We start from the raw sequence: 42616 nt of genomic DNA, 5'->3' as shown, positions 1-42616 counted from the left end.
CGGTTACATTCCGAACCCGGAAGCTAAGCCTTTCAGCGCCGATGGTACTGCAGGGGGGACCCTGTGGGAGAGTAGGACACCGCCGAACAATTATTAGAGGCCTGGCCTCGGATCCTTGATCCGGGGCCAGGCCCTTTTTGTGCCTGGGGTAGAGTCGGCCCGCAGGCGTTCGTATGTGGATACAGCAGGAGGGGACCCGGTGGAGGTCCAGGAGACACGGGTGCAAACGGATCGGATCTTCACGATCCCGAACATCCTGAGTATGGCCCGCCTCGTAGGTGTGCCGGTGTTCCTGTGGCTGATTCTGTGGCCCGAGTTCGGCGGCCCGAAGGCCGACGGGTGGGCCCTGCTGGTGCTGGCGTTCAGCGGCGTGAGCGACTACCTGGACGGCAAGCTGGCCAGGCGCTGGAATCAGATCAGCAACCTCGGCCGGCTGCTGGACCCCGCCGCGGACCGGCTGTATGTGCTCTCCACGCTGGTCGGGCTGACCTGGCGGGGGATCCTGCCGCTGTGGATCACCATCCTGCTCCTCGCCCGTGAGGCGATGATGGCCGTGATGCTGCTGATTCTCAGGAGACACCGATACGGCCCACCCCAGGTGAACTTCATCGGGAAAGCGGCTACCTTCAACCTCATGTACGCCTTTCCGCTGCTGCTGCTCAGCGACGGCAGCGGTTGGCTTGCGACACTGGCGGCTGTTTTCGGCTGGGCGTTCACAGGTTGGGGTACAACCCTGTACTGGTGGGCAGGGATCCTCTACGTGGTACAGGTCCGCCGGCTTGTGAGGGCGGACACCACGGCTGACTGAGTCACGAGGAGGATGTTTCCGACATGAAAGCGGTTGTTATGGCCGGCGGCGAAGGTACCCGCCTTCGCCCAATGACCTCAAGCATGCCCAAACCTCTGCTCCCAGTGGTGAATCGGCCGATCATGCAGCACGTTCTGACGCTGCTCAAGAGGCACGGACTCACTGAGACGGTCGTCACAGTCCAGTTCCTCGCATCCCTCGTGAAGAATTATTTCGGGGACGGCGAGGAATTCGGAATGGAGCTGACCTACGCGAACGAGGAGAAGCCGCTCGGTACCGCGGGCAGCGTCAAGAACGCCGAGGACGCCCTTAAGGACGATTCGTTCCTGGTGATCTCGGGGGATGCGCTCACGGATTTCGACCTCACCGAGCTGATCGAGTTCCACAAGCAGAAGGGCGGTCTTGTCACCGTCTGTCTGACCCGCGTGCCCAATCCGCTGGAGTTCGGCATCACGATTGTGGACGACGAGGGCAGGGTCGAGCGGTTCCTGGAGAAGCCGACCTGGGGCCAGGTGTTCTCGGACACCGTGAACACCGGTATCTACGTCATGGAGCCCGAGGTCTTCAACTACGTCGAGGCCGACGTACCGGTCGACTGGTCGGGTGACGTCTTCCCGCAGTTGATGAAGGAAGGCAAGCCCATCTACGGCTTCATCGCCGAGGGCTACTGGGAGGACGTGGGCACCCACGAGAGTTATGTGAAGGCGCAGGCCGACGTACTCGAAGGCAAGGTCGACGTCGATATCGACGGCTTCGAGATCTCGCCCGGCGTGTGGGTGGCGGAAGGCGCCGAGGTGCATCCGGACGCCACTTTGCGAGGACCGCTGTTCATCGGTGACTACGCCAAGGTCGAGGCGGGCGCCGAGATCCGCGAGCACAGCGTCATCGGCTCCAACGTCGTGGTGAAGACGGGCGCCTTCCTGCACAAGGCCGTGATCCACGACAATGTCTACATCGGGCAGCAGACGAATCTGCGCGGCTGTGTGATCGGCAAGAACACCGACGTGATGCGGGCCGCCCGGATCGACGACGGGGCCGTGATCGGCGACGAGTGCCTGATCGGCGAGGAGTCGATCATCGCGGGCACCGTACGGGTGTATCCGTTCAAGACCGTCGAGGCCGGCGCCTTCGTCAACACCTCGGTCATCTGGGAGTCGCGCGGCCAGGCGCACCTGTTCGGCGCCCGCGGTGTCTCCGGCATCCTGAACGTGGAGATCACCCCGGAGCTGGCCGTACGGCTGGCAGGGGCGTACGCGACGACCCTCAAGAAGGGCGCCACCGTCACCACCGCGCGTGACCACTCCCGAGGTGCGCGTGCCCTCAAGCGGGCGGTGATCTCGGCGTTGCAGACCAGCGCGATCGAGGTGCGGGACCTGGAGAACGTGCCGATGCCGGTGGCACGCCAGCAGACCGCGCGCGGCAGTGCGGGCGGCATCATGATCCGTACCTCGCCCGGCCGGCCGGACTCGCTCGACATCATGTTCTTCGACGAGCGCGGCGCCGACCTGTCGGCGGCGGGCCAGCGCAAGCTCGACCGGGTCTTCGCCCGGCAGGAGTACCGCAGGGCCTTCCCCGGCGAGATCGGCGACCTGCGCTTCCCTTCGACTGTCTTCGACTCCTACACCGGTGCGCTGCTGCGCGCGGTGGACACCTCGGGTATCGCCGAGTCGGGTCTCAAGGTCGTGGTGGACGCCGCCAACGGCAGCGCGGGACTCGTGCTGCCCTCGCTCCTCGGCCGGCTCGGCGTGGACTCGCTGATGGTCAATCCCGGCCTGGACGAGGCGCGCCCCACCGAGACCGAGGAGACCCGCAGGGCCGGGCTCGTACGGCTCGGCGAGATCGTGTCGTCGGCGCGGGCCGCCTTCGGCGTGCGCTTCGACCCGGTGGGCGAGCGCCTTTCGCTGGTGGACGAGCGCGGGCGGATCGTGGAGGACCACCGGGCGCTGCTGGTGCTGCTCGACCTGGTGGCCGCCGAGCGGCGCAGCGGGCGGGTGGCACTGCCGGTCACCACGACCAGGATCGCCGAGCAGGTGGCCGCCTACCACGGTACCCAGGTCACGTGGACGATGACCTCGCCCGACGACCTGACCAGGGTCGGCCGGGAGGAGGGCACCATCTTCGGCGGTGACGCCCGCGGCGGTTTCATCGTGCCGGAGTTCAGCGCCGTCTTCGACGGCTCCGCCGCCTTCGTGCGGCTGATCGGTCTCGTGGCGCGGACCCAGCTCACCCTCAGCCAGATCGACGCCCGCATCCCGCAGGCCCACGTCCTCAAGCGGGATGTGCCGACCCCCTGGGCGGTCAAGGGCTCGGTGATGCGCCGGGTGGTCGAGGAGGCGGGGGACCGGTCGGTGGACACCACCGACGGTGTGCGGGTCGTGGAATCCGACGGGCGCTGGATCATGGTCCTGCCCGATCCGGCGGAAGCGGTCACGCACCTGTGGGCGGAAGGCCCCGACGACAGCTCCGCGCAGGCCCTGCTCGACGAGTGGGCGCAAGTTGTGGAGGGCGCCGGGGAGTGACACCGCGGTGATCGGCCCCCGAACGGTTCGCCGTTCGGGGGCCGTTCGTGGGTGGTCGTCCCGACGTGCGACGATGTGCGGCATGCCGCAGCCGCAACCCGATCGGAGCAGCCCCGCACCAGGGGCCGCCAAGCGGCGGCCGGACGCCTCGATGTCCCTGCTCACGAACGTCATGGAGCACAGCCTCGACGACGGATACGCCGAGGCGGCCGCCCGCCGTGGCCAGGTCGGCACCTCGCGGCTTCCGACGTCGCTGAGCGGCCGACTCGGGCTGGCCGGCGGCCTCGTGCTGGCGGCGGTCGTGGTCACCGTGGGAGCCGCCCAGGCGCACCGTGCGGCGCCCACGGAGGCCAAGGAGCGGCAGAAGCTCATCGACCGGGTCCAGTCGGAGACCAGGAGCGCGGACGCCCTGCAGAAGAGCGTCGACAGCCTGCGGGACACCGTGTCCGCCGAGCAGCGGGCCGCGCTTCGCAACCACGGCGGCGACAACGTCGCGCTGCTCGAACTGGCGGCGGGTGCGACCCCGGTGCACGGCCCCGGGGTGAAGCTGGTCGTGGACGACGCCAAGGAGGCCTCCCAGGGCGGCACCGGCGGCCCGCGGGAGAGCAACGGCTTCTCCGACACCGGGAGGGTCCGCGACCGCGACATGCAGCGCGTGGTGAACGGCCTGTGGGCGTCCGGCGCGGAGGCGATCAGCGTCAACGGGCAGCGGCTGACGGCACTCTCGGCGATCCGCGCCGCGGGGGACGCCATACTGGTCGACAACAGACCGCTGGTACCGCCGTACACGGTGCTGGCGGTCGGTGACGGGGAAAAGCTGAGCACGGCCTTCCAGGACAGTGCGGACGGACAGTATCTGCACGTGCTGGAGGAGAACTACGGGATCCGCGCGAGCGTCACCGTGGAGAAGGATGTCCGCCTGCCGGCCGCGCCCAGCCTGATCGTGCGGTACGCCCGGCCGGTCGCGGGCAGCAGCGGGCAGGCGGACAGCGCCGCAACAGGGAAGGGTTCGTAGTGATCGCCGTACTGGGCCTCGTCGTGGGAGTCGTGGTCGGACTCGTGGTGCGCCCCGTGGTGCCGACCGGGGTCGAGCCCTATCTCCCGATCGCCGTGGTCGCCGCGCTCGACGCCGTCTTCGGCGGGCTGCGCGCGATGCTCGACGGGATCTTCGACGACAAGGTCTTCGTGGTCTCCTTCCTCTCGAACGTGGTCGTGGCCGCGCTGATCGTCTTCCTCGGCGACAAACTCGGGGTGGGCGCGCAGCTGTCGACCGGCGTGGTGGTCGTGCTCGGGATCCGGATCTTCTCCAACGCCGCGGCCATCCGCCGCCACGTCTTCCGGGCGTGACCGCGGTATGAGCGACGAGAACAACCACGATCCCGAGCGCAGCCAAGACTCCGAGCGCAGCCACGGCTCGGACGGCGGTCACGATCCCGGGAGCGGTCACGCCCCGGGGAGCCACCACCGCCACCGGGCGGACGGGCACTCCGCGAAGCCGTCCACCGCGGAGCCGTCATCAGGAGAGCCTGCGGAGGCCGCCGAGCCGGACGGGTCCGCCGCACCGCAGCCCAGCGGGCGGCAGCGGCTGGTCGCGGGGCTGTGGCCGCCGCGTGCCTCCCGTGCCCAGCTGACGGTGGCGGTGCTGCTTTTCGTGCTGGGCCTCGGCCTGGCCATCCAGGTCAACACCACAAGCGACAACGGCGGCACCCTGCGCGGCGCCCGCCAGGAGGACCTGGTCCGCATCCTCACCGAGGTGGACAACAGGACCCAGCGCCTGGAGGACGAGAAGCGCGGCCTCGAGACCCAGCGGACCGAGCTCCAGTCCAGCTCCGACCAGGCCGCGGAGGCGTTGAAGCAGACCCGGCAGAAGGAGCAGCAACTCGGTATCCTGGCGGGCACCGTCGCTGCCGAGGGGCCGGGCATCACGCTGACGATCACCGACCCGCACGGCGGTGTCGAGGCGGACTCGCTGCTCGACACCCTTCAGGAGCTGCGGGCGGCGGGTGCCGAGGCGATCCAGATCAACGCGGTGCGGGTGGTCGCCGACACGTACTTCACCGACGGGACGGGCGGGGTGCTCATCGACGGCCACGCGGTGTCCCAGCCGTACGTGTTCAAGGTCATCGGCAATCCGCAGGATCTGGAACCGGCGCTGAACATTCCGGGTGGGGTGGTGCAGACGCTGGAGAAGGAGCAGGCCACGGCTGATGTGGTGAGGTCGCAGAAGATCGTCGTGGATGCCTTGCGGCCGTTGAAGCAGCCTGACTACGCTCGGTCGTCATCCCGGTGAGGCGGGGGGTCGGGGCGTCGGTGGACTGTTGTGTGGTGGAAACTGTGTGTAGTGAGGGTTCGTCCTGCCTTACGGGCGGGTCTGCGTCGTTCAAGGGGAATCGCCCGTGAAGTTGTTTGGGAAGTTGTTCGGCAAGAGTGCGCGGCAGTCGGGTGACCCGGCGACCGCACGGCACCGTGCTCCGCGAAGCGTGCAGGAGGACGAGCAGTCCGCCGACCGCCCGCTGTTCAGGAACGACGGGCAGGGCAGGGGCGGCGAGTATTCCGGTACGCCCGGCGTGGCGCCTGTTGACCCCGCATCCGCCGCTCGCATAGGTTCCGGGGAACCATCAACCTCGACCACGGGTGGAGGGTTCGGTTTGCCGGTCTGCGGCAGGTGCGGTTTCACGAATGCGGCGGCCAGCCGCTTCTGCTCCAACTGCGGCGCCCCGCTGCGTCCGGGCGGCGGCGCCTTCGAGCGTCCTTCCGAGACCACGTCCACGATCTCGATCTCGGGCATCGAGGCGTATGAGGCGGAGGCCACCGGCCAGGTCGTCACGCCGTCGCTCTCGCCCGAGGCGCAGGCCGCCGTCGACGCGCTGCCGCCCGGCTCCGCGCTGCTGGTGGTGCGCCGCGGCCCGAACTCGGGCAGCCGGTTCCTGCTGGACGGGGATCTGACCACGGCGGGACGCCACCCGCAGAGCGACATCTTCCTGGACGACGTCACCGTCTCCCGCCGGCACGTGGAGTTCCGCCGCGGCCCCGACGGGTATTTCACCGTCTCCGACGTGGGCAGCCTGAACGGCACCTACGTCAACCGGGAGCGGATCGACGCGGTGACGCTGTCCAACGGTGACGAGGTGCAGATCGGCAAATACCGGCTGGTCTTCTACGCGAGCCAGCGGGGGATGTGACCCCGCCGGACCCGGTCCGGGGGGACCCGCGCCCTCCAGAGAGGTGTTCATGCCGCGAACGTCGGGCGGTGCCGGAGACGGCACCGCCACCCCGGACGGCGCACTGCTGAGCATCGGCGCGGTGCTGGGGCAGCTGCGGGACGAGTTTCCCGAGGTCACCATCTCCAAGATCCGCTTCCTGGAGGCGGAGGGCCTGGTCGAGCCGCAGCGCACCCCGTCGGGCTACCGCAAGTTCGCCGAGGACGACGTACGGCGCCTGGCGTACGTGCTCCGGGTGCAGCGGGACCACTACCTGCCGCTGCGGGTGATCAAGGAGCAGCTGGAGGGCATGGACCGCGGCGAGCCGCCGATGCTGCCCGGCCGCGCCGCCGGGGAGGCGGACCAGGAGGCCCAGGAAGGCCCCGAGGACGCCCTGCGGGCCCCCCGGGAGCTGCGGGTCGGTCGCGAGGAGCTGCTGGCCGCCACCGGGGCGGCTGCGGCCGAACTGGACGAGTGGGAGTCCTACGGGCTGGTCGAGGCCGTCGGCGAGGGCGGCTACGACGCCGAGACGGTCGTGATCGGGCGCCTCATCGCCGATCTGGGCCGCTACGGTCTGGAACCGCGGCATCTGCGGGCCGTGAAGGCCGCGGCCGACCGGGAGGCAGGCCTGGTGGAGCAGCTGGTCGCGCCGCTGCGCAGGCACCGCAACCCGCAGACCCGCCGACACGCCGAGGCCACCGCGGAGGAGCTGGCGGAACTGTCGGTACGGCTCCATGCCGCCATGTTGCGCTCCGCACTGCGATTGCGCCTGCGCTGACGGGAAATCCCCGCTGTTCGAAGCACTCCCGCAGGCGGCGCACGGGGTGCCCGACTACCCAAACCCGGCGGGCACGTCCTAGGGTTGACGTGTGAACGAGCTCGATGTTGTGGGTGTCCGGGTGGAAATGCCCTCCAATCAACCGATCGTGCTCCTGCGTGAAGTGGGAGGCGACCGGTACCTGCCCATCTGGATCGGGCCGGGCGAGGCCACCGCCATCGCCTTCGCGCAGCAGGGAATGACGCCGGCGCGACCACTGACGCACGACCTTTTCAAGGATGTACTCGAGGCCGTGGGGCAGACGCTCACCGAGGTCCGCATCACCGACCTGCGGGAAGGTGTCTTCTACGCCGAGCTGGTCTTCGCCAGCGGCGTCGAGGTCAGCGCCCGCCCGTCGGACGCCATAGCGCTCGCGCTGCGCACCGGGACGCCGATCTACGGCAGTGACGGGGTGCTGGACGACGCGGGGATCGCGATCCCGGACGAGCAGGAGGACGAAGTGGAGAAGTTCCGCGAGTTCCTCGATCAGATCTCGCCCGAGGATTTCGGCACCAGCAACCAGTGACCCGGCGGAAGGCCGGTAAGACCGGAGGCCCCGGCCGATCGGCAGGGCAAGGTTGCCACGGTGAGGCCATTCGGGGAGGCCTTCCCGGAGCCGGTCACATCAAACCACTCGTGGGGTGACTTTCACTCGGCGTGCCGAGTGTGGCGATCGTTGACGCACCCCTGGCGACTGCCTACCGTCGGTGTGGAAAGTCCCGTGGCACGTGCGCGCGGTGTTCGGGACGTGAGGGACGGAGGGCGGCGTGAGAAGCACCGGCGACGGTTCGGCGATCGGCGGCCCTCATCCGCCCCGGGGGGCGCTGGCCCGTGCCGCCGAGCCCGGGACGGCGGGTACGGCTCCCGCAGCCGACCCGGAGCCGGAGCAGATCGGCTATCGCGGCCCCACGGCGTGCGCGGCCACCGGCATCACCTACCGGCAGCTCGACTACTGGGCGCGCACGGGCCTGGTCGAGCCGAGCGTGCGCCCCGCCTACGGCTCGGGCACCCAGCGGCTCTACAGCTTCCGCGACGTCGTCGTGCTCAAGATCGTCAAAAGGCTGCTCGACACCGGGGTGTCGCTGCAGAACATCCGGACGGCGGTCCGGCACCTGCGCTCGGTGGGTCCCGTGGAGCTGGCCAGGATGACCCTGATGAGCGACGGCGCCACGGTCTACGAGTGCACCTCGCCCGCCGAGGTCGTCGACCTGCTCCAAGGCGGCCAGGGGGTCTTCGGCATCGCGGTGGGCGTGGTCTGGCGGGACGTGGAGAGCTCGCTGTCAGAGCTGCACGGCGAGCGGGTCGACACCGGCGAGACCCTGGTGGGCCACAATCCTGCGGACGAGCTGGCCAGGCGGCGCAACAGGGCGGTCTGAGCGGCTCGGCGGGCGCCGGATGGTGCGCCGGCGACCGTGCCGCCGGGCGTCGCCGAGGCGCCGGCGGATCGCCGTACCGTACGCGTGTACGGCGATTGTCGGTGCCGTGCGGGACGATCGATGGTGTGAGAAGTGCGCCGACGATCCTCCATCTGGACATGGACGCGTTCTTCGCCGCGGTCGAGCAGGCCTCCAAGCCGAGCCTGCGGGGCAAGCCGGTGGTGGTCGGCGGGCTCGGACCCCGCGGCGTCGTGGCGACCGCGTCCTACGAGGCGCGCGTGCACGGCATCCATTCCGCGATGGCGATGGCGCACGCCAGGCGGCTGTGCCCCAATGCCGCCTACCTCGTGCCCCGTTTCGGCATCTACCGGCAGATCAGCGAGACCGTGATGGCGCTGCTCGCCGAGGTGTCGCCGCTGATAGAGCCGCTGAGCCTGGACGAGGCCTTCGTCGACCTGGAGGCGGGCGACCTTGCGGCCGACCCGCGGGCGGTCGCCGAGGGGCTGCGCGCCGACATCCTGGCCGCCACCGGGCTCACCGCGTCGGTCGGCCTGGCCGGCTCCAAGCTGCTGGCCAAGATCGCCTCCGAGCAGGCCAAGCCGGACGGCCTGGTGGTGGTCGAACCCGGGACCGAGCGCGCCCTGCTCGATCCGCTGCCGGTCCGCACCCTGTGGGGCGTGGGTCCTGCCACCGCTGAGCACCTGCGGCGGGCCGGGATCCTCACCGTCGCCGAGATCGCGCAGGCGGGCGAACCCGAGCTGGTCAGGCTGCTGGGCAAGGCCCACGGCGCCTCGCTGCACGCCATGGCCGCCGGGCTCGACAACCGCCCGGTGGTCGCGGACCGCGACGTGAAGTCCGTTTCGGTCGAGGACACCTTCGACACCGACCTCACCGACCGCGCCCGGGTGCGCTACGAGATCGACCGGCTCGCCGACCGCTGCGCCCAGCGGCTGCGCGGTGCGGGCCGCTCCGGGCGGACGGTGGTGGTCAAGATCAGGCGGTACGACTTCTCGACCCTGACGCGCTCCGAGACGCTGCGTGCGCCCACCGACGACCCAGCCGTGGTGAAGGAGACCGCCCGCAGGCTCGCCGAGGCCGTCGACACCACCGGCGGGGTGCGGCTGCTCGGCGTGGGCGTGTCAGGGCTGGCCGACTTCACCCAGGAGGACCTGTTCGCCCAGGCGGCCCAGGCCCAGCGCGACGCCGAACCCGGCGCGGCGCCCGACCGGGACGTCCCGCCGGAGCTGCCCGTCACCCCGCCGCCCGCGGCGGAGCCGGGCGGACGCTGGCTGCCCGGCCAGGACGTCGAGCACACCGAGTACGGCGCCGGCTGGGTGCAGGGCAGCGGGGTCGGCCGGGTCACGGTCCGTTTCGAGGTGCCGTCGGACACCGGCCCCGGCCGGGTGCGTACGTTCTCCGTCGACGACCCGGCCCTGTCCAGGACGGAACCGATCGCGCTCAGCGGCCGCCCGGCACCGGCCGGCCGCTGAGCGCGCTACCCGTTGTCGGGGGGCCGCTGGTCGCCGCCGGCCAGCTCGCCGAAGTCGCGCGGCTGCCCGCTCTCCCCGCCGCCGGTCGGCACGTCCATGCCGTAGTGGTGGTAGAGCTGGAGCTCCTGCTCTGGCGACAGGTGCCGCCCGACGCCGAAGTCCGGGGCGTCCCTGATCAGCGACTTCTTGTACGGCACCCTCAGGGAGTCGTCCACCAGCTCGCTCGGCTCCAGCGGCACGAACGCGTCACGGGTGAAAAGCCCGGTCCGCACGGCCGCCCACTCCGGGGTGCCGGTGGCGTCGTCGAGGTAGACCTCGTCCACCGTGCCGATCTTCGCGCCGTCGCGGTCGACGGCGCGGCGGCCGATGAGGCTTCGCGGATCGATGTCGGTCTGCACGGTCCCTCCAACCAACGACGACTGCTGTCGGTTACCACCAAAAGCCACATCGGGGTTGATGTCGACCGGAATGTCGGGCCGACCGCCGTCCGGGAGGCGCTGGTAGGCTGGGTAGCGGCTGCAGACCCCGTGCGGGAGAGTCCTTCGAGAGCATGCCGCAGCGGCATCTCGAAGGCGCCGAAGGAGCAAATCCTCCCCGGAATCTCTCAGGCATCCGTACCGCAGGGGCGAGGTCACTCTGGAAAGCAGGACCCGCCCCGGGAGCGCCGTTCGTGGGACGGGTCTTCACCGAAGGTGAAAGCCGTCCCGCACAGGGGCGGCGAAACTCTCAGGTACTGATGACAGAGGGGGAGGCCGTACGGGTGCCCGCGCCGGGCACCCCCCGAAGGTCGTCGCAGACCAGGAGGCCTCCGCAGATGACTGATCCGACCGCCCGCCGCACCCCGCTCACCGAGCTCGAAGCCGGCCTGCCCTTCGCCCGCCGCCACATCGGCCCGGACGCCGAGGACCGGGCCAAGATGCTCGCCCAGGTGGGCTACGGCTCGCTCGACGAGCTCACCGAGGCGGCGGTGCCGGACACCATCAAGAGCGCGGCGGCCCTCGCGCTGCCCGCGGCCCGTACCGAGGCGGAGGTGCTGGCCGAGCTCCGGGAGCTGGCCGACCGCAACGAGGTGCTGGCCCCGATGATCGGCCTCGGCTACTACGGGACCTTCACCCCGCCGGTGATCCTGCGCAACGTCATGGAGAATCCCGCCTGGTACACGGCGTACACGCCCTACCAGCCGGAGATCTCGCAGGGCCGGCTCGAGGCACTGATCAACTTCCAGACCGTCGTCGCCGACCTCACCGGGCTGCCCACCTCCGGCGCCTCGCTGCTCGACGAGGGCACCGCGGCGGCCGAGGCGATGGCGCTGTCCCGGCGGGTCGGCAAGGTCAAGGACGGCGTCTTCCTCATCGACGCGGACACCTTCCCGCAGACCACCGCCGTGATCGGCACCCGTGCCGAGCCGGCCGGGGTCGAGGTCGTGGTGGCCGACCTGAGCGACGGCATCCCCGCCGAGGTCGCCGAGCGCGGTGTCTTCGGCGTGCTGCTCCAGTACCCGGGCGCCTCCGGCGCGGTACGGGACCTGCGGCCGGTCATCGAGCAGGCGCACGGCCTCGGCGCGGTCGTCACGGTCGCCGCCGACCTGCTGGCGCTGACCCTGCTCACCTCGCCCGGCGCGCTCGGCGCGGACATCGCGGTCGGCACCACCCAGCGCTTCGGCGTCCCCATGGGCTTCGGTGGACCGCACGCGGGATACATGGCGGTGCGCGAGGCCTACGCCCGCAACCTGCCGGGCCGCCTGGTCGGGGTCTCGGTCGACGCCGACGGCGACACCGCCTACCGGCTGGCCCTCCAGACCCGCGAGCAGCACATCCGCCGGGAGAAGGCCACAAGCAACATCTGCACCGCGCAGGTGCTGCTCGCCGTCATGGCCGGGATGTACGCGGTCTACCACGGCCCCGACGGCCTGGCGCAGATCGCCACCCGCACCCACCGCTACGCGGCCGTACTGGCCGCCGGACTGCGGGCCGCCGGCGTGGAGGTCGTGCACCAGGGCTACTTCGACACCCTCACCGCCCGGGTGCCCGGCCGTGCCGCCGAGGTGGTCGCCGCGGCCCGCGCCGCCGGCGTCAACCTGCGGCAGACCGACGCCGACCTGGTCGGCATCGCCTGCGACGAGACCACCGACCGGGCCCGGCTGACCGCCGTCCTTGCCGCCTTCGGCGCCACCGGCGCGGACATCGACGCGCTCGACGCGGCGACGCCCGACGCGCTGCCCGCCGCACTGGTGCGCACCGAGCCGTATCTGACCCACCCGGTCTTCCACCGGCACCGCAGCGAGACCGCGATGCTCCGCTACCTGCGCCGGCTCGCCGACCGCGACTACGCGCTGGACCGCGGCATGATCCCGCTCGGCTCCTGCACCATGAAGCTCAACGCGACCACCGAGATGGAGCCGGTCACCTGGCCCGAGTTCGGCGCGCTGCACCCCTTCGCGCCCGCGGACCAGGCCGAGGGCTACCTGACGCTGATCCGCGGCCTGGAGGACCAGCTCGCCGAGGTCACCGGCTACGACAAGGTCAGCCTCCAGCCGAACGCCGGGTCGCAGGGCGAGCTGGCGGGCCTGCTGGCGGTCCGCGCCTACCACCGGGCCAACGGCGACACCGACCGCACGGTGTGCCTGATCCCGTCCTCCGCGCACGGCACCAACGCCGCGAGCGCGGTGATGGCCGGCATGAAGGTCGTCGTGGTCAAGACCGGCCAGGACGGTGACGTGGACGTCGCCGACCTGCACGCCAGGATCGAGCAGCACCGCGACCGGCTGGCGGTGCTGATGGTCACCTACCCGTCGACGCACGGCGTCTTCGAGGACAACATCACCGACATCTGCGCCGCCGTCCACGACGCGGGCGGCCAGGTCTACGTGGACGGCGCCAACCTCAACGCGCTGGTCGGCCTCGCCAGGCCCGGCCGCTTCGGCGCCGACGTCTCGCACCTGAACCTGCACAAGACCTTCTGCATCCCGCACGGCGGCGGCGGCCCGGGCGTCGGCCCGGTCGCGGTGCGCGCGCACCTTGCGCCCTACCTGCCCAACCACCCGCTCCAGCCGGCCGCGGGGCCCGCCACCGGCGTCGGCCCGATCTCCGCCGCCCCCTGGGGCTCGGCCGGCATCCTGCCGATCTCCTGGACCTACGTCCGGCTGATGGGCGCGGACGGCCTCAGGCAGGCCACCCAGCAGGCGGTGCTGAGCGCCAACTACGTCGCCAGGCGCCTGGAGCCGCACTACCCGGTGCTCTACACCGGCCCCGGCGGCCTGGTCGCCCACGAGTGCATCATCGACCTGCGCCCGCTGGCCAAGGAGACCGGTGTCAGCGTCGACGACATCGCCAAGCGGCTCATCGACTACGGCTTCCACGCGCCGACCATGTCCTTCCCGGTGGCCGGCACCCTGATGATCGAGCCGACCGAGAGCGAGGATCTTGCCGAGCTCGACCGCTTCTGCGACGCGATGATCGCCATCCGCGGCGAGGCCGACCGGGTCGGGTCGGGCGAGTGGCCCGCGGACGACAACCCGCTGCGCAACGCCCCGCACACCGCGGCGGCGCTGGGCGGCGAGTGGGACCACCCGTACAGCCGCCAGGAGGCCGTCTTCCCCCCGGGGGTGTCCGCGGCCGACAAGTACTGGCCGCCGGTGCGGCGGATAGACGGCGCTTACGGCGACCGCAACCTGGTCTGCTCCTGCCCGCCGCTGGACGCGTACGACAACTGACGCGCGGGGCTCCCGGGCAGGCCGGCCGGGAGCGCACATGGCGAAGCCGGTTCCCTTGACAGCGGGGGAACCGGCTTTGTCTGCTGCGGCGCGACGGTGCGGGCGTCAGGCCGCGGTGGTGATGTGCTCGGTGCCCAGTGGGCGGTGCGGTGCGATGATCTGCCCGTCCGGCAGCAGCTCCCCGGTGTCCTCGAAGAGCAGCACCCCGTTGCACAGCAGGCTCCAGCCCTGCTCCGGGTGGTGGGCCACGGTGAAAGCAGCCTCACGGTCGGGGCCTTCTGCGGTCGGGCACTGCGGCTTGTGCTGGCACATGGATGGAGTCTTTCGCTGCGTGAGGTGAGTGGTGCGGTTGGTCGCGCAATCTGCTTGATGCATCTCCGTCCCCCGATTGTGCGTGCGGCCGGTCCCAGTGTTGCCGTCCTGGCGTCAATCCGCAGGGATTTCGCGCAGGCGGCCCTCCAAGGAGGAGGACGCGTCACCCACCCGGGCGGTTGCCGTCACCGTACGTTCACGACCGGCGGCGTGTTCACGCAACAGGGCGGTGCCCCGCGGCCCGGTAAGGCCGCGGGGCACCGCCCTGTCCCCTGCGTGTCAGGCCGGCGAGCCCATCAGCGGCGGCGGCGCCAGGCGTACGCTCAGCGCCGGTGCCAGTTCGGTCAGCCGGTGCACCCGGTGCGAGGCGATGCCCGGTGGCGCGGGCGCCAGCGGCACCAGCAGGTCGTCCGGGTCGGGCTGTGCAGTGGCGGCCTCCGCCCGCGCGTCGCAGTGCAGCCACAGCGCCAGCATGTAGAGCCCCGGTACCGACAGCAGATGCGGTTGGTAGGTGGCCGGCAGGGTCTCCGCCTGGAGCAGCGCCCGCTCGATGGACACCAGGAACGGCCCTTCGGAGAACCGCGAGAAGACCCACCCGTCGGGGGTCACCACGGTCTCGCCCGCCGCGGCCACCCGGGCACCTGCCCTGATATGGAACCGCCAGCCGGTCAGCCGCGCCTGCGGCAGTGCTCCGGGAACGGTCGCCGGCTCGAACACATGGACAGGCAGTGGGTGTTCGGCGGCCAGCGGCCCTTCCGCGGTGCGCAGCGCCGGTGTCCTGGCTTCCAGGACCGCGGTGGGCGAACTGAGCGCGGCAAGAACGCTCAACAGGGCTGGGGCGGGTGCTGGGGGAACAAGCAGCGGCATGATGTCGCCTCTCACTGGGAGACACGTGGTGCGGGGGGAGGGCGGGCGCGGACGGCACGTCGATTCGATGCTCTGCGGGAGACCTGCTCAGGCACGTCCGGCGACGGCGGGTGCTTTGCCTTGTGCGCGGAGTTTATACGACCTGTGTTCGCTCCGTGTTTCGTCTAGTCGCTGCCAGTATTACGCGCAAGGCGATAATTCGCCTTCTTCGGCGGACGTGTCGATGGCATTCCCGCAGCGTATGGGGAAGGCGCTGCATATTTCTGCCCGCCACGGACGGCCGGATCCCGTCGGTGATTTCACCCGTACTTCCGCCGGTCCCATGGCGGTGGAATGTGCCGCTGGAACGTGCGCGGATGACTGCTACAGCAAGCCTAGCGTGCACGGGTGGAGCAGTGTGGCGTTATCGATCATTTGGGTGGGCATCCTCCGTTGGACGGCGACGGGGCGGCAGAACGGGAAGGGAGGCGTCGATGGGGGAGAAGGTCGTCGCCAGCGGGTTCGACCCGGCTGATCGAGGGCGCTACCGGCACAAGCTCCAGCAGTGCCTGCTGGGGCTCGAGCGACTGCTGGCGGCGAAGCGTTTCGACCGGCCGCGCAATCTGATGGGCCTGGAGATCGAATTGAATCTCGCGGATTCCGCGGGACTGCCGCGCATGATGAACGAAGAAGTGCTGGAGCGCATCGCGAGCCACGATTTCCAGACCGAGCTCGCCCAGTTCAACATTGAAGTGAACATAGCGCCGCACCGGCTTTCCGGGCCCGTACTCGACCGGCTCGCCGAGGAACTGCGGACCGGCCTGTCATACGCCGACCGGATGGCGGGCGAGGTCGGCGCGCACATCGTGATGGTCGGAATTCTGCCGACCCTGGAGGCGCAGGACCTGGTCTCCGCCAACCTGTCGCGCGCCGATCGCTACATGCTGCTCAACGACCGCATCCTGGCGATGCGCGGCGAGGACATCTCGCTGGACATCCAGGGCGTGGACCACCTGGTCTACGCCTCGACGTCCATCGCGCCCGAAGCCGCCTGCACCTCCACGCAGATGCACCTCCAGGTCACCCCCGGCCGTTTCGCCGCCGTCTGGAACGCCGCCCAGCTGGTCTCAGGGCCGCAGGTCGCCGCGGGTGCCAACTCGCCCTTCCTCTTCGGCCGCGAGCTGTGGCGGGAGACCCGCCCGGTGCTCTTCCAGCAGGCCACCGACACCCGCCCGCAGGAGCTGCGCGTCCAGGGTGTGCGGCCGCTGACCTGGTTCGGCGAACGCTGGATCGACTCGCCCCTCGACCTCTTCGCCGAGAACGTCCGCTACTTCCCCGCGCTGCTGCCGATCTGCGACGACGAGGACCCGCTGCGGGTGCTCGACGACGGGGGAGTGCCGCAGCTGCGTGAGCTGACCCTGCACAACGGCACCATCTACCGCTGGAACCGCCCGGTCTACGCGGTCGTCGACGGTGTGCCGCACCTGCGGGTCGAGAACCGGGTCCTGCCCGCCGGGCCCACCGTCGCCGACGTGCTGGCCAACGCCGCCTTCTACTACGGCCTGGTCAGGGCGCTGGCCGAAGCGCCGCGGCCGATCTGGCACCGGCTCCCCTTCGGGGCCGCGGCCGCCAACTTCGACGCCGGCTGCCGGGACGGCATCGGCGCCGTCATGCACTGGCCGCGCGGCCGCGGCAGCCTGGTCGAGGTCGCCGCCGCCGACCTGATCAGGGACGAGCTGCTGCCGCTCGCCGCGACCGGGCTCGACTCCTGGGGCATCGAGCCCGCCGACCGCGACCGCTACCTCGGCATCATCGAGGCACGCTGCCGCCTGCGGACCAACGGCGCGGAATGGCAGGCCGCGGCCTTCCACCGGCTGCTGGAGCGCACCCCCGACCGGCGGGCCGCGCTGGCAGCCATGACCCAGCAGTACCGCGAGAACATGCGGGACGGCGAGCCGGTGCACGAATGGCCCGCGATGTGAAACGGGCGGCCATGACGGGGGGTGGCTCCGGACGGGCAGGCGCGATCTTCGTATCTTGTCCGGAGACACCCGCGCCGTTGGAGGACCCCGCATGCACACAAAGCCGTACGAGGTGGACGCGGGGCTGCCGGACAGGACGCTGCGCAGCGAGACCCTGATCGTGCTGGCGCTCTCGCTGGGCGCCAGCGGGGTGTCGGCACTGATCAGCTTCGTCGGATCGGTGACCAGGCCCGGCGCGCTCAAGAACCAGGCGGCGACCCTGGTCGGCTCCTACGCACCGAACCGGCCGTGGCTCGATCTGGCCTGGCAGATCTTCTACATCGCCAGCGCGCTGGCCCCGGTCGCGCTGGTCGCGCACCTGCTCGGCCGCGAGGGCGCAGGGATGCGGGCGATCGGCTTCGACCTCGCCCGCCCCCGGCTCGACGTCGCCAGGGGCGCCGCGGTCGCCGCGGTGATCGGCGGCACGGGCCTGGCCTTCTACCTGGGGGTGCGGGCGGCCGGCTTCAACCTGACGGTGGTGCCCGAGTCGCTGCCGAACGTCTGGTGGAAGATCCCGGTGCTGATCGCCTCCGCCGTGCAGAACGCGGTGCTCGAAGAGGTGATCGTGGTCGGCTACCTGCTGCGCAGGCTGGACCGGCTCGGCTGGACGCCGATGGCCGCGCTCGCCGCCAGCGCCGTGCTGCGCGGTTCATACCACCTCTACCAGGGCGTCGGCGGCTTCGTCGGCAACATGGCGATGGGCGTCGTCTTCGTGCTGCTCTACCGCCGCTGGGGCAGGGTCGGCCCGCTGGTCGCCGCGCACGCCCTGATCGACACGGTCGCCTTCGTCGGCTACGCCCTGCTCGCGGGGAAGGTCGGCTGGCTGCCCACCGGGTGACCGGGGCTGCTTCCCGCCCCGGTCAACCGCCGCGTCACGGCACTGCGTGCAGCTCGCCGTCGAGGACCGTCACCGCGGATCCGGTCAGCAGCACCCGGTCGCCGTCCAGCCGGACGCCGACCAGGCCGCCGCGCGCCGAGGCCTGGAACCCGGTCAGCCCGGTACGGCCGAGCCGCTCGGACCAGAAGGGCCCGAGCGCGGTGTGCGCGCTTCCGGTGACCGGGTCCTCGTCGATGCCCACCGCGGGGAAGAAGCCGCGGGAGACGAAGTCGTAGCCGGCCGCCGGGTCCGCGGCCGACGCGGTGGCGATCACGCCGCGTTCCGACAGCCGCGCCAGCGCGGCGAAGTCGGGCGCGAGGGCGCGTACGGTCGCCTCATCGGCCACTTCGAGCAGCAGGTCGCCGCAGTCGGGGCCGGTGTCGAGCACGGTCAGCGGGGCGGCGCCCAGCGCGTCGGCAAGCCCGTCGGGAGGCGTGACGGGGGTCAGCGGGGCGGCCGGGAAGTCCAGGGTGATGGTGCCGTCGCCGTTCGCCTCCGCGGCCAGCACCCCTGCCCTGGTGCGGAAAGCGACCGGGCCGTGTGCCGCGCCGGTGGTGCGCAGCACGTGGGCGGTGGCAAGCGTGGCGTGGCCGCACAGCCCCACCTCCGTGGTGGGGGTGAACCAGCGCAGCGCCCACCCGGCGTCGGCGTCACCCGTCAGCGGGTGTGCGAACGCCGTCTCCGAGAGGTTGACCTCGGCCGCGACCTGCTGGAGCCAGCGGTCGTCGGGAAACCCGCCGGAGTCCAGCAGCAGCACTCCTGCGGGATTTCCGGAGAAGGGGCGGTCGGTGAAGGCGTCGACGATACGGATGCGCATGGCGAGAGCCTAAGGCTGTCCCGCAGCCCCCGGCGGTGCGGGTACCGCGCCGCGTCGCGGGGCCGCCGACGCCAGTGCCGACGCCCTCGCGCGGCGATCGCGGCGGGGGCGTGGGCTGCCGGATTCCGGCAGGCGATCAGGCGTGCTGGGGAATCTCGTCCTTGAGCGTGGAGCGGACCTGTTCGCGGAGCTCGGGGCTGTCGGTGTGGCCGTGTACGGACACGGCGTGCTCGCTCGCGGCACGCACCACCTCGTCCTCCTCGCCGGAGATCGTGAGGGTGCAATCGGTCTCGCTCGGGAATTCCCGGCAGTCGGCGACCTTGCGCATGGCGCATCTCCTCCTTCTGCTCCCTGCCGAGTCTAGTTCGGTGGGTGTCGGGACCGCCGGGCTCGGACGGCTCGGCTCCGGGGCCGCGTGCCGGGAGTCAGTGCCTGGCCTGGTTGAACCTGACCTCGTTGCCCGCCGGGTCGCGGAAGGCGCAGTCGCGTACGCCGTACGGCTGGTCGGTCGGCTCCTGGACGACGTCCGCCCCGGCGGCCCGGACGCGGTCGAAGGTCGCGTCGCAGTCGTCCGTCCAGAACACGACGCGGGCGTACACACCCTTGGCCATCAGGTCGGCCACGGCGTCGCGGTCCGCGGGGGACATGCCCGGGTTCGCGGCCGGCGGCTCGAGCACGATGTCGACCTCCGGCTGGGAGGGGGAGCCGACGGTGACCCAGCGCATCTTCTCGTACCCGACGTCGCTGCGGACTTCGAGGCCGAGGACGTCGCGGTAGAAGCCGACGGCCTTGTCGTGGTCGTCGACCGGGAGGAAGGTGTGGGAAAGTCTGATGTCCATGCAGGTCACGCTACGACAGGGCCGGTCCCCTGCCCTTCTTTGTCCTTGACCGGCCGGGTCACGATCTTGGCGACGCAGGCCGGCAGCGCGGACAGCTCGGAGTGGTTGCGCGCCCGGTAGGCGCTCGGTGTCTCGCCGACCAGCTCGGTGAAACGCGAGCTGAACGACCCGAGCGAGGTACACCCCACGGCCATGCAGACGTCCGTGACCGTCATGTCGCCGCGTCGCAGCAGTGCCTTCGCCCGCTCGATGCGCCGGGTCATCAGGTACGAGTACGGCGTCTCGTCGAAGGCCGCCCGGAAACTTCGGGAGAAATGGCCGGGCGACATGAGCGCCTCGCGGGCGAGCGCCGACACGTCGAGCGGGCGGGCGTAGTCCCGGTCCATCCGGTCGCGGGCCCGCCGCAGCCTCACCAGATCCGCTCTGTCCATGCCGCCAGTATGCCGGAGGCGGCGCTGCTGTGGCCGGCCCCGCGACCGGGCGGTCACACGGGGTCGATGCGGCCCTTGAGCAGGCAGAACTCGTTGCCCTCGGGATCGGCGAGTACGTGCCAGGACGCCTCCGCCGGCTGACCGATGTCGACCGGTTTCGCCCCGGCGGCCAGCAGGCGTTCGAGTTCGGCGTCCTGATCGCGATCGGTGGGGTTGACGTCGATGTGCAGCCGGGCGGGCTCCTTCTTCTGCCCGTCGTCGCGGATGAGGAAGAGCGTCGGCTGCGGGCCGCCGAACCCTTCGCGGGGCCCGATCTCCACGCAGCCCTCCTCCGCGCGATCGAGCACCACGAAGTCCAGGACCTCGCACCAGAAACGCGCCAGCGCCTCGGGGTCGTGGCACTTGAGGACGATTTCACCGATACGGCATGCCATTGACGGAAACCTGCTTTCCACGGGGGAACCGCCGGGGCGGCCGCATCGCTCTTGTGGGCACCCGCGGCGCGGACGGTCCCGCGACAGTACCGGGCGCGGCGAGCTGGGGCGGAGGAATTTTCCGGCCCCACCCCGGTCAACCCGCCTGCGGCCCGCGGCCCGCAGGCCGTCGGACCAGGGTGTTGCCAGCAGAACGCTTCCGATATATCGTTGAGGCATCGCGAACGATCACGATAGGAGAACCGCAATGCATGGACACGGACACGGACACGAGAACGGCCCCTGCGGTCCCGGCCGGCGCGGCTGGGGCGAGCACGAGGGGCTCAGGGCCGCCTTCGGACCGTTCGGCCCGCCCTTCGGCGGCGGACCGTTCGGACCCGGCGGCAGGGGGCGCGGGGGACCGCGCGGCCGGGCCAGGCGGGGTGATGTGCGGGCGTCGATCCTGGCGCTGCTCAAGGACCGGCCGATGCACGGCTACGAGATGATCCAGGAGATCGCCGAGCGCAGCGGCGGCGCGTGGAAGCCGAGCCCCGGCTCGGTCTACCCGACGCTCCAGCTGCTGGAGGACGAGGGCCTGATCACCAGCGTGAGCGAGGGCGGCAAGAAGCTGTTCACGCTCACGGCCACCGGCACGGAAGAGGCCGAGGCCGGCCCCGATGCCCCCTGGGAGGACGCGGGACGCGGCATCGACTGGGATGCCATGAACGAGATAAGGAAGGCCGGCGGCGGCCTCATCGAGGCCTTCCGCCAGGTGTGGGCCACGGGCACCCCCGAGCAGCGCGAGAAGGCGCTGGCAGTGGTGAACGAGTCCCGCAAGAAGCTCTACCTGATCCTCGCGGAAGAGGACGTCGAGCGGGACTGAACCGCACCACGGAACAGCGGCCCGGCAGCCGCACGCCAAGGCCGGCGAGCCGCCGGCCAGGATCGGGCCGGTCCGGGACTCACACCCCGGACCGGCTCGATCCGCGTATCAGCAGCCGGGTGGGGATGATCCGCGGCTGCGCCGGCACGGTGTCCACCGCCGTGGCGTCGATCAGTCCGCGCAGCGCCTCCACCGCCGCCTCGCCGAGACCGCGCTGGTCCTGTGCGACGGTGCTGAGCGCCGGCCGTACCAGCGCCGCCGCGTCGATGTCGTCGAAGCCGACCACCGCCAGGTCGCCTGGCACCGAGAGCCCGGTGTCGGCCGCCGCGTGCATCGCGCCTATGGCCATCTGGTCACCCGCCGCGAAGATCGCGGTGGGCCGGTCGGGCAGCGCGAGCAGCCGCTTGCCCGCGCTCTCACCGCTGGCCAGGAAGAAGTCCCCCTCCGTCACGTACTCCGGCGGGACGCTCAGGCCCAGCCGGGCGCAGGCCCGCAGATAGCCCGCGAGGCGCTCGGCGGCCGGCGGCAGGTGCAGCGGCCCGGTGACGGTGGCGATCCTGCGGTGGCCGAGTTCGTACAGATGCTGCACTGCGGCCTCGGCGCCCGCGGCGTTGTCCGAGCTGACCCGGACCGTACGCGGCCCGGTGAAGGCCGTGTCGATCCCCGCGCAGGGCACGGTGGAGTCGGCCAGCACCCGCAGGCAGCGGTCGTCCGGCGGGGTGGTCAGCACGATCACCCCCTCCAGGTTGTGCCGCTGCACCGCCTGCAGATGCGCGCCGTCCTGGTCGTCGGCCCCTGGTGTGGTCAGCAGCATCAGGTGGTAGTCCGCGTCGGACAGCGCGGTGCGCACGGCGCTCAACAGGCCGAGCAGAAAAGGGTTGTGCTGGCCCAGCGCCTCCTGCCCGCTGTCCCACACCAGCCCGATGGTGTCGGACCTGCGCCGCACCAGCGTGCGCGCGGGCTCGTTGGGCGCGTAGCCCAACTCGCTCGCCAGCCGCCGGATCTTGGCCCGGGTGGCCTCGCTCACCTCGGCACGGTCGTTCAGCGCCCGGGAGACGGTGGCGGTCGACACGCCGCTGCGGCGGGCGAGTTCACGGATGTTCACGGCATACCCGTTCTGCGGGAGTGGAGATGAGCACGAGGCGGCGACGGTGGGGGGACGGACGAGGACCGGACGAGGAACCGGAAAAAGCTTCCTGCGCACAGTCTTGACGATCAGTCGGGGCAAGGACAGACTTCCCGCCGATCGGAAACGTTTACGGCAATCGGCCCCGGTCCGCCGGGGACCCCCAACAGGAACGGGACGCCTGCGATGCCAACGAACGCTCGACGACTACGCACCAGAAGCCTCCTGACCCTCGCCACCGCCGCCGCCTGTGTGGCCGCCGTGGCATCCGTACCGGCGCAGGCCGGCGACAACCCGAGCTACACCAACCCCAAGGCCCCGATCGACGTCCGGGTCAAGGACCTCCTCAAGCGCATGACGCTGGAGGAGAAGATCGGGCAGATGGACCAGATCTCGGTCGTCCGCATGCAGGGCGACTGCGAGTGGAGTGGCGGTGCCTTCACCGAATCCTGCCTGAAGTCAGTGCTCGTGGACAATGCCGCGGGCTCGGTGATCTCCGGCGGCGGCGCGGGTCCCTCGGTCAACACGCCCACCAACTGGGCGACCATGGTGAACACCGTGCAGAAGTACGCGATCGACAACTCCCGCCTGCACATCCCGATCATCTACGGTGTCGACGCCGTGCACGGGCACAACAACGTGCTCGGCGCCACGATCTTCCCGCAGGAGATCGGACTGGGCTCCAGCTGGAACCCCGACCTGGTGAAGGACGCGGGCGAGGCCACCGCCGAGGCGGTCGCCGCCACCGGCATCGACTGGAACTTCGCGCCGGTCACCGACATCGCCCGCGACCAGCGCTGGGGCCGCTACTACGAGACGTTCGGCGAGGACCCCCTGCTCGCCGGCACCCTGGCGTCCGCCGCGGTCAAGGGCATCCAGGGAGCCGACGGCGCCAAGGACGTGGCCGCCACCGTCAAGCACTTCGGCGGCTACGGCGAACCCGGCAACGGCCACGACCGGGTGCCCGGCGACGTCTCGCTGCGCTACCTCCAGGACACCCTCCTCCCGTCGTACAAGCAGGCGGTGGACGCCGGCGCCATGTCGGTGATGGTCAACTCCGGTGCCGTCAACGGCATCCCGGCGACCTCCTCGCACTACCTGCTGACCGATGTGCTGCGCGACCGGTGGGGCTTCCAGGGCGTCGAGGTCAGCGACTGGCAGGACGTCCGCGCCCTCCAGACCACCTACCACGTCGCCGCCGACTACCCCGAGGCGATCGCGAAGGCCGTCAACGCCGGCCTGGACATGGCGATGGAGCCGTACGACGCGCAGGGCTGGAGCGACGGCCTCACGACCGCCGTCCAGCGCGGCCTGGTCTCCGTCAAGCGGATCGACCAGTCCGTGAGCCGCATCCTGACCATGAAGTTCAAGCTCGGCCTCTTCGAGCACCCCTACGTGGACGCCTCGAAGGCCGACTCCCGGGTGATCGGCGCCGACACGGCACTCGCCCGGCAGGCCGCGGACGAGTCGCAGGTGCTGCTGCGCAACGACGGCAACGTCCTGCCGGTCAAGCCGTCCGCGAAGAAGATCGTCGTCGCCGGCTCCTACGCCGACGACATCAACGACCAGGCAGGCGGCTGGACCGTCGGCTGGCAGGGCGTGCCCGAGGGCGTCAAGCTGCCCGGCACCACGGTGCTCCAGGGCATCAAGGAGGCGGCGCCCTCCGGTACTTCGGTGGTGCGCGCGACCTCCGCGGCCGACGCGGTCGCCCAGGCCGCGGACGCCGACCTGACCGTCGTCGTGGTCGGTGAGAAGGCCGCTGCCGAGGGCGCGGCCGACGCCCCGCGGCCCGAGCTGTCCGCGGACCAGCAGGCGCTGGTCAAGTCGCTCAAGGCGGCAGGCAAGCCTGTCGTCACGGTGGTGGTCGCCGGACGCCCGCTGGTGCTCGGCGACGCCGACGGCACCCAGGGCCTGCTGATGGCCTGGCTGCCCGGCAGCGAGGGCGGCCACGCCGTCGCCGACGTGCTCTTCGGCAAGGTCAACCCCAGCGGCCGGCTGAGCGTGTCCTGGCCCAAGAACATCGGCAGCGAGCCGATGTACTACCAGCAGCTCCCCGGCACCAACAGCGGACCGGAGTCCACGTACGACCCGGCCTACCGCTTCGGCGCCGGCCTGTCCTACACCGGCTACGCCTTCGACTCGATCAAGGCCGGCTCCGCGACGGCCCGCACCCGCGACACCATCAGCCTCAAGGTGGGGGTCACCGACACCGGTGACCGGGCGGGCGACCTGGTCGTGCCGGTCTACGTGTCGCAGCCGTCGAGCGACGTGCTGGCACCGCCCGCCAAGCTGGTCGCCTTCACCAAGGTGCACTTGGCGGCCGGCCAGAGCACCACGGTGACCCTCCGGGTGCCGCCGAGCCTGCTCGCCGTCACCCCGGGCGACATCGACGGCTCGGGCAAGCAGCAGGTGGCCCCAGGCACCTACGTCTTCACGGTCGGTGCGCAGAGCACCACGGTCACCCTGCACTGACCGCACCCGCGGCCGCCCCACCGGCCGCACCACCACCACGGCGGGCCGCGGCCGGGGAACTCCTCCCCGGCCGCGGCCCGCCGTGCCGCGTGCGCCCGTCGCCCGCAGCAGGAAGGCTGGGGGCACGCAGCCGGCCGGCGCCCCGCCGGGCCCGGAGCCGTACAGCCGTGGGAGGGCACATGCCGAGCAGGGACGACGACACCGGCGGCACACCCGGCGGGCCCCCCGACCGGGCCGCCGCGGACCGCGAACTGCTCGCCCGGGTCAGGGCCGCGCCGGTGCTCGCAGGGCCGCTGCCGCGCTTCGACCCCGACACCGCGCCGGACACCCCCGGACCGCTCTTCGCCGGCTGGCTCGACCGGGCGCTGACCGACGGGGTGCGGGAACCGCAGATCATGACCCTGAGCACGGCGGGGGAGGACGGCACCCCGAGCGCACGGGTGCTGATCCTGCGCGGCGTCGACTCCGCGGACTGCGCGTTCGTCTTCGCCGGCGACCGCGGCAGCGGCAAGGGCCGGGACCTCGCCGCGCGTCCCGTCGCCGCCCTGACCTGGTACTGGCCCGCGCAGGGCCGGCAGATCCGGATGGCAGGACCTGTCGACGTGCTCGGCGAGGACGCCACCCGCCAGGACTTCCTCGGCCGTTCAGCCCGATCCCGCGCCGCCGCCTTCACCGGCCGGGTCAGCACACCGCTCGGCGGGGCCGAGGAGTACGAGCGGGAAAACCGGGCCGCCGAGGCGCTGGTGGCCGCGGAACCCGACCGGGTGCCCGCGGGCCACACCGTCTACCGGCTGCGCGCCGGCGCGGCGGAATTCTTCCAGGCCGACCCGGCACGCCATCACCTGCGGCTGCGGTACACCCGGGAAGGCGACCGCTGGACCCGCACTTTGCTGTGGCCATGACTCATCCCAGCGGAGGAGGCGCCACGCGGGCGACCCCCTCCGGGGGCGGAGGCGAAATGCCCCGCTGAGCCGATGCGCCCGCGTCGGCGGTCTGGTCGGATTACCGGTGTGTACAGCGACCCCTGGCCGCCGCCCGACCAGTCCCACCCGGCGGACGACGCCCACCTCACCGCGGAGGTGCGCGCCGTGGCCGCCAGTGCGCGCCGCCGGGCGGTCAGGGACGGCGACCCGCAGGCCGACACCGCCCACCTGCTGCACTCGCTTCTGGAGAACGACCCGGACGCCCGCGCCGTGTGCGACGCCCCGCCGGGCCGCAGCGCCCGGGTGCTCGGCTACCTCGTGCAGCGCAGCATCGGGTACGGGCTGCGCTGGCGCGGCTCGGTGGAGGACTCGGGGGCGCTGCCCACCCTCACGGTGACCCTGCCGGGCTGGAGCCCTGCCGCGGCGGCGGCCTTCCGCGCAGCGGCGGAACTGGCCAGGCGGCGCGGCGGAGCGCAGGCCGACGGGATCGACCTGCTGCACGCGCTGGCCGCCGACCCCGACTGCCGTGCCGCCGACGTGTTGCGCTCGGCCGGCCTCGACCCCGACGGCCTGCACGACGGCATCGTGCCCTGGCCCGGCACACGCGAAGTCCGCTTCGATGTCAGGGATTATGAAGGTGACGGTCCTGTCGCCGGCTGACATGATGACCTGATGCACGGATCAGGGGGCAAGACCGGCGGACTCGGACTCGCGCTGCTGTCGGCTTTCGCCTTCGGCGGCTCAGGAGTGGCGGCCAAGCCGCTCATCGACCTCGGCCTCGACCCGCTCCAGGTGGTGTGGATGCGAGTGGCGGGCGCCGCCCTCATCCTGCTGCCCGTCGCCCTGCGCTCCCGCGCACTGCTCCGGCAACGGCCGGGCCTGGTCGCCGGATTCGGGCTGCTGGCGATCACCGGATGCCAGGCGCTGTACTTCCTGGCCATCGCCCGCGTCCCGGTCGGCGTCGCCATCCTGGTCGAATTCCTCGGCCCCGCCCTGCTGCTGGGCTGGATCCGCTTCGTCCAGCGGCGCCCGGTCACCCGGGCCGCCGCGCTCGGCGTCGTCCTGGCCACGGCCGGGATGACCTGCGTCGTCGAGGTCTGGTCCGGCCTCGCCTTCGACGCGCTCGGGCTGTTCTACGCCTTCGGCGCCGCGTGCTGCCAGGTGGCGTACTTCGTCCTCGCCGACCACGGCACCGGCGCGTCCGACGCGCCGGAGCCGGTCGCCGTCATCGCCCACGGACTCGTCATCGGCGCCCTCGTCCTCACCGCCGCCGCCCACCCGTGGACCATGGACTGGTCGGTGGTCGGCCACCAGGCCGCGCTCGGCGACCGCGATGTGCCCGCGGTGCTGCTGATCGGCTGGATCGTGCTGGTCTCCACCGTCCTGGCCTACCTCACCGGGGTGATCGCGGTCCGCACGCTCAGCCCGCAGGTCGCGGGCGTCGTCGCCAGCCTCGAAGCGGTGGTCGGCACCGTGCTCGCCTGGGTCCTGCTCGCCGAGCACCTCGGCCCGGCCCAGGTCACCGGCGGTGCGCTGGTCCTGGCCGGCGCGCTCGTCGCCCAGACCGCGGCCGCGGCCGCCACCGGTGCCTCCGGCGGTTCCGGTGGTGCCGACACCGCTGCGGCAGTGCCCGACGCCCTGCCGCAGCCCGAGCCCAGCACCTCCTGACCACCCCGGTCCTGCGCCCCGCGCCGGCGTCGCGTCGGCCGGGGCGGCACCACGTCCCGGTCCTTGCGCGCGTCAGCCGGCAGGTCCCGCATGACCTCCCGCTCCCCGCGCCCCCCGGGGCGGCGGCGGTCGTCGATCGGGCGGCGCCCGGTGGGGGCTCGGGCGGGGGAGCGGCGGGTGCCAGGGGGCGTGCCCGTAGGCAGGGGCCATAGGGTGGGGGCATGCTTTCGATGGTGCTTCCGCCTCCTGCTGCCTGATCGGGCAGCGCCCTCAGCGGCGAACGGATGACGTAGACGCGGACCGGGTCGGTGACCCGGGACGGTCGGTGCTGCCCGCACACGGTGACCAGCGAACCGACCACCCCTTCCTCCACGGGAGAAATCCGTGTCCATCAGGCATGCCCCGGCCACCCGGGGCCTCATCTACGTCGTCATCGCCGCAACCGGCTGGGGCACGGCCGGCGCCGTGGCGGCCGCGCTGTACGGCCGCAGCGGCCTCGGCCCGCTGTCCCTCACCTTCTGGCGTGCGGCGGGCGGCTTCACCCTGCTGCTCGCCGTCCGGCTGCTGCGCCGCCGCCCGGCGCGAACGGCGGCGCGGACGACCAGGGGGGCGACCGTGCGCCGGGTGCTGGCGACCGGTGCCGGGCTCACCGTCTTCCAGGCCGCCTACTTCTGTGCGGTGCGTTCCACGGGCCTTGCGGTCGCCACCGTGGTGACGCTCGGCTCGGGCCCCGTGCTGATCGCTGTGGCGGCCCGGCTCACGATGGGCGAACTGCTCGGCCGCGGCGGTGTCCTGGCCGTGACCGGCGCGCTCGGCGGCCTCGCCGTCCTGGTGCTGGGCAGCGGCAGCGCCGGCGGGGACGCGGCCGTCAACCCGGCCGGGGTGGGGCTCGCGGTGCTGTCCGCGGCGGGCTACGCGGCGATCACCCTGCTGACCCGCTGGTGGGGGCGGCAGGGCGTGGCCGGCGATCCGTTCGACACCTCGATGTGGGCGTTCGGCATCTGTGCGGTGCTGCTGCTCCCCGCCGCCTGGGCGGAGGGACTGCTGCCGCACGCGGCCCTGTCGGGCCGGACCGTGCTGCTGCTCGGCTACCTCGCGTCGGTACCGACCGCGCTGGCCTACGGGCTGTACTTCGCGGGCGCGGCGGTGCTGCGCTCCGCGACGGTGTCGGTGATCGCGCTGATCGAACCGGTGTCGGCCACCGTGCTCGCCGTCACGCTGCTGGGCGAACGCCTCACCGGGGCCACGGTGCTGGGCACCGTGTGCCTGCTGGGTGCTGTCGGCCTGCTGGTCGCGGACGAGGCGCGCGGCATGCGGCGCCTCCCGCGGCAGGCGGTGGTCACTTCCGGCGCGGTGGCAGATAGCCGGGCAGCGGTACGTCCTGCCCAGGGATCTCCGCGCGTTCAGGAGTCCCGTAGGAGGTGACGACGGGGATCACGCCGGACCAGTGCGGGAGCCGGAGGTCCTCCGGCTCCTCGTTCGGGCCTCCGGTGCGCACCTTCGCCGACACCTCGTGCAGGTCGAGGCTCATCACGGCGGTCGACGCGAGCTCCTTCGCGTTCGGCCGCCGCGTGTCGGCCGAACGGCCGGGCAGCGCATGGTCGACGATCGCGTCGAGCGCGGCGGACCGCTCGGCCGGGTCGGTGACCTGGTGGGCGGTGCCGTGGACCACCACGGAGCGGTAGTTGATCGAGTGGTGGAAGGCGGACTTGGCGAGCACCAGGCCGTCCACGTGGGTCACCGTCAGGCACACCGCGAGCCCGCCGGCCGCCGCTCCGCGCAGCGGCCGCGACCCGGTGGACCCGTGTACGTACAGCCGCCGGCCGCAGCGGGCGTAGAGGGTCGGCAGCACCACGGGTGCGCCGTCCCGGATGAAGCCCAGGTGGCAGACGTAGCCCTGGTCGAGGATCGCGTGCACGGTCTCGTGGTCGTATGCGGCGCGCTCCTTGGAACGGGTGGGCGTGGTGCGGTCGGTGGCGGTGTAGCCGGCTGGGGATGCGGTGGCCATGGCGTCATCCTTTGAACTAGTGCATAATTGCCTTTGTGCTAGGAGAGTATCGAATCACTGGTCGGGGCGCATCGGGTATTGCCGCCGACGTCGAGAGCGCGGTGGGCAGCGGCGCGCTGCGGCCGGGCGACGCGCTGCCGCCGTTGCGGGAGTTGGCGGCGGAGCTGGACGTCAACCCGAACACGGTGGCCGCCGCCTACCGGCTGCTGCGCGACCGCGGGGTGATCGAGACCGCGGGCCGGCGCGGCAGCCGGATCAGGGCCCGGCCGGCCACCGCGCCGCGTGACCAGATCCGGATCGACGTGCCGCCCGGCACCCGCGACATCTCCACGGGCAATCCCGACCCCGCGCTGCTGCCACCGCTGGCCGAAGCGCTCGCCGCGGCCGCCGCCCGGCACGCGCGGTCACCGGCGCTCTACGGCGGCCCGCCGGTGGACGCCGAGTTGAGCCGGCTGGCCAGGGCCGCGCTGGACGCGGACGGGGTGCCCGCGGGGCCTGTCGGACTCGCCTCCGGGTCCCTCGACGCCATGGAGCGCGTGCTCACCGCGCATCTGCGGCCGGGAGACGCGGTGGCGGTCGAGGATCCGGGCTGGGGGAGCGTCCTCGATCTCGTGTCGGCGCTCGGGCTGCGGGCCGTGCCGGTGGCGCTGGACGACGAGGGCCCGCTGGCCGGCGACATCGCCCGTGCGCTGCGGGCCGGGGCCCGCGCCCTGGTGGTGACCGACCGCGGGCAGAATCCCACCGGCGCCGCCCTGTCGGCGGCCCGCGCGGGCGAACTGCGCGCCCTGCTCGCCGGGCACCGCGAGGTGCTGGTCGTCGACGACGACCATGTGCACGGCCTGGTCGACCTGCCGCTGCACTGCCTGGCGGGCGTCACCGACCACTGGGCGCTGGTGCGTTCCATGGCGAAGGCGTACGGGCCCGATCTTCGGCTGGCGCTCTACACGGGCGACGCCACGACGGTGGACCGGGTACGCGGCAGGCACCGGCTGGGCGCGGGCTGGGTGAGCCATCTGCTCCAGCACACATTGGTCCACCTGTGGCAGACCGGAGCCGTCGACCCGGAAGCGGTGGCCAGGTCGTACGGCGAGCGTCGCGACGCGCTGGTGCGGGCGCTGGCCGCCCGGGGCGTGACGGCGCACGGGCGCAGCGGTATGAACGTATGGGTGCCGGTCAGCGACGAGACCGGGGCGGTCGCCGGGCTGCTCCAGCGCGGCTGGGCGGTCGCGCCGGGCGCCCGCTTCCGGGTGAGCTCGGCGCCCGCGGTGCGGCTGACCGTCTCACCGCTGGCCCGGGCCGACATCGAGCCGCTGGCCGACGCCGTCGCCGAGGTGCTCCGCGGGCCGGCCGCGGGCCGCTACGGCTGAGCCTCGGCGTCCGGCCGCGCCTTGGGCCGCCGCTGGGTGAGGGCGGCGCCGACCAGGATGACCACCGCGCCGACCGGTTCGTTCCAGTGCAGCGTCTCGCCGAGCAGCGTCACGCCGGCGGTGGTCGCGACGATCGGTATCAGATACGTCACCATCGCGCCGATCGTCGGGCCCTTCTCCGCGACCAGGCCGTACTGGATCAGGAACGCCACACCCGTGCCCAGTGCGCCGAGCGCCAGCACCGAGAGCACCGACTTGGCCGGCCAGCTGTCCGGCACCGAGGTGAAGAACGGAGTGACGAGCAGCAGTTGCACGGTGCCGAGCATCAACTGGCTGGCGGACACCGCCAGGTGCGAGCTGCCGGTGGTGGTCAGCGTGCGGCGGACGTAGGCCCAGCCCACCGCGTAGCTGACGGCGGCGGTCAGCGCCATCAGGGTGCCCTTGGGGTCCTGGCCGGAGAAGCCCTGCCAGGCGCCGAGCACGGTCAGCACGCCGATGAAGCCGACTCCGACGCCCGCGAAGCGCTCCCTGGAGGGCCGGTCCTCGGACAGCGCGACGAGCGAGACCAGCATCGAGAACAGCGGGGTCGCCGCGTTGCATATCCCGGCGAGCATGGAGGGGATGGTCTGCTCGGCGGTGGCGAAGAGCGTGAACGGCAGCGAATTGAGCAGGAAGGCCGCGACCGTCAGATGCAGCCAGGTCCGCGGGCTGCGCGGCAGCCGCTCCCGCTTGACCGCCACCGCCGCGGCGAGCACCGCGGTGCCGAAGACCATCCGGCCGAGCGTCACCTGGAGCGGGGCGAAGGCCTCGTTCCCCACCTTCATGAACAGGAAGCTGAATCCCCACACCAGCCCGAGCGCGGCGAAGCGGATCCGCCAGTCCACCGCGGACCGGCGTGCGGGCGTCGCGGGGCCGGGCGCGGCGGCAGGGGCGGGCGCAGGGGCGACTGCGGTGGTGAGGCTCTCGGCAGGTGCGGTCATGCACTCACCATGACGGCTGGAACCTCGTAGAACAAGCGAGATTTCGTACACAGTCGACGTAGTATTTCTAACATGTTGAGTCTGGAACGCCTGCGCATCCTGCACGCCATCGACACCTACGGTTCGGTGAGCGCCGCGGCCGACGTGCTCAGCGTGACCACGTCCGCGGTCTCGCAGCAGATGGCCAAACTGGAGCGGGAGACCGGGCAGTCGCTGCTGGCCAAGAGCGGCCGCGGCGTGCGGCTGACCGACGCCGGACGGCTGCTGTCCGGACACGCCGAGCGGATACTGTCGCTGGTCGAGCTGGCCCACGCGGACCTGGAGGCGCACCGGGGGGCCGCGCTGGGCGACCTGATCGCCGGGGCCTTCCCGACCGCGGTGCGCGGGCTCTTCCCCGCCGCGCTCACCGAGCTGCGCCGCGAGCACCCGCAGCTGCGGACGATGGTGCACGAGCTGGAGCCGCACGACTCGCTGGCCCGGCTGAACCGCGGCGACATCGACCTGGCGGTCGTCCTCGACTGGTACAACAAGCCGCTGTCGCTGCCCGGCGGCCTGGCCAAGGCGCCGCTCTTCGACGACATCGTCGACGTGGCGCTGCCGGCCGGCCACCCGCTGGAGGATCGCGCGCAGATCGACCTCGACGAGCTCGCGGAGGACTCCTGGATCGCCTGGCCTGACGGCGGATTCTGCCACGAGTGGCTGCTGTTCACCCTGCGCGGCAAGGGGATCGAGCCGCGGGTCGCGCACCACGCGGAGGAGCACGCCACCGTCCTCGCGCTGGTCGCGGCGGGGCTCGGGGTCGCCGTCATCCCCCGGCTCGGCCGCGATCCGATGCCGGGCGGCGTACGGGTGGTGCCCGTACGCCACACCATGCGCCGCCACGTCTACGCCGTCTGGCGCGAGGACGCCGACCGCCGCCCCGCGATCCGGGCGGCGGTGGACGCCCTCGGCACGGCGGCGCGCGGCCACTCCTGACGGCCGGGGGTCACCCGGCCCGGTCGGGGAGTCCCTCAGGCGAGGGTGACGCTGTCGCCGGAGACGGCGACGGACTTGGCCGGCAGCGGCGAGGTCGCAGGGCCGTGGGCCACGGAGCCGTCCGCGGCGTGGAATTTACTGCCGTGGCAGTGGCAGTTGATCATGCCGTCGGAGACGTCGGCGACCACGCATCCCATATGGGTGCACACCGCCGAGAAGCCCTTGAAGTCGCCGGCCGTCGGCTGGGTGACGACCACCTTCTGGTCGGCGAAGACCTTCCCGCCGCCGACCGGGATGTCCGAGGTCTTCCCGAGCGGGGCCCCGCCCGCTGCGGCGCCTGTGGACGAGTCGGACGGCGCCCCGCTGTCCGAGGGCGCCGGGGAGGGAGCATCCGGGGCGGGGGCCCCGGACGAGGGGCCGTCCGCGGACGAACCGGAGTCCGAGTCCGACCCGCAGGCGGTCAGTACGGCGGCGAGGCCGGCACCGCCGGCGGCGGCGAAGACGGTGCGGCGGGTCGGGGGAATGGAGGATCCGGGCGTGTCGGCCATGGGGCTGCATCCTGTCCGCTGGTGGGGCCGGGCGGCGGTGACCGGCCGTCCGGCAGCGTGTGGTGCCACGCGTGTCCGTTCATACGGCCGATCCGCGCGATCCGTTCAACGGCGCGCGCAAGAATTCCCCCGGGCGTCGCAGCGGCCACTCGCCCACCACCCGGCCTGGCCCCGCCACGACCCCGATAACCTGGGGCAATGCTGAGAGACGTGACGGGCATCCGCTATGTGACGCCGCTGCGCGAGGGCGGTTCGGTGCCCGGGGTGGTCGAGGCCGACGACCTCGGCACGTACGTGGTGAAGTTCAGCGGCGCAGCCCAGGGCCGCAAGGCGCTGATCGCCGAGGTGGTCGCCGGTGAACTGGGGCGCAGGCTCGGGCTGCGGGTGCCGGAGCTGGTGCGCTTCGACTTCGACCCGGTGATCGGCCTCGGCGAGCCGGACGAGGAGATCCAGGACCTGCTCAAGGCCAGCGGCGGGCTCAACCTGGGCATGGACTTCCTGCCCGGCTCCCTCGGCTTCGACCCGCTGGTCTTCGGCGTGGAGCCCGCCGAGGCCGGCCGCATCGTCTGGTTCGACGCGCTGATCGGCAATGTCGACCGGTCCTGGCGCAACCCCAACCTCCTGGTCTGGCACCGCAACGTGTGGCTGATCGACCACGGCGCCTCGCTGATCTGGCACCACAACTGGAAGAGCGCGCGGACCGCCTCGGCCAAGCCCTACGACGCCTCCGACCACGCCCTGGCCCGCTTCTCGCCGCAGCCGGCGGCGGCCGCGGCGGAACTGGCGCCGCTGGTGACCGCGGACCTGCTCGCCGAGGTCACCGCGCTGGTCCCCGACGAGTGGCTGGCCGGCGAGCCCGGCTTCGGCACGCCCGACGAGGTGCGCGCGGCGTACGCGGAACTGCTGGCCGCCCGCGCGGCGGACATCCACGAACGGATCACGCTCGCGCCCGTGGAGCGCGACCGGCAGCCGCCGCCGGAGTGGCTGCGTACCTGGGTCGAGGGGAAGAACGCCTGATGAGCGGGCGCGAGGTGTTCGAGTACGCGCTGGTGCGCGTGGTGCCGCGGATCGAGCGCGGCGAGATGATCAACGCCGGGGTGCTCGTCTACTGCCGGGCCAGGAGCTTCGTGGGTGCCCGGGTGCACCTGGACGAGACCCGGCTGCGCTGCCTCGACCCCGGCGCGGACGTGGCGGGGGTGCGGGCCGCGCTGCGCGGCTACCAGGAGATCTGCGCCGGCGGCGAGGAGGCGGGGCAGGCGGGCGGCGACGACCCGGGACGCCGCTTCCGCTGGCTGACCGCGCCCCGCAGCACCATCGTGCAGCCGGGGCCGATCCACACCGGGCTGACCGCCGATCCAGGGGCCGAGGTCGATCGGCTGCTTGCCCTGCTCGTCCGCTGACCGGCGCGTCCGGCCGCCGCGTGCCGGTGCGCTCAGCCACATCGCCCGTGGTGGCGTTGACACTGGGTCACTGTCCTCCTACGGTTTCGGCAACAGGACCTACTAAGCGGTCGCTCATGCCCTCGGGTGCGAGCCGGCCGCACCACAGGGTTGAGGAGAACAGATGTCCAGCACCGAGCAGCGCGTCGCGATCGTGACCGGCGCCGCCCGCGGAATCGGCGCCGCCACCGCGGTGCGGCTGGCCGAGCAGGGCCGCGCCGTCGCCGTACTCGACCTCGACGAGAGCGCCTGCAAGGACACCGTCGAGACTATCACCGCGGCCGGCGGGCGGGCCGTCGCGGTGGGCGCCGACGTGTCGGACGAGGCGCAGGTCCAAGCCGCCGTCGCCAGGGTCGCCGCCGAACTCGGCGCGCCGACCGTCCTGGTGAACAACGCGGGCGTGCTCCGCGACAACCTGCTGTTCAAGATGAGCGCGGGCGACTGGGACACCGTCATGGGCGTCCACCTGCGCGGCGCCTTCCTGATGACGCGCGCCGTCCAGAGCCACATGGTGGATGCGCACTTCGGCCGGGTCGTCAATCTCTCCTCCTCCTCCGCGCTGGGCAACCGCGGCCAGGCCAACTACGCCGCCGCCAAGGCCGGGCTCCAGGGCTTCACCAAGACCCTCGCCATCGAACTGGGCAAGTTCGGCGTCACCGCCAACGCCGTCGCCCCCGGCTTCATCGTCACCGACATGACCGCCGCCACCGCGGCCAGGGTCGGCATGGACTTCGAGGAGTTCCAGACCGCCGCCGCCACCCAGATCCCGGTGCAGCGGGTCGGCAGGCCAGAGGACGTCGCGGGGGCCATCGCCTTCTTCACCGGCGACGACGCGGGATTCGTCTCGGGCCAGGTGCTCTACGTCGCCGGCGGCCCCCTCAACTGACCGGCCGGAGGCCCGACATCATGACCCAGCTCCCCACCACCACCCCCGTCCCGGACACCGGCAGGGTCGCCCTGGTCACCGGTGCCAGCCGCGGCATCGGCTACGGCATCGCCCAGGCGCTGGTCGCCCGCGGCGACCGCGTGTGCATCACAGGACGCAACGAGGACGCGCTCAAGGAAGCCGTCGAGCGGCTCGGCCCCGACAGGGTGATCGGCGTCGCGGGCAAGGCCCACGACGAGGCGCACCAGGCCATCGCCGTCGAGCGCACCATGGAGGCCTTCGGCCGCGTGGACTACCTCGCCAACAACGCCGGCACCAACCCCGTCTACGGCCTGCTCGCCGACCTCGACCTCGGCGTGGCGCGCAAGGTCTACGAGACCAACGTGATCTCCGCGCTCGGTTTCGCCCAGCAGACCTGGAAGGCCTGGCAGAAGGACAACGGCGGCGCGATCCTCAACATCGCCTCGATCGCGGGCCTGGCCCCTTCGCCCTTCATAGGCGCCTACGGCATCAGCAAGGCCGCCATGGTCAACCTCACCGTGCAGCTCGCCGCCGAGATGGCACCCGGTGTGCGGGTGAACTCCATCGCCCCCGCGGTGGTCAAGACGAAGTTCGCCGCCGCCCTCTACGAGGGCCGCGAGGAGGAGGCCGCCGCCGGCTACCCGCTGGGGCGGCTCGGGGTGCCCGACGACATCGGGGGCGCCGCGGCCTTCCTGCTCGGCGACCAGGCCGGCTGGATCACCGGCCAGAACCTGGTGATCGACGGCGGGCTGTTCCTGCACGCCGGCGGCGCCTGAGGGCGCCCCCGCCGGTCCCGGGCACCCCGTCGCGCGCACGCGGCCCGGGGTTCCGGGGCCGGGCCGCCACCGGCGGCCTCGCCGACGGCGTTGTCAGTGCCTGCCGGTACGTTCTGACGCAGTAACGGATCGCGTACCGGAGGTTCCCGACGTGCCCAGCATGCTGCCCGACTCCTGGCAGAGCGTCCTCGGCGAGGAGTTGGACAAGCCCTACTTCGAGCAGCTCACCGAGTTCGTGGAGGCCGAACGCAAGGAGCACCGCATCTTCCCGCCCCGCGACGAGGTCTTCGCGGCGCTGGAGGCGACCCCCTTCGACCAGGTCAAGGTGCTGATCCTCGGTCAGGACCCCTACCACGGAGACGGCCAGGGACACGGGCTGTGCTTCTCCGTCCGGCCGGGCGTGAAGACCCCGCCCTCGCTGCGCAACATCTTCAAGGAGATGCACGACGAGCTGGGCCACCCCGTGCCCGACAACGGGTATCTGATGCCCTGGGCCGAGCAGGGCGTGCTGCTGCTCAACGCGGTGCTGACCGTCCGCGAGGCGACGGCCAACTCACACAAGGGCAAGGGCTGGGAGAAGTTCACCGACGCGGTCATCAAGGCCGTGGCAGGGCGTACCGACCCCGCGGTCTTCGTGCTGTGGGGCAACCACGCCAAGAAGAAGCTGCCGCTGATCGACACCTCCCGGCACATCGTGATCCAGGGCGCGCACCCCTCGCCGCTGTCCGTGAAGCTCTTCCGAGGCAGCCGACCCTTCACGCAGATCGACGCGGCGGTCCGGGCGCAGGGGCACGAGCCCATCGACTGGCGCATCCCCGATCTCGGGGTGCGTGCCGGTTAGCGTCATCGGATGCGAGGACATCAAGAGGCGCCGATGGGCGACCCGGCGGCCGCGGACGACGGCATGACGAGCAGGATCGGGCAGGTGGTGATGCTGCTGCACGCCGGGGACCGGGAGGAGGCACGCAACCGCTTCACCGCGCTGTGGGCCGAGCTCGGCGACCAGGGCGACGCCCTGCACCGCTGCACCGTCGCCCACTACCTGGCGGACACCCAGGAGGACCCCGAGGACGAGCTCGCCTGGGATCTGCGGGCGCTGCGGGCAGCGGACGCGGTGCGCGGGGAGCGGGCAGCCGACGACGGGCGGGCCGGGCAGGTGCGCGGCTTCTACCCGTCGCTGCACCTCAACCTGGCCGCCGCCTACGCGCGGGTCGGCGAGGACCGGCTGGCCCGCAGCCACCTCGGCCTTGCCCGCAAGGCGTGCGACGCACTCGCGGAGGACGCCTACGGCGACGGGGTACGGGCCGCGGTGGGCCGGCTGGAGCTGCGGCTGACCGGGTCGGGTCAGTTGCCGTAGGCCTGCCCGCAGATCTGCGACGCGGCACTGCCCGTCGGCCAGCCGCCGTAGGCCCGCCCGAGCGTGCAGACCTCTCGCGGTACCCGGGTCCCCCGCGGCGTCCTGACCCGCGGCACCCGCTGCCGTGCCGGGTGTGCCGGCTTCGGCACCGCCACGGCGGGCCGGTGCGGGGGCACCGGCACCCGGGCCGGCGCCGGGCGACCGGCGGCCGGGGCGTCGGCGCCCGGTTTCGCGGTCGCCAGCACCGGATGGTCGGGCGGCGGGGTCAGCCGTAGGGCATCCGGGGCGGACCGCGGCGCCACCTGGGCGGGAGCCGGGACGGCGGCGGGCGGGGGAGCGGAGACGGTGGTACATCCGGACGCGGCACAGGCCGCCATCAGGACCACCACAACGGGCAGCAGGCGCACTCCGCCAACCCTGCCCGCACCGCCCCCCGCCGGTAAGTCCCCGCAGGAGTGAAAGATCAGCTCCGCAATCCCGGCTCTCACCCGGACGAGTGGACGGATGCCCGCACCGCCCCGGTCGACCGAGGGCAGGAAACCGGCCCGTATGCTGCGGTGGCAGCGCCCCCACCAGGGAAAGTACGGCATCGGTAAGAGGAGTACGGCATGGCATCCGGCAGCGCCCCGCTGAAGATCGGCGTCATCGGTCTCGGCGACATCGCACAGAAGGCGTATCTGCCGGTGCTGGCCGCCCAGCCGGGCCTGGAGATCCACCTGCAGACCCGCACCCCCGCCACGCTCGACCGGATCGGCGACGCCTACCGGCTGCCGCACCGGCACGCCGACCTCGACTCCCTGCTCGGCCAGGGGCTGGACGCCGCCTTCGTGCACGCGCCCACCGCCCACCACGTCGAGATCGCCGCCCGGGTCGTCGAGGCGGGCGTGCCGGTCTACGTCGACAAGCCGCTGGCCCGCGACGCCGACGGCGCCCGCCACCTCGTCGAACTCGCCGAGCAGCGCGGGGTGCCGCTGATGGCCGGCTTCAACCGCCGCCACGCCCCCGGCTACCTCCAGTGCCTCGACCACCCGCGGGATCTGATCTTCCTGCAGAAGAACCGGATCGGACTGGCGGAGGACCCCCGCGAGGTCGTCTTCGACGACTTCATCCATGTGGTGGACACCCTGCGCTTCCTCGCGCCGCGGCCGGTCGAGCAGATCCGGGTCTCGGCGAAGGTCAGGGACGGACTGCTGCACCACATCGTGCTGCACCTGTCGGGTGACGGCTTCACCGCGATCGGCTCGATGAACCGGATGAGCGGATCCGTCGAGGAGAGCCTCGACGTGAGCGGCGACGACACCAGGCGCCAGGTGCTCAATCTCGCCGAGGTCGTCGACCACAGGGGCCAGCCGACGGTACGCCGCCGCGGCGACTGGGTGCCGGTCGCCCGGCAGCGCGGCATCGAGCAGATCACCCTGGCCTTCCTCGACGCGGTCCGCACCGGCACCCCGCTGGACGGGCGCGACGCGCTGGCCACCCACGAGCTGTGCGAACGGATCGTCACCGAGGTGCGGGAACAGGCCGTCTGACCAGCCGGGTCAGCTCGTAGGCGGCCGCACTGAGCACCAGCAGCAGGGCCAGGTGCGGCACCCAGTCGCCGAACCGCACGTAGAGGCTGCGGCCGGAGGCGAGCGGCACGTCGTAGACCGCCGATGCGCTGCCGCCGGTGCCGATCCTGCGTCCCACACGGCGGCCGTCGGCGTCGTAGACCGCGCTGATCCCGGTCAGCGTGGCGTGCACCATCGGCCGCCGGCTCTCCGCCGCTCGCAGCGCCGCGAGGGAGGCGTGCTGGGCGGGCGCCCAGCTGTGCTGGAAGGACGACGTGGAGGACTGGGCGACCAGCACCTGGGCGCCGTCGCCGGCCAGGTGGCGGCTCATGTCGGGGAAGGCCGTCTCGAAGCAGACCAGCGGGCCGAATCGCAGGCCGCCCGTTCCCATCACCACCTGCCGGGTGCCGGGCTGCCGGTCCTCGCCCGCGGCCTTTCCCACCGAGGTGGCCCAGCCCAGCATCGAACGCAGCGGGATGTACTCGCCGAAGGGCACCAGCCGCATCTTGTCGTAGGACGGTCCGGTCACCCCGTCAGGTCCGATCAGCACCGTGGTCTTGGAGATGCCGCTGTGGTCGGCCCGTTCCGCGTCCACGTTGACCAGCAGGTCGGCACCGACCTGCCGGGACAGCGCGGCCAGCCGGCGCGCCACGTCCGGCCGCGAGGTCAGGTCGACGCCGATGCTGCTCTCGCCCCACACCACCAGGTCGGGCCGGGTACCGGCGAGCCGGGCCGTCAGCCGCGCCTCACGGTCGAGGCGCGCGTCGCCGGTGGCGACAACTCCCGGCTGCACCACCGCGATCCTGGTGCTGCCCACCGGGTGCGCGCGCGGCACCCACAGCCAGACCGCGCCGGTCAGCACCGCGGCCGCGAGCAGCGCTCCTGCGGCCTGCCTGCGCACCCCCGGGACGGCGACCAGGGCGACCACGACGGTGTTCGCCAGCACCACCAGCACGCTGACCAGCCACACCCCGCCGACGGAGACCAGCCGCAGTGCGGGCGCCACCTGCCACTGGCTGGCCCCCAACAGCCCCCACGGGCCGCCGAGATACTGCCAGGAGCGGACCAGCTCCACCATCAGCCACCCGCACGGCAGCAGCACCAGCGCGGGCCCGACCCGCGGCTGCCCGGCCGCGCCCGCCCCGAGCAGCCGGCGCACCAGCCAGCCCCAGGGCGCCCACAGCGCGCCCAGCAGCAGCGCGAGCACCACGATGAAGACGTTCAGGCTCGGGATCAGCCAGTGGTGCACGGCCAGCATGAAGCCGGCGCCGCCCAGCCAGCCGTCGAGCGCGGCCCGCCGCGGGCTGCCCGCGGAGCGCGCGAGCAGCATCCACGGTACGAGTGCCACATAGGCCAGCCACCACAGTGACGGCGCGGGGAAGGCCAGCGCGGGCAGTGCCCCGGCGACGGCGGCCGCCGCGCCGCGGGTCCAGGGCGACGCGAGCCGCGACTGCTGTTCCTGGGCCGTCACCGTCATACGCGCTCCCTCACCTGTCCCCGCACGCGCGCCCGTACCGCGCACGGGGCCGTGGAGCGACCAGTGTGCTCGGTCCCGCACTTGGCACGCTGCGGGCGACATGCCGGGCGTCCGGCGTGTCGGGGAGGGCGCCGCTCGCGGGCGGTCCCGCGAGCGGGGGCGGTCGCCCGCGGCTCAGGGCTGCTGGTTCCACGCGGTCAGCACGTCGCGCCCGTGCTCGGAGCCGAGCCGGCTCATGGTGCCGGTCGCCAGCTGGAAGAGGGCGCCGCCCGAGGGCGGCAGGCCGAGCCTGCGGGCGGTCACCACCCGCAGCAGGTGGGCGTGGGCGACCAGTACGACATCGCCGCCGTCACCGCCCGCGAACGCCTCCTCCACCCGGGCCAGCACCCGGTCGGCGCGCTCCCCGATCTGCTGCGGCGTCTCACCCGGATGGCCCTGGGGACCTGGGGTGACGCCGTCGGTCCACAGATCCCAGCCGGGCCGCTCGCGCTGGATGTCCTGGGTGGTCACGCCCTCGTAGCCGCCGTAGTCCCACTCGTGCAGATCGGGATCGACCGTGGTGCGGTCGAGCCCGGCCAGCTTCGCGGTGTCGCGGGCGCGCTCCATCGGGCTGGTGAGGACGAGGGAGATGTGCCGGGCGGCGAGCAGCGGCGCCAGGGAGCGGGCCTGCGCCTCGCCGTTCCCGGTGAGCGGCAGATCGGTGTAACTGGTGTGCCGCCCTGTCAGGCTCCACTCGGTCTCACCGTGTCGGATCAGGACCAGCTCACCCATCGGTACACCTCCTGCGACGCCACTCGGCGCCCCCGCAGTGATCATACGTCGCAGGTGAACGGGGCGCCGGGGTCGGCGGATCCGCCATCGGCCCGTCGGGTGCCCGCCACCCGCGGGCAACCTGGGCGGTGTCGGGTGTGACACGCGGGCGCCGGGAAAGACTTCCCTTCACCCGGCGTGGCTACGATGACCGCGCGTCCTCCGGTTGCGGCATCAGCGTGACGTCGGTGTGATCGAAGAGACGTGCCGCGAGCCGTGCGCCCGCGCCCGTCAGGCCCACCCCGCCGTCCGCCGACAGCAACAGGAGCTGCCATGAACGACGCCCCCCGCACCTACGACGTGATCGTCATCGGTGCAGGCCCGGTGGGTGAGAACCTGGCGGAGCGCACCCGGTCCGCCGGCCTGAGCACCGTGGTCGTGGAGGCGGAACTTGTCGGCGGCGAGTGTTCGTACTGGGCGTGCATGCCGAGCAAGGCGCTGCTGCGCCCGGTCCTCGCCCAGGCGGACGCCCGGCGGCTGCCAGGACTGAGCCACGCCGTGCAGGGCCCGCTGGACACCGCCGCGGTGCTGGCCAGGCGCGACGACTTCACCTCGCACTGGAAGGACGACGGGCAGGTCGGCTGGCTCGACTCGGTCGACGTGGACCTCGTACGCGGCCACGGCCGGTTCGAGGGCCCCCGACAGGTGGCCGTCACCACCCCGGAGGGCGACATCGTGCGGCTGTCCGCCCGGCACGCGGTGGCGGTCTGCACCGGCACGACCGCGGCCCTGCCGCCGATGCCGGGGATCGCCGACGTCCACCCGTGGATCAGCAGGGACGCCACCAGCGCCAAGAAGGCGCCGCGGCGGCTGGCCGTGGTGGGCGGCGGGGTCGTCGCGGTGGAGATGGCCACCGCGTGGCAGGCCCTCGGCTC

Annotated in this window: 44 protein-coding genes, 1 rRNA gene and 1 riboswitch (1 of these 46 only partly in view); of the genes, 30 read left to right on the top strand and 15 right to left on the bottom strand. The window is 72.3% G+C overall.

The features are described 5' to 3' along the window. The 11 genes from rrf to ACGFMP_RS33920 form a co-directional block, all read left to right on the top strand. A 5S ribosomal RNA gene (rrf, locus tag ACGFMP_RS33970) occupies nucleotides 1-88 on the top strand; the annotation flags it as partial. Nucleotides 89-199: 111 nt separating this feature from the next. Beyond that, nucleotides 200-808 carry a CDP-alcohol phosphatidyltransferase family protein gene (locus tag ACGFMP_RS33965; RefSeq protein WP_393677467.1) on the top strand — a complete coding sequence of 203 codons (609 nt, stop codon included), beginning with the start codon at nucleotides 200-202 and terminating at the stop codon, nucleotides 806-808. Nucleotides 809-831: 23 nt separating this feature from the next. After that, the gene (locus ACGFMP_RS33960) at nucleotides 832-3327 is read left to right on the top strand and encodes a sugar phosphate nucleotidyltransferase (protein WP_393677465.1); all 2496 of its coding nucleotides are present in this window, start codon (nucleotides 832-834) and stop codon (nucleotides 3325-3327) included. Between the two features lie 73 nt (nucleotides 3328-3400). Further along, the gene (locus tag ACGFMP_RS33955) at nucleotides 3401-4342 is read left to right on the top strand and encodes a DUF881 domain-containing protein (protein WP_393677463.1); all 942 of its coding nucleotides are present in this window, start codon (nucleotides 3401-3403) and stop codon (nucleotides 4340-4342) included. Continuing rightward, on the top strand, nucleotides 4342-4674 hold the full coding sequence (locus ACGFMP_RS33950; RefSeq protein WP_033175851.1) for a small basic family protein: 333 nt from the start codon (nucleotides 4342-4344) through the stop codon (nucleotides 4672-4674). The genes ACGFMP_RS33955 and ACGFMP_RS33950 overlap by 1 nt, the downstream gene beginning before the upstream one ends. A 7-nt stretch (nucleotides 4675-4681) precedes the next feature. After that, entirely contained in the window at nucleotides 4682-5617 is a 936-nt protein-coding gene (locus ACGFMP_RS33945) for a DUF881 domain-containing protein (RefSeq protein WP_393677461.1), read from the top strand. Between the two features lie 64 nt (nucleotides 5618-5681). Continuing rightward, a complete protein-coding gene (locus ACGFMP_RS33940) occupies nucleotides 5682-6509 on the top strand; it encodes an FHA domain-containing protein (RefSeq protein WP_393677478.1) in 828 nt (275 codons plus the stop codon). A gap of 49 nt (nucleotides 6510-6558) precedes the next feature. After that, complete coding sequence (locus ACGFMP_RS33935) at nucleotides 6559-7305, top strand: MerR family transcriptional regulator (RefSeq protein ID WP_393677459.1); 747 nt, start codon at nucleotides 6559-6561, stop codon at nucleotides 7303-7305. Between the two features lie 91 nt (nucleotides 7306-7396). After that, entirely contained in the window at nucleotides 7397-7870 is a 474-nt protein-coding gene (locus ACGFMP_RS33930) for a bifunctional nuclease family protein (protein WP_031518684.1), read from the top strand. Between the two features lie 298 nt (nucleotides 7871-8168). Beyond that, entirely contained in the window at nucleotides 8169-8720 is a 552-nt protein-coding gene (locus ACGFMP_RS33925) for a MerR family transcriptional regulator (RefSeq protein ID WP_393677476.1), read from the top strand. 125 nt (nucleotides 8721-8845) lie between these two features. Further along, complete coding sequence (locus tag ACGFMP_RS33920) at nucleotides 8846-10210, top strand: DNA polymerase IV (RefSeq protein WP_393677456.1); 1365 nt, start codon at nucleotides 8846-8848, stop codon at nucleotides 10208-10210. A 5-nt stretch (nucleotides 10211-10215) separates the two neighbouring features. Here the strand turns inward: ACGFMP_RS33920 and ACGFMP_RS33915 are convergent, their stop codons facing one another. Then, nucleotides 10216-10608 carry a PRC-barrel domain-containing protein gene (locus tag ACGFMP_RS33915; RefSeq protein WP_393677454.1) on the bottom strand — a complete coding sequence of 131 codons (393 nt, stop codon included), beginning with the start codon at nucleotides 10606-10608 and terminating at the stop codon, nucleotides 10216-10218. Between the two features lie 122 nt (nucleotides 10609-10730). Then, nucleotides 10731-10840: riboswitch (glycine riboswitch) on the top strand. Nucleotides 10841-11024: 184 nt separating this feature from the next. Between ACGFMP_RS33915 and gcvP the strand changes: the two genes are divergently transcribed. Next, on the top strand, nucleotides 11025-13922 hold the full coding sequence (gene gcvP, locus ACGFMP_RS33910) for an aminomethyl-transferring glycine dehydrogenase (protein WP_393677452.1): 2898 nt from the start codon (nucleotides 11025-11027) through the stop codon (nucleotides 13920-13922). Between the two features lie 105 nt (nucleotides 13923-14027). Here gcvP and ACGFMP_RS33905 read toward each other — a convergent pair whose 3' ends face one another. Continuing rightward, a complete protein-coding gene (locus ACGFMP_RS33905) occupies nucleotides 14028-14234 on the bottom strand; it encodes a DUF5999 family protein (RefSeq protein ID WP_205047043.1) in 207 nt (68 codons plus the stop codon). A gap of 279 nt (nucleotides 14235-14513) precedes the next feature. Further along, nucleotides 14514-15101, bottom strand: coding sequence for a hypothetical protein (locus ACGFMP_RS33900; protein ID WP_393677450.1), 588 nt, complete (start codon nucleotides 15099-15101; stop codon nucleotides 14514-14516). A gap of 473 nt (nucleotides 15102-15574) precedes the next feature. Between ACGFMP_RS33900 and ACGFMP_RS33895 the strand changes: the two genes are divergently transcribed. Continuing rightward, a complete protein-coding gene (locus ACGFMP_RS33895) occupies nucleotides 15575-17062 on the top strand; it encodes a glutamate--cysteine ligase (RefSeq protein WP_393677448.1) in 1488 nt (495 codons plus the stop codon). A 91-nt stretch (nucleotides 17063-17153) separates the two neighbouring features. Then, on the top strand, nucleotides 17154-17939 hold the full coding sequence (locus ACGFMP_RS33890; RefSeq protein ID WP_393677447.1) for a CPBP family intramembrane glutamic endopeptidase: 786 nt from the start codon (nucleotides 17154-17156) through the stop codon (nucleotides 17937-17939). A 34-nt stretch (nucleotides 17940-17973) separates the two neighbouring features. On the opposite strand, the gene ACGFMP_RS33885 is transcribed toward ACGFMP_RS33890, so the two are convergent. The 5 genes from ACGFMP_RS33885 to ACGFMP_RS33865 form a co-directional block, all read right to left on the bottom strand. After that, nucleotides 17974-18795, bottom strand: a complete 822-nt coding sequence (locus ACGFMP_RS33885; RefSeq protein ID WP_393677446.1) for a PhzF family phenazine biosynthesis protein — start codon at nucleotides 18793-18795, stop codon at nucleotides 17974-17976. A gap of 136 nt (nucleotides 18796-18931) precedes the next feature. Next, on the bottom strand, nucleotides 18932-19123 hold the full coding sequence (locus tag ACGFMP_RS33880; RefSeq protein ID WP_393677444.1) for a DUF1059 domain-containing protein: 192 nt from the start codon (nucleotides 19121-19123) through the stop codon (nucleotides 18932-18934). A gap of 97 nt (nucleotides 19124-19220) precedes the next feature. Then, nucleotides 19221-19634 carry a VOC family protein gene (locus ACGFMP_RS33875; RefSeq protein ID WP_393677443.1) on the bottom strand — a complete coding sequence of 138 codons (414 nt, stop codon included), beginning with the start codon at nucleotides 19632-19634 and terminating at the stop codon, nucleotides 19221-19223. A 5-nt stretch (nucleotides 19635-19639) separates the two neighbouring features. Continuing rightward, nucleotides 19640-20065, bottom strand: a complete 426-nt coding sequence (locus ACGFMP_RS33870) for a helix-turn-helix transcriptional regulator (protein ID WP_393677441.1) — start codon at nucleotides 20063-20065, stop codon at nucleotides 19640-19642. Between the two features lie 53 nt (nucleotides 20066-20118). Next, a complete protein-coding gene (locus ACGFMP_RS33865; protein ID WP_393677439.1) occupies nucleotides 20119-20499 on the bottom strand; it encodes a VOC family protein in 381 nt (126 codons plus the stop codon). A gap of 247 nt (nucleotides 20500-20746) precedes the next feature. Here ACGFMP_RS33865 and ACGFMP_RS33860 point away from each other — a divergent pair, with 247 nt between their 5' ends. Further along, nucleotides 20747-21361 (top strand): PadR family transcriptional regulator, encoded by a 615-nt coding sequence (locus ACGFMP_RS33860; RefSeq protein ID WP_393677437.1) that lies wholly within the window; start codon nucleotides 20747-20749, stop codon nucleotides 21359-21361. 79 nt (nucleotides 21362-21440) lie between these two features. Here ACGFMP_RS33860 and ACGFMP_RS33855 read toward each other — a convergent pair whose 3' ends face one another. Beyond that, nucleotides 21441-22466 (bottom strand): LacI family DNA-binding transcriptional regulator, encoded by a 1026-nt coding sequence (locus tag ACGFMP_RS33855; RefSeq protein WP_393677436.1) that lies wholly within the window; start codon nucleotides 22464-22466, stop codon nucleotides 21441-21443. 282 nt (nucleotides 22467-22748) lie between these two features. Between ACGFMP_RS33855 and ACGFMP_RS33850 the strand changes: the two genes are divergently transcribed. The 5 genes from ACGFMP_RS33850 to ACGFMP_RS33830 all read left to right on the top strand — a co-directional run bounded on the left by ACGFMP_RS33850 (nucleotide 22749) and on the right by ACGFMP_RS33830 (nucleotide 28975). Then, nucleotides 22749-24959, top strand: coding sequence for a glycoside hydrolase family 3 N-terminal domain-containing protein (locus ACGFMP_RS33850; protein WP_393677435.1), 2211 nt, complete (start codon nucleotides 22749-22751; stop codon nucleotides 24957-24959). A gap of 179 nt (nucleotides 24960-25138) precedes the next feature. Further along, complete coding sequence (locus tag ACGFMP_RS33845; RefSeq protein WP_393677433.1) at nucleotides 25139-25861, top strand: pyridoxal 5'-phosphate synthase; 723 nt, start codon at nucleotides 25139-25141, stop codon at nucleotides 25859-25861. 72 nt (nucleotides 25862-25933) lie between these two features. Then, complete coding sequence (locus ACGFMP_RS33840; protein ID WP_393677432.1) at nucleotides 25934-26542, top strand: Clp protease N-terminal domain-containing protein; 609 nt, start codon at nucleotides 25934-25936, stop codon at nucleotides 26540-26542. A 12-nt stretch (nucleotides 26543-26554) separates the two neighbouring features. Continuing rightward, nucleotides 26555-27550 carry a DMT family transporter gene (locus tag ACGFMP_RS33835; protein WP_393677430.1) on the top strand — a complete coding sequence of 332 codons (996 nt, stop codon included), beginning with the start codon at nucleotides 26555-26557 and terminating at the stop codon, nucleotides 27548-27550. A 384-nt stretch (nucleotides 27551-27934) separates the two neighbouring features. Then, a complete protein-coding gene (locus ACGFMP_RS33830) occupies nucleotides 27935-28975 on the top strand; it encodes a DMT family transporter (protein ID WP_393677429.1) in 1041 nt (346 codons plus the stop codon). Here ACGFMP_RS33830 and ACGFMP_RS33825 read toward each other — a convergent pair. Beyond that, the gene (locus ACGFMP_RS33825) at nucleotides 28890-29558 is read right to left on the bottom strand and encodes a pyridoxamine 5'-phosphate oxidase family protein (RefSeq protein WP_393677428.1); all 669 of its coding nucleotides are present in this window, start codon (nucleotides 29556-29558) and stop codon (nucleotides 28890-28892) included. The genes ACGFMP_RS33830 and ACGFMP_RS33825 overlap by 86 nt on opposite strands. 35 nt (nucleotides 29559-29593) lie before the next feature. Between ACGFMP_RS33825 and ACGFMP_RS33820 the strand changes: the two genes are divergently transcribed. Next, complete coding sequence (locus tag ACGFMP_RS33820; protein ID WP_393677426.1) at nucleotides 29594-30925, top strand: aminotransferase class I/II-fold pyridoxal phosphate-dependent enzyme; 1332 nt, start codon at nucleotides 29594-29596, stop codon at nucleotides 30923-30925. Here ACGFMP_RS33820 and ACGFMP_RS33815 read toward each other — a convergent pair. Continuing rightward, nucleotides 30916-31905 (bottom strand): DMT family transporter, encoded by a 990-nt coding sequence (locus tag ACGFMP_RS33815; RefSeq protein ID WP_393677424.1) that lies wholly within the window; start codon nucleotides 31903-31905, stop codon nucleotides 30916-30918. The two genes, ACGFMP_RS33820 and ACGFMP_RS33815, sit on opposite strands and share 10 nt — an antisense overlap. Before the next feature lie 72 nt (nucleotides 31906-31977). Between ACGFMP_RS33815 and ACGFMP_RS33810 the strand changes: the two genes are divergently transcribed. Then, on the top strand, nucleotides 31978-32880 hold the full coding sequence (locus ACGFMP_RS33810) for a LysR family transcriptional regulator (protein ID WP_393677422.1): 903 nt from the start codon (nucleotides 31978-31980) through the stop codon (nucleotides 32878-32880). Nucleotides 32881-32915: 35 nt separating this feature from the next. Here ACGFMP_RS33810 and ACGFMP_RS33805 read toward each other — a convergent pair whose 3' ends face one another. Continuing rightward, nucleotides 32916-33428, bottom strand: a complete 513-nt coding sequence (locus ACGFMP_RS33805; protein WP_393677421.1) for a Rieske (2Fe-2S) protein — start codon at nucleotides 33426-33428, stop codon at nucleotides 32916-32918. Nucleotides 33429-33626: 198 nt separating this feature from the next. Here ACGFMP_RS33805 and ACGFMP_RS33800 point away from each other — a divergent pair, with 198 nt between their 5' ends. The 6 genes from ACGFMP_RS33800 (at nucleotide 33627) to ACGFMP_RS33775 (ending at nucleotide 37907) form a co-directional block, all read left to right on the top strand. Beyond that, entirely contained in the window at nucleotides 33627-34445 is an 819-nt protein-coding gene (locus ACGFMP_RS33800) for a HipA family kinase (RefSeq protein WP_393677420.1), read from the top strand. Continuing rightward, the gene (locus ACGFMP_RS33795; protein WP_393677418.1) at nucleotides 34445-34828 is read left to right on the top strand and encodes a DUF3037 domain-containing protein; all 384 of its coding nucleotides are present in this window, start codon (nucleotides 34445-34447) and stop codon (nucleotides 34826-34828) included. Before ACGFMP_RS33800 ends, ACGFMP_RS33795 begins: the two co-directional genes overlap by 1 nt. Nucleotides 34829-34991: 163 nt before the next feature. Then, nucleotides 34992-35753 carry a 3-oxoacyl-ACP reductase FabG gene (gene fabG, locus ACGFMP_RS33790; RefSeq protein ID WP_393677416.1) on the top strand — a complete coding sequence of 254 codons (762 nt, stop codon included), beginning with the start codon at nucleotides 34992-34994 and terminating at the stop codon, nucleotides 35751-35753. 20 nt (nucleotides 35754-35773) lie between these two features. Further along, nucleotides 35774-36550, top strand: coding sequence for an SDR family oxidoreductase (locus ACGFMP_RS33785; protein ID WP_393677415.1), 777 nt, complete (start codon nucleotides 35774-35776; stop codon nucleotides 36548-36550). 160 nt (nucleotides 36551-36710) lie between these two features. Further along, nucleotides 36711-37391, top strand: coding sequence for a uracil-DNA glycosylase (locus tag ACGFMP_RS33780; RefSeq protein WP_393677474.1), 681 nt, complete (start codon nucleotides 36711-36713; stop codon nucleotides 37389-37391). Nucleotides 37392-37400: 9 nt separating this feature from the next. Beyond that, nucleotides 37401-37907 carry a hypothetical protein gene (locus tag ACGFMP_RS33775; RefSeq protein WP_393677413.1) on the top strand — a complete coding sequence of 169 codons (507 nt, stop codon included), beginning with the start codon at nucleotides 37401-37403 and terminating at the stop codon, nucleotides 37905-37907. Here ACGFMP_RS33775 and ACGFMP_RS33770 read toward each other — a convergent pair. Next, nucleotides 37895-38314 (bottom strand): hypothetical protein, encoded by a 420-nt coding sequence (locus ACGFMP_RS33770; protein ID WP_393677412.1) that lies wholly within the window; start codon nucleotides 38312-38314, stop codon nucleotides 37895-37897. The two genes, ACGFMP_RS33775 and ACGFMP_RS33770, sit on opposite strands and share 13 nt — an antisense overlap. 222 nt (nucleotides 38315-38536) lie before the next feature. Between ACGFMP_RS33770 and ACGFMP_RS33765 the strand changes: the two genes are divergently transcribed. Further along, nucleotides 38537-39436 (top strand): Gfo/Idh/MocA family protein, encoded by a 900-nt coding sequence (locus tag ACGFMP_RS33765; RefSeq protein WP_393677472.1) that lies wholly within the window; start codon nucleotides 38537-38539, stop codon nucleotides 39434-39436. Here ACGFMP_RS33765 and lnt read toward each other — a convergent pair. Beyond that, entirely contained in the window at nucleotides 39408-40931 is a 1524-nt protein-coding gene (gene lnt, locus ACGFMP_RS33760; RefSeq protein WP_393677410.1) for an apolipoprotein N-acyltransferase, read from the bottom strand. The genes ACGFMP_RS33765 and lnt overlap by 29 nt on opposite strands. 174 nt (nucleotides 40932-41105) lie before the next feature. Beyond that, complete coding sequence (locus tag ACGFMP_RS33755; protein WP_393677408.1) at nucleotides 41106-41702, bottom strand: histidine phosphatase family protein; 597 nt, start codon at nucleotides 41700-41702, stop codon at nucleotides 41106-41108. Nucleotides 41703-42014: 312 nt separating this feature from the next. On the opposite strand from ACGFMP_RS33755, the gene ACGFMP_RS33750 reads away from it, so the two are divergent. After that, nucleotides 42015-42616: the 5' portion of a dihydrolipoyl dehydrogenase family protein gene (locus tag ACGFMP_RS33750; protein ID WP_393677406.1), read on the top strand. It continues 835 nt past the right edge of the window; only the first 602 of its 1437 coding nucleotides appear in the window; it begins with the start codon at nucleotides 42015-42017; the stop codon falls past the right edge of the window.

Source organism: Streptomyces sp. NPDC049040 (genome assembly GCF_043197715.1).
GTDB lineage: Bacteria > Actinomycetota > Actinomycetes > Streptomycetales > Streptomycetaceae > Actinacidiphila.
Note: the sequence above shows the minus strand (reverse complement) of the source record. Positions and strands in the feature narration are given on the sequence as shown.

Bases quoted from the DNA above. Each gene is read 5' to 3' on its own strand.
- gcvP (WP_393677452.1), top strand. From the start codon at position 11,025: ATGACTGATCCGACCGCCCGCCGCACCCCGCTCACCGAGCTCGAAGCC.
- ACGFMP_RS33840 (WP_393677432.1), top strand. From the start codon at position 25,934: ATGCGCCCGCGTCGGCGGTCTGGTCGGATTACCGGTGTGTACAGCGAC.
- ACGFMP_RS33865 (WP_393677439.1), bottom strand. From the start codon at position 20,499: ATGGCATGCCGTATCGGTGAAATCGTCCTCAAGTGCCACGACCCCGAG.
- ACGFMP_RS33795 (WP_393677418.1), top strand. From the start codon at position 34,445: ATGAGCGGGCGCGAGGTGTTCGAGTACGCGCTGGTGCGCGTGGTGCCG.
- ACGFMP_RS33955 (WP_393677463.1), top strand. From the start codon at position 3,401: ATGTGCGGCATGCCGCAGCCGCAACCCGATCGGAGCAGCCCCGCACCA.
- ACGFMP_RS33960 (WP_393677465.1), top strand. From the start codon at position 832: ATGAAAGCGGTTGTTATGGCCGGCGGCGAAGGTACCCGCCTTCGCCCA.
- ACGFMP_RS33895 (WP_393677448.1), top strand. From the start codon at position 15,575: ATGGGGGAGAAGGTCGTCGCCAGCGGGTTCGACCCGGCTGATCGAGGG.
- ACGFMP_RS33800 (WP_393677420.1), top strand. From the start codon at position 33,627: ATGCTGAGAGACGTGACGGGCATCCGCTATGTGACGCCGCTGCGCGAG.
- ACGFMP_RS33805 (WP_393677421.1), bottom strand. From the start codon at position 33,428: ATGGCCGACACGCCCGGATCCTCCATTCCCCCGACCCGCCGCACCGTC.
- ACGFMP_RS33755 (WP_393677408.1), bottom strand. From the start codon at position 41,702: ATGGGTGAGCTGGTCCTGATCCGACACGGTGAGACCGAGTGGAGCCTG.
- ACGFMP_RS33875 (WP_393677443.1), bottom strand. From the start codon at position 19,634: ATGGACATCAGACTTTCCCACACCTTCCTCCCGGTCGACGACCACGAC.
- ACGFMP_RS33835 (WP_393677430.1), top strand. From the start codon at position 26,555: ATGCACGGATCAGGGGGCAAGACCGGCGGACTCGGACTCGCGCTGCTG.
- ACGFMP_RS33885 (WP_393677446.1), bottom strand. From the start codon at position 18,795: ATGCGCATCCGTATCGTCGACGCCTTCACCGACCGCCCCTTCTCCGGA.
- ACGFMP_RS33905 (WP_205047043.1), bottom strand. From the start codon at position 14,234: ATGTGCCAGCACAAGCCGCAGTGCCCGACCGCAGAAGGCCCCGACCGT.
- ACGFMP_RS33880 (WP_393677444.1), bottom strand. From the start codon at position 19,123: ATGCGCAAGGTCGCCGACTGCCGGGAATTCCCGAGCGAGACCGATTGC.
- ACGFMP_RS33845 (WP_393677433.1), top strand. From the start codon at position 25,139: ATGCCGAGCAGGGACGACGACACCGGCGGCACACCCGGCGGGCCCCCC.
- ACGFMP_RS33900 (WP_393677450.1), bottom strand. From the start codon at position 15,101: ATGCCGCTGCTTGTTCCCCCAGCACCCGCCCCAGCCCTGTTGAGCGTT.
- ACGFMP_RS33780 (WP_393677474.1), top strand. From the start codon at position 36,711: ATGCTGCCCGACTCCTGGCAGAGCGTCCTCGGCGAGGAGTTGGACAAG.
- fabG (WP_393677416.1), top strand. From the start codon at position 34,992: ATGTCCAGCACCGAGCAGCGCGTCGCGATCGTGACCGGCGCCGCCCGC.
- ACGFMP_RS33815 (WP_393677424.1), bottom strand. From the start codon at position 31,905: ATGACCGCACCTGCCGAGAGCCTCACCACCGCAGTCGCCCCTGCGCCC.
- ACGFMP_RS33775 (WP_393677413.1), top strand. From the start codon at position 37,401: ATGCGAGGACATCAAGAGGCGCCGATGGGCGACCCGGCGGCCGCGGAC.
- ACGFMP_RS33785 (WP_393677415.1), top strand. From the start codon at position 35,774: ATGACCCAGCTCCCCACCACCACCCCCGTCCCGGACACCGGCAGGGTC.
- ACGFMP_RS33860 (WP_393677437.1), top strand. From the start codon at position 20,747: ATGCATGGACACGGACACGGACACGAGAACGGCCCCTGCGGTCCCGGC.
- ACGFMP_RS33890 (WP_393677447.1), top strand. From the start codon at position 17,154: ATGCACACAAAGCCGTACGAGGTGGACGCGGGGCTGCCGGACAGGACG.
- ACGFMP_RS33810 (WP_393677422.1), top strand. From the start codon at position 31,978: ATGTTGAGTCTGGAACGCCTGCGCATCCTGCACGCCATCGACACCTAC.
- lnt (WP_393677410.1), bottom strand. From the start codon at position 40,931: ATGACGGTGACGGCCCAGGAACAGCAGTCGCGGCTCGCGTCGCCCTGG.
- ACGFMP_RS33825 (WP_393677428.1), bottom strand. From the start codon at position 29,558: ATGGCCACCGCATCCCCAGCCGGCTACACCGCCACCGACCGCACCACG.
- ACGFMP_RS33935 (WP_393677459.1), top strand. From the start codon at position 6,559: ATGCCGCGAACGTCGGGCGGTGCCGGAGACGGCACCGCCACCCCGGAC.
- ACGFMP_RS33945 (WP_393677461.1), top strand. From the start codon at position 4,682: ATGAGCGACGAGAACAACCACGATCCCGAGCGCAGCCAAGACTCCGAG.
- ACGFMP_RS33870 (WP_393677441.1), bottom strand. From the start codon at position 20,065: ATGGACAGAGCGGATCTGGTGAGGCTGCGGCGGGCCCGCGACCGGATG.